This is a genomic window from Streptosporangium sp. NPDC049644 (assembly GCF_040675205.1).
GTDB classification, from domain to species: domain Bacteria; phylum Actinomycetota; class Actinomycetes; order Streptosporangiales; family Streptosporangiaceae; genus Streptosporangium; species Streptosporangium fukuiense.
This window is the reverse complement of the sequence record NZ_JBFAOJ010000071.1, coordinates 1-51,197: the sequence shown is the minus strand read 5'-3', so window position 1 is coordinate 51,197 and position 51,197 is coordinate 1. Positions and strand designations below refer to the sequence as shown.

Sequence of the window (51,197 nt, the reverse complement as noted above, 5' to 3'; positions counted from 1 at the left end):
TGGGGGGGGGCGCGGCGGGGGGCCGGGGCCCGCGCGGCCCCCGGGGGCCCCCCCGCCGCTCCGGTTCACACCGGGGCCGGTGCGACAGGGGTCCGGAGCGCGGCGGACCCGGCGCCTCAGGTGGTGCCCGGCGCCCGCCGCGATCCGGAGAGGGCCGTCACCGCATGGGAGCCGCGGGCACCGGCCCGCCTCCTCGTGGTGAACGGTGCGCCAGGCGGGCGGTGGTCACGCCGGGGGTCAGCTCTGGTCCCGGTGGTCGCTCAGGCAGATCGAGCAGTGGACCAGGCCGGCCCCCTCGGCCTCGACCAGGGAGACGACCTCGGTGCCGCTGTCGCCCGCGCCCTTGATCAGAGGGCAGGCGGGGTCGTGAAAGCGACGGGTGCCGATGATGACCATGACGGTCCCATCGCCCGCCGGCCGCTTCCCGGCCCCGGGGGCATCGCCGGCGTCGTGGTCCTCGGCAGAGGGGGCGGCCGCGGGCTCCGCCGGGGTGGAGTCGGCCGCTACCTGCCCGGCGCGCCCGGGTGCGGCCTCGGCCGGCTCCACCGGCTCAGGTGTGGTGCCGTCGGTGGCCTGCCCGGCACCCGGCTCCTCCCGGGGCGCCGGTTCCGCGGACCGCTCAGGCTCCGCGGAGGAGCCTGAGCCGGCGGCCCCGGACGTGCCCGAGGAGGACGGCTCCGACGGGGCGGAGTCCCGCCCGGCGGTCTCGGCCCCCGGGCGGGCCCCGGGCGCCGAAGGCCCGGCCTCGGCCTCCGCCTGTGCCCCGGCCTTGGCGGCCCCGGACGCGGCCGGCTCAGACGCGGCCGGCTCAGACGTCGTGACCTCGGACCTCGTGACCTCGGACCTCGTGACCTCGGACGTCGTGACCTCGGACACGGTGGGCTCGGGCTCGCCGGCCTCGGAGCCGGTGCGCTCGGCCTCGCCGGTTTCCGGCTTGGCGCTCTCCGGCGCCTCTCCCCGGCTCGCGGAGGCGCCACCCACGGCCGCTCCTGGCCCGGCGGGCTCGGCCGTCTCGGGCTTGACAGGCTCGTGCTCGGGCCTGGCCGGAGCCGCCGGGGCCTCCGGCCTGGACGCCTGGGCGACCATGTCGCGACTGAACCAGCTGGTGGCCTCGGAGTCGGCGTGCGGGATCTCGGGGACCTTCGGCAGCCGGATCGGCACCGAGGGGGTCGGGGACTCCGCCGCGCGGAGCGGGGGGCTCACGGGCTCCTGGGGCCGTACCTGCGGCTCGGAGGACTGAATGTAGGGCCGGGCGACCGGGACGACGGGCTCCTGCGGGGGCTCCTGCCGGGAGACGGCGCTCTCTCGCCTGGGGGCGGGCTCCGGCCTTGGCTGGGGCTCGGGCCGCGCTCCGGGGGCCTGCTGCCCTCCGGCGGGGGCCACGGGCCGTGCGGGACGGTACGGGGCGGTGAACCTGGCGGTGGCCTCGTGCGGGCCGGGCTCGCCGGCGCCGCCTGCGGGGCCGGACTCCGGGGAGGCGCTCAGGGGCTCGGCGGGCTCCCGTCCCCCGGGCGGGGCCTGGTACGGCCTGCTTCCGGCGGCGGGTTCCGGCAGGCAGCTGGTACAGGGCGTGAAGCCCTCCTCACGAGCCTCCTCGTGGGTGAGTTCCTCATGATCCCTGCCGGCCAGCTGGCGGCACCCCGCGACGTGATAGCGCTTGCGGCCGGGGATGACCAGCACGATCGCCTCGGCGTCCAGGGCACCCCGTCTCGCGGCGGTGGCGGTGGCCGGCCCGGCCACCGGGCCTCGTCGCGGCTGGGTAGGGGCCACGGGCATCTGCTGTCGCATCCCGTGCTGCGCCATCATGTGCGGTGGCACGGGAGGCTGGTTCGGCACACCGTGCGGCACGGGGACGGGCCCGGCCGGCATCGGTCCCTTCTCGGGAAGGGGCTGAGCGGCCCCGGCCTGCCCGCCGGGGAACAGCTCGTGGCGCCGCAACAACGCCCCGATCACCAGGAAGACGGCGGACAGCACGCTGACCGCGATCGACCACATGACCAGAAACGGCTTGGCCAGCACGATCCCCACGATGAGCAGGACGATGGCCGTGAGTACCAAACCGGCGCTGATAAGGATCACAGAAAGACTCCCGGATGCGGGTCAAAGGGGGTGACCCGACACCTTAGCGGCGGTCGTTGTGAGGACCGTCAACGCCCTGGAAGGCGCCCGAATGCTGCGACGGGTCGCCGCCGAACGGGTTGGGCGCGCCCTGGAGCGTCGGCTGACCACCCGGGGCCACCGCGTGGGACATGGCCGGAGGCCCGCTCACGATCGGGAACCCGCCGCTGCCCTCGGCAGCCACGTTGAGTTCGGCCAGCTGGTTCTCCAGATACAGCTTCAGGCGACTACGGTACTCGCGCTCGAAGCTGCGAAGCTCCTCGACCTTGCGCTCGAGCTCGTCGCGGGTCTGCACCAGCGAGCCCATGGCCTGGCGGTGCCGCTCCTGCGCGTCGCGCTCCAGCGTCTCGGCTCGGGCACGTGCGTCACCGATGACCTGCTCGGCCTGGCGACGTGCCTTGCCGAGGATGTCGTCGGCCTCGCGGCGCGCCCGGGTCACCGTCTCGTCCGCCTCCCGGCGGGCGTCGGCGATGGCCTGGTCCGCGGTCTGCTGCGCGAGGGCGAGCACCCGGGCCGCGGTGTCCATGTTGTCCTCGGCCGGAGGCATTCCCATTCCGACGGGAACGGGCTGCTGATGCTGCACCGGCTCGGGAGCGCGCATCGGCTCCGGCTGCTGCATCATCATCTCGGGCTTGGGCTCGGCGATGGGGGCGGGCGCCATGGCCATGCCCATCCCGCCGGGGACCTTGCCCCGCAGGCACTCCGCCAGCTTGGCGCGGAGCTCCTCGTTCTCCTGAATGAGACGGTCCAACTCGGACTCGACCTCATCGAGGAAGGCATCTACCTCTTCCTCGTCGTAACCCGGCCGAAGGCGGGTCGTACTGAATTGCTTGTTCCGCACATCGGCGGGAGTCAGCGGCATTTCGGTCTCCTTGGCGCGCTTGGAGTCTGTCCGGGGGGACGGTACCCGATCAACGAAGCGCGGACACGAGTTGGATCAAGACCAAGACCACAATGAACAGCACTGTGAAGCTTAGGTCAAAGGCCACCGTACCCAACCGGAGTGGTGGAATGAAACGGCGGAGGAACTTGAGAGGCGGGTCGGTCACCGTGTATACGGCTTCCGCCAGCACCAGGACGATGCCGGTGGGGCGCCACTGACGTGCGAACGCCTGCACCGTCTCAAAGATCATTCTGCCGATCAGCAGAACGAGGTAGATGGACAGGACGAAGACCAAGATCCCGCTAACGATCCCCACGGTCCGTCCTCGCCTCCACTCCGCTCTGCCGTCCTTCGTCCCATCGGGACCTGTCGGGCCGGTCACTGTTCATGGTGGAACTCTAGCTCTGGTTGAAGAATCCGCGTTCCGCGATTCGAGCCTTGTCCTCGGCGGTCACCTCGACATTGGCTGGGGACAACAGGAACACCTTGTTGGTAACACGTTCAATGCTGCCATGTAGGCCAAAGACGAGACCTGCCGCGAAATCAACGAGCCGCTTTGCGTCACTGTCAACCATCTCGGTCAGATTCATGATGACCGGGGTGCCGTCACGGAAGTGCTCGCCGATGGTCCGCGCCTCGTTGTACGTGCGGGGATGAAGGGTGGTGATGCGCGCCAGATCGGTCGTACGGCGCTCCAGGACGGCCGTCGTGGGCCGCGGAGCGGGCACACCCGGGTCGGTGTCGTCCGACAGGTCGTGGACCGTGCCAGGGCGCTCGTCGCCCTCCCGGCGCGTGTCGTCGAACTCCTCGTACTCGTCGTCGGGGTAGCTGTCGTATCTCTCGTAGCGGTCGTCCTCAACAAGACCGAGGTAGACCGCCATCTTGCGCATCGCGCCGGCCATCGCTACTTCTTCCTCCGTCTTACTTCGATGTGCCCGAGGGGCCAGCCCGACCGCCCTGAGCTCACCACCGTTCGACCGCTGTCCGGGTACGCGGACGCCAAGGTCCACTTGAAGGGACATTACCTGACGAAGGGCTTCCTGCGACCGAGCAACGCCGTACCAACACGCAGGTGTGTCGCACCGTTGGCAATGGCCTGGGACATATCCCCGCTCATCCCCGCCGAGATGACGCCCGCGCCCGGGTGGGCGTCCTGGACGGACCGCGCGATCTTCCTCAGCCTCGCGAACGCCCTGCCCGGTTCCTCCTCCAGCGGCGCGACCGCCATCACCCCGCCCAGCTCAAGCCCCGGCGCTCCGGCGACGGCGTCCGCCAGCGCCTCGGCCTGCTGCGGCACCACCCCGCCCCTGGCGGGGTCACCGTCGAGCGCGACCTGTACCAGGCAGGTGATCCGGCGTCCCGCCCCGAGCGCCTCCCTGCTGAGGGCGGTGACCAGCCGGGGGCGGTCGACCGAGTGGACGACGTCCGCGTAGCCGACCACCGAGCGGACCTTGTTGGTCTGCAACTGGCCGACGAAGTGCCACCGCAGGCCGAGGTCGGCGCATTCGCGCGCCTTGACCGAGGCCTCCTGGTCGCGGTTCTCCCCGACGTCGGTGATCCCGAGTCCGGCCAGCAGCCGCACGTCGGAGGCGGGGTAGGTCTTGCTCACCGCGATGAGCGTCAGCTCCTCGCGACTGCGGCCGGCGGCCCGGCAGGCTTCGGCGATCTCCGCCTCGACCCGGGCCAGCCCGGCCGCGATCTCATCTCGTCGTGTTGTTTCCGTCACATCTCCGCCGCTCGGACACTGACAAACCGGCGGAGCCCATTCTTCCCGGCACGGCCGGGGGGCTCTTCACCCGCCCCCACCGTGAGCGATGTCACTTCAGGAAGTCGGGAACGTCCAGTTCCTCTTCCTGCTCCTCGAAGATCACCGGGCGCCGCCGGGCGGGGTCGGTGACCCGCGCGGAGATCGGCGTCGGCTGCGAGGGCTCGGGGGTCGGACGCGGGATCGACAGCGGAGGGGAGTGCGGCTCCTCCACGCGGTGCGGCTCGGCGTGCTCCACCGGCTGCACCGGGTGGATCTGCTGGGGCGGAGGCGTCGGCTCCGCCGGCGGGGTGACGACCTGCCGCACCGGCGAGGGCGGCGTGTGCTCCACCCTGGGCTCCGGACGGGGCTCGGGGCGGGGCTCCGCCTTGACCGTGGGCGCCAGCGGGCGGACCGGGGCGGCAGCCGAGGGCGGGGCGGGACGCGAGGCGGGCTGCGGGCGGGACGCCGGCTGCGGGAGTTGCTTGGGCTCGGGAGCGGGCTCGTCGAAGCCTGCCGCGATCACGGTGACGCGCACCTCGTCGCCGAGGGCGTCGTCGATGACCGTACCGAAGATGATGTTGGCGTCCGGTGCCGCGGCGGTGGAGACGAGCTGGGCCGCCTCGTTGATCTCGAACAGGCCGAGGTCGGAGCCGCCGGCGATCGAGAGCAGCACGCCGTGCGCACCGTCGATGCTGGCCTCCAGCAGCGGGCTGGACACGGCCATCTCGGCCGCCGCGACCGAACGGTCGTCGCCGCGCGCGTGGCCGATGCCCATCAGGGCCGAGCCGGCACCGGACATGACCGACTTCACATCGGCGAAGTCGAGGTTGATCAGTCCGGGCGTGGTGATCAGGTCGGTGATGCCCTGGACACCGGAGAGCAGCACCTGGTCCGCCGCCTTGAAGGCGTCCAGCACGCTCACCTGCCGGTCGGAGATCGACAGCAGCCGGTCGTTCGGGATCACGATCAGGGTGTCGACCTCCTCGCGGAGGGTCTCGATGCCGGCGTCGGCCTGCATCGCCCTGCGCCGCCCCTCGAAGCTGAAGGGCCGGGTCACCACACCGATGGTCAGCGCGCCCAGGGTGCGGGCGATGTTGGCCACCACCGGGGCGCCTCCGGTGCCCGTGCCGCCGCCCTCACCGGCCGTGACGAAAACCATGTCGGCGCCCTTGAGGACCTCTTCGATCTCCTCACGGTGGTCCTCGGCCGCCTTGCGCCCGACTTCGGGATTGGCTCCCGCGCCGAGGCCGCGAGTGAGCTCGCGCCCGACGTCGAGCTTGACGTCGGCGTCACTCATCAGCAGCGCCTGGGCGTCGGTATTGATGGCGATGAACTCGACGCCCTTGAGTCCCTCCTCGATCATCCGGTTGACGGCGTTGACTCCGCCTCCGCCGATTCCTACAACCTTGATGACCGCGAGGTAGTTCTGCGGTGCTGCCACGACGAGGGGCCTTTCCGCTCGTTGACTTGCAATTTCATGCGGCACGGGGCCCGTGCCGTCGTTTCCAAAACCCTCACCCTCAAGTTGAGATTTAGCTTTATGTCAACCTGAGGAGTGATACGGACAGTAGGAGTTACGCTCCTGGCGGGTCAACTAACCGCGCCGCAAGCACGTCCAGCGTGTCGCGGGCCGTCCTTTTCCGGCAACGCCCGCCGTCCGATGAGATCACTTAACCGTCACGACGTCAGGCGAACTGACGTCATAGGTGTCGGCCGGACGTCTGAGCAGCGTAACAAGGATCCGCGCCTTGTCCGCGGGACGGTCGCCGCCGCCCCACACGATCGCGCGGCCGTCCTTCAGCCGCAGCGAGACCGTCTCGGCCGACGGTGCGAGCACCTCCGCGACCCGGCGGGCCAGATTCTCCGGCAGCGCGGCGATGACCGTGAGCGCCGCCGCGGTCGCCGGGTCGCCCGGCCCCGGCCGGTCCACCCGCAGCACCGGCAGTGCCGGCGGCGCGACGTCCTTGACCTCGGTGACCATCCCGTGCCGGTCCATCAGCGCCGACCTGTCGCCGACCGGCACCACCGCCACCGGCCTGCGCTCCACGACCTTCACCCGCAGGGTCCCCGGCCAGGCGCGGCTGACCGTCACCGACTCGATCTGGGTGATCCTGCCGATCCGGTCCTCCACCTCGGCCAGGTCGACCGTGGCGAGGGGCTTGCCGCCGGCCACCTGTGCCGCCCGCCGGATCTCCTCGGTGGACAGGCCCGCGTTGCCCACCACCTGGATCTCCCGGACCCCGAGCACCGGGGAGAAGAACACCAGCCACGCGGCGATGCCCACCACCCCCGCGGTGAGCAGGGCCAGGAAGGCCGACCGCCACACGCCGTTCAATGCCACTCCCCCTCCGGCGACCCGCGCCCGCTGGCATGGGTCACCGCGCGGCCAGCTCCGCCACGATCCTGGGACCCAGCTCGGTCACGTCGCCCGCGCCCATGGTCAGGACGATGTCCCCCGGCCTGGCCAGGCTCGCGACCAGGGCGGGCACGCCGTCCCGCTGGGGGGCGTAGGCCACCCGCTCCGCGGGCAGCGGCACCTTGTCCGCCACCAGCGCCCCCGACACGCCGGGCTCGGGATCCTCGCGGGCGCCGTAGACGTCCAGGACGACGGCCTCGTCGGCCAGCCCGAGCGCGATGCCGAACTCGTCGGCGAAGAACCTGGTGCGCGAGTACAGGTGCGGCTGGAAGACCGCGATGACCCTGCCGTCTCCCGAGAAGGACGCCACCACGTCCCGCGCCGCGCGCAGGTCGGCGGCCAGCTCGGTCGGGTGGTGGGCGTAGCTGTCGAAGACCGCCACCCCGCCCGCCTCACCCTTGGCCTCGAAACGGCGCTTGGCACCGGTGAAGGCCGCCAGACCGTCACGGATCTCACCGAAGGAGACGCCCAGCTCCCCCGCCACCGCGATGACCGCGGCCGCGTTGAGCGCGTTGTGACGGCCCGGGACCGCGAGCCTGACCTCCCCGTGCCCGTGGACCGTGAAGGTGATGCCCAGCCCCTCGGGAGAGACCTCGCCCACCCGCAGGTCGGCGTCCTCCGCCTCACCGTACGTGATCACCTTCAGGCCGCGGGCGCGGGCGATCGGGACCAGCGCGGCGGAGCCGGGATCGTCGGCGCAGATGACCATGGTGCCGGCGACGCGCTCCACGAACCGGGCGAAGCTATCGTGAACCGCGCGCGGATCACCGTAGTTGTCCAGATGGTCCGGCTCGACGTTGGTCACCACGGCGATGTCGGGGGCCAGCATGAGGAAGGAGCCGTCGCTCTCGTCGGCCTCGGCGACGAACACCTCGCCCGAGCCCTCGTCGGCGCCCAGCCCCGTCGTCACCAGCTGCCCGCCCACACAATACGAGGGGTCGGCGCCGCACTTCTGCAGCGCCACGGTGAGCATCGAGGTCGTGGTGGTCTTGCCGTGGGTGCCGGCCAGCGCGACGCCGGTCCTGCCCGCCATGACGGAGGCGAGCGCGGCGGCCCTGGGGATGACCCGCAGGCCCTGGCGGAGCGCCTCACCCAGCTCGGGGTTGGAGTCGCGGATCGCGGTGGAGACCACGACCGTGTCGACCTGCTTGATGTGCGAGGCGGCGTGGCCGATGTGCACCCTGGCCCCCAGCTCCCGCAGCTCGGCCGCGATGTCCGACCCCCGCGCGTCGCTGCCGGAGACCTGCACGCCCCGTTTGACTAGGATGCGCGCGATTCCGGACATCCCAGAACCGCCGATCCCGATGAAGTGGACCCGTCCCAGGTCTCCGGCCGCAACCGGATCCACCAGCTTGACCAGGCTCATCGGCCGCTCACCCCTCCTCGTTCGCCGCACGGACGCTCTCGTCCCGCCCGGCCCTCTCGCCGGAGATGGGCACGGGCAGCCCCGCGCTCACCGCGTCGGATCCGCTCCGCGCCCACTCAGCCTCTCCCCCGCACCGCGATCTGCAGCACCCTGCGCGCCAGTGTCACGTCGGCGTCCTTCCTGCCCATCCGAGACGCCGCCTCGGACATGGTGACCACGCGTTCGGGGTCGGACAGGAGGGGCAGCACGTTCTGAATGATCCACTCCGCTGACAACTCGGCGTCATCGATCATCAGGCCACCGCCGCCCCGCACGATCGGCGTGGCGTTGAGCCGCTGCTCGCCGTTGCCGTGCGGCAGCGGGATGTACGCGGCCGGCAGGCCCACCGCCGTCAGCTCGGCGCAGGTCATCGCACCGCTGCGGCACAGGGCGAAGTCGGCGGCGGCGTAGGCCAGGTCCATCCGGTCGACGTACTGCAGTACGACGTACTGCGGGTCGCCGGGCGGCGGTTCCTCCTCCAGCGTGTTCTTCGGGCCGATGACGTGCAGCACCTGTACTCCGGCCCGGCGCAGCGCGGGGGCGGCGGCCAGGGCCGCCTGGTTGAGCGAGCGGGCCCCCTGGGAGCCGCCGGTGACCAGCAGCGTGGGCAGGTCGGCCTCCAGGCCGAACCAGGCCCTGGCCTTGTCGCCCATGGACAGCCGGTCGAGGTTGACGATCTCACGGCGCAGCGGGATGCCGATGTACTCGGCCTGGTTCAGCGGCGTGTCCGGGTGGCCGGTGAACACGTGGTCGGTGAGGCGCGCGCCCAGCCGGTTGGCCAGGCCGGGGCGCGGGTTGGCCTCGTGGACCACGATCGGCACGCCGCGCCGCCGCGCCGCCAGGTAGGCGGGGGTCGCCACGTAGCCGCCGAAGCCGACCAGGACGTCGGCCTGGACCCGGTCCATGACGGCGGCGGCCGCGTTGATGGCGCCCGCCAGGCGGCCCGGCACGCTCAGCAACTGGGGCGTCAGTGTCCGGGGCAGCGGCACCGCGGGCACCAGTTGCAGTTCATACCCCCTGGCCGGGACCAGCCTGGTCTCCAGACCTCGCTCCGTGCCGAGGCAGGTGATCCCGATGTTGGGGTCGAGTTGGCGCAGCGCGTCGGCCAGAGCCAGCGCCGGTTCGATATGACCAGCCGTCCCGCCGCCGGCGAGGACCACCCTCATGTCGGTCCTTTCGCTTATCGTCTTCCACGGCCCGGCCGTCGTTTCCTGGCCGGACCACCCAGGCCAAGCCAGCTTAGGCCCCGCGCCACCGGTCCGGGGCCATGGGCCGCGAGAGCCTCGCGGGCGCCGGGCTCGTGCTTGGCGAACGACAGGAGCATGCCGAGGGTGGCCAGGGTGGGCAGCAGGGCCGACCCACCGTAGGAGACCAGCGGCAACGGGATACCGGTGATGGGCAGCACACCGATGACGGCGCCGATGTTGACGATCGCCTGACCGGCGATCCAGGCGACCGCGGCGGCGGAGGCGAGCCGGACGAACGGGTCCTTCACCCGGGTGGCCACCCGCAGCCCCGCGTAGCCCAGCAGCCCGAACAGGGCCACCACGACGAGCGTGCCCATCAGCCCGAGCTCCTCACCGAGGATGGAGAAGATGAAGTCGCTCTCCGCGTGCGGGATCCAGCTCCACTTCTGCCTGCTGGATCCCAGGCCCAGCCCGAACCAGCCGCCGCTGCCCATCGCGATCTGTCCCTGCACGGCCTGGAAGCCGGACCCCTGGGCGTTGCCCCACGGGTCGAGCCAGCCCGTGATCCGGTCCGAGCGGTAGCCCTCGGTGCTGATCATGACGATGGTCGCGAGCACCGCCACCGCGAGGATCCCGCCGAACAGCCTCAGCGGCGCGCCCACCACCCAGAGCAGCGACAGGAAGATCATCATCAGCACCAGCGTGGTGCCGAGGTCGCTTCCCAGCATGACCATGACGGCCAGGATGGCGGTGCCCGGCATCAGCGGGATGAACAGGCTGCGCCATTCGATCAGGCCGTTGCGCGCCCTGCGGGCCAGCAGGTCGGCACCCCAGAGGATCAGCCCGAGCTTGGCGGGCTCGGACGGCTGCAGGTAGATGGGTCCGAGGTCGATCCAGCGCTGGGCGCCGAGCTGGGAGGTGCCGACGAACAGCACCAGCACCAGCCCGAGGATCGACAGCGCCATCAGCGGGTAGCCGGCGAGCCTGAAGAACCGGGGGGGCAGCTGGGCGCAGACCCACATCAGCGGGAGACCGATCGCGGCCGAGATCGACTGCTTGAAGAACCAGTAGAAGGGATCGCCCATCTCCTGCAGCGCCTCAATGCTGGACGCCGACAGCACCATCATCAGGCCGAGCACCAGTAGCAGGGCGCTGCACCCCAGGATCAGGTAGTACGAGGTCAACGGCCGGTTGAGCAGCTCGCGGAAGGCGAGCAGGTGCTCGCGGAAGCCGTCCTGGCCCCGGGGGGCGCCCTCCTGCGCCGTCGCGCTCACGCCCGTCCCCCGTCGTGCCCTGCGGCGAGACGGTGCACGGCTCGGGCGAACGCCTCCCCCCGGGCGGGATAACCGGAGAACATGTCCCAGGAGGCGCCGGCCGGGGCCAGCAGCACGGTGTCTCCGGGGGTGGCGAGCCTGGCTGCTTCGGTGACGACACGGTCCATGACCCCAGTGTCTTGCCCGGCCACCTCCACCACCGGAACATTCCCGGCGTGTCGCGCCAGAGCCTCGCGAATTCGTTCGCGGTCGGCGCCCAGCAGGACCGCGCCGCGCAGGCGGGGCGCGGCGCGGCGTACCAGCTCGCCGACGTCCGCGCCCTTGAGCAGCCCGCCCGCCACCCAGACGATCGACGGGTAGGCGGCCAGCGAGGCGGCGGCGGCGTGCGGGTTGGTGGCCTTGGAATCGTCCACGTAGTCGACCTCGGCAACCCTGGCCACGTGCGCGATCCGGTGGGGGTCGGGCACGAAGGCCAGCAGGCCCTCGCGCACCGCGGCGGCGCTCACCCCGTAGGCCCTGGCCAGCGCCGCGGCGGCGAGCGCGTTGGCCACGTTGTGCGGCGCGAACGGGCGGACGTCGTCGAACGAGGCGAGCTCCTCCGCGTTACTCGCGGGGTCGGCCACGAACGCCCGGTCCACCAGCAGGTCCTCGACCACGCCGAGCTGGCCCGGAGCGGGCACGCCGAGGGTGAAGCCCACGCTGCGTGCCGCCGCGCTCTCGTACGGCGCGGCGAGACGGGTCGCCCACTCGTCGTCGGCGTTGTACACGACGGTCCCGGCCCTGGCGAAGATCTCCCCCTTGACCCGGGCGTACTCCTCCATGGAGCCGTGCCAGTCGAGGTGGTCCGGAGCCACGTTGAGCACCGCGGCCGCGTACGGGGCGATGCTGGGCGAGCGGTGCAGCTGGAAGCTGGACAGCTCCACCGCCAGCACGTCGCCGGCTCCGGCGACCGCCTCCACCACCGGGGTGCCGACGTTGCCGACGGCGAGCGCCCGATGCCCGGCGGCCAGGAGCATCGAGGTGAGCATCCGGACCACGGTGGTCTTGCCGTTGGTGCCGGTCAGCGCCAGCCAGGGAGCGGCTCCGCCCGGGCGGAGCCGCCAGGCCAGCTCGACCTCGCCGATCACCTCGATCCCCGCCGCCGCGGCGGCGGCGAGCAGCGGGTGGTGCGGCGGCCAGCCCGTGGTGACGATCAGCGAGGTGCCCGCCGGGGGCTCCGCGGACTCACCGAAGCGGACCTCGACACCGAGCTCGGCGAGCTCGCCCGCGAGCGCCCTGGCCCGCTCGTCGTCCCTGCCCTCCAGGACGACCACCTTCTCGCCCCTCGCGGCCATCGTGCGGGCCACGGCCGTGCCCGAGACCCCCAGTCCGGCGACGCAGATCACATGGCCTTTCCCACTCACAGCCTGGGCATCCATTCCACGTAGAAGATCCCCAGCCCGGCGGCCGCGCACAGGGCGGCGATCAGCCAGAAGCGGACCACGATGGTGGTCTCGGCCCAGCCCTTCAGCTCGAAGTGGTGCTGGAGCGGGGCCATCCTGAAGACCCGTTTACCGGTCATCTTGAAGGAGCCGACCTGGATGATCACCGACATGGTGATGAGCACGCACATCCCGGCGAGGATGATCAGCAGGAGCTGGGTCCTGGTGGTGATGGCCAGTCCGGCGAGCACGCCGCCCAGGGCCAGCGAGCCGGTGTCACCCATGAAGATCTTCGCCGGCGGGGCGTTCCACCACAGGAAGCCGACCAGCGCGCCGAGCACCGCCGCGGCGACCACGGCCAGGTCCAGCGGGTCGCGGACCCAGTAGCAGTTGGGCCCGAGCTGGGTGGTGCAGCTGTTGCGCAGCTGCCAGTTGCCGATCAGCACGTACGAGGCCAGCACCACGCCGGTGGCACCGCTGGCCAGGCCGTCGAGACCGTCGGTGAGGTTCACCGCGTTGGAGAAGCCCACGATCATGATCAGCACCCAGATGATGAACCCGATGAGCCCGATGGAGGGGCCGAAGTCCCTCAGGAACGACAGGCGCGTCTCGGCCGGGGTGATCAGGTAGGCGTTGGGGAAACGGGTCACCAGGATCGCGAAGACCGCGCCGACGATGAGCTGGCCCAGCGCCTTGGCACCGCTGCGCAGGCCCAGGCTGCGCTGCTTGTAGATCTTGATGAAGTCGTCCAGGAAGCCGACCGCGCCCAGGCCCGTCATCAGGAACAGCACCAGGACCGCGGAGACCGTGGGCGGTGTGAAGCTGTAGAGGTGGGCGCAGGCGAAGCCGACCAGCGCGGCGATCACGATCACGGTGCCGCCCATGGTGGGGGTGCCGCGTTTGTCGTGGTGGCCGGAGGGTCCCTCCTCCCTGATGCTCTGCCCGTAGCCGCGCCGGGAGAACAGGCGGATCGCCAGCGGCGTGCCCAGCATGGACAGCAGCAGGCTGATCGCCGCCGCGACGAGGATCTCCCTCATCGGCGATCACCTCCGAGCAGCGCCGCGGCCACCCGCTCAAGACCCGCGGCGCGCGGTCCCTTGACGAGCACGACGTCACCGGGGGCCAGCAGTGCCGACAGCTCCGCGCCCGCCTGTGCCGCGTCGGCGGCGTGCGAGACCCGGGTGGCGCCCTGGATCCCGGTTTCCGGGGCGTCGCCGAAGGAGGTGACGGGCGAGAGACGTGCCGCCGGACCGGTGCCCGGCGGCTCTCCCGCCCCCGGCGGGCCGTCCACCTCGCGCGGGGCCTCCGCGTGCGCCGCGGGCACGCGGCTCGCCGCCTCCCGTACGGCGGCCTCCGCCCCGGCCAGGATCGGGTCGGCGTCGGGGCCGACGACGAACAGAGCGGCCAGACCCGCGCCCCCGGCCAGCCGGCCCAGTTCCTCGTTGAGCGCGGGCCCCTCCTCGCCCAGCTCGCGCAGGGCGGCGATGACCGCGAAGCGGCGGCGACCGCCCGCGAGCGCGTCCAGGGCGCCGAAGGCGGCGCGCATGGAGTCGGGGTTGGCGTTGTAGGCGTCGTTGATCACGGTCACCCCGTCCTCGCGGTCGGTGACCTCCATCCGCCAGCGGCTGCGGGGCTCGGCCTCCGACAGCTCCTCGGCGATGGTGGCGACCGGCAGGCCGAGCTCGTAGGCGGCCGCCGCGGCCGCCAGCGCGTTCTCCACCGCGTGCTCACCGTACAGGCGGAGGGCGACCGGGGCGGCGCCGGACGGGGTGCGCAGTGTGAAGGAGGCGCGCCCCCGCTCGTCGACGGTCACGTTCTCGGCCCGTACGTCGGCGTCCTCGCTCCGGCCGTACCAGGTGACGCGGGCGCCGGTGCGCCCGGCCATGGCGGCCACCAGCGGGTCGTCGAGGTTGAGCACGGCCACGCCGTCGGCGGGCAGCGCCTCGACCAGTTCGCCCTTGGCCCTGGCGATCTCCTCCTTGCCGCCGAACACGCCCAGGTGGGCGGTGCCGACGTTGAGGACCACGCCGATCCTCGGCGGGGCGATACGGGCCAGGTGGGCGATGTGCCCGACGTCGCGTGCGCTGAGCTCCAGCACCAGGTAGCGGGTGTTCTCATCGGCCTTCAGCACGGTCAGCGGGTGGCCGATCTCGTTGTTGAACGACCCGACGGGGGCGACCGTTGGACCGATCCTGGCGGTGAGCCTGGCCAGCAGGTCCTTGGTGGTGGTCTTGCCCGCCGAGCCGGTGATGCCGATGACCGTGGTGGCCGGCAGTTCGGCGCAGACGGCGGTGGCCAGGCCGGTCATGGCCGCCACGGTGTCGCCGACGATGACGGCGGGGACGTCGACCGGCCGGGAGGCCAGCACGGCGACCGCCCCGGCCTCGACGGCCTGGGCGGCGAAGTCGTGCCCGTCGACCCGTTCACCCTTGATCGCGACGAACAGCGACCCCGGTTCGACGGCGCGGGAGTCGATGACGACCGGGCCGCGCACCACCGCGCGTGGGTCGGCCATGCCCGCGAGGGCCCCCGAGGTGATCTCGGCGATTCTGGCCAGCGGCAACGGGATCATGATGCGTCTTCCCTACTCTCCATACGTGCTTCGGCGCCCGGTGCGGTTCCGGCGCCTGACGATCGCGTCGGCCACGACCTGCCTGTCATCGAAAGGAAGCACCTGGTCGCCGATGTACTGGCCCTGCTCGTGACCCTTGCCGGCCACGACGACGACGTCGCCGAAACCCGCCCGGCCGATGGCCAGGTCGATGGCCGCGGCACGATCAGGCTCAATGATCACATGTGCGCGTCCGTCCTGGGACACACCGAGAACTCCGTCCATCATCTCCGCGAGGATCCGCAGGGGATCCTCGGAGCGGGGGTTGTCGCTGGTGAGAATAGCCACATCTGCCAGCCTTGCGGCGGCTTCTCCCATCATTGGGCGTTTACCACGGTCACGATCGCCCCCGCAGCCGAGGACCACGATGAGCCTGCCCGTGGTGACCTCGCGCAGCGAGCACAGGACGGACTCGACCGCACCGGGCTTGTGCGAGTAGTCGACGATGGCCTGGAAGTCCTCCCCGCCGGGAACCCGCTCCATCCGGCCCGGAACCCCTGCCAGCGTACCCAGGCCCGCCACCGCGGTTCGCAGCGGCACACCGGCCTCCACCAGCGCGACGACGGCGCCCAGGGCGTTGGCCACGTTGAACGGACCGGGCAGGGCGATCGTCGCGGCCTCCTCGACGCCGCCGGGGCCCACGATCTTGAAGGTGCTGCCCTCGGGCCCCAGCCGCACGTCCACGGCCCGCCAGTCGGCCTCCACGGCGCCCTCGGCGGAGAAGGTGGTCATCGGGATCTTCGCGGTGCCGAGGAGCTCCCGCCCGTGGGCGTCGTCGATGTTGACGACGCCCACCCTGCTCATCTCGGGGGTGAACAGCCGGGCCTTCGTCGCGAAGTAGTCGTCGAGATCCCGGTGGAAGTCGAGGTGGTCCTGCGACAGGTTGGTGAACAGCGCCACGTCGTAGAACACCTCGTCGACCCGGCCCAGCGCCAGCGCGTGGCTGGAGACCTCCATGGCCGCGGCGGTGACGCCCCGCTCACGCATCAGGGCGAACAGGCCCTGCAGGTCGCTGGCCTCCGGCGTGGTGAGCTTCGGCGCGAAACGCAGCTCACCGACGTGGATCTCCACGCCCCCGATCAGCCCCGGCCGGTGTCCCGCGGCCCGCAGTCCGGCCTCCAGCAGGAAGGTGGTGGTGGACTTGCCACTGGTGCCGGTGACGCCGATGACCATCACGTCCGCCGCGGGATTGCCGTACACCCAGGCGGAGACCTGCCCCAGCAGGCGGCGTGGGTTGGGCACGACGAGGACGGGCAGGCCGGTCGCGACCGCGGCCTGCCTGCCCGCCTCATCGGTCAGGATCGCGGCGGCACCCGCGGCGAGGGCCTGCGCGGAGAAGTCGGCCCCGTGGGCGGTGGCTCCCGGCAGCGCGACGTAGAGATCTCCACGACACACCTGGCGCGAGTCGATGGTGATCCCGGACACCGCGGCCAGCGGCGCTCGTGACGTGCCCGAGGGCGCGCCGATGAGGCTCGCCAGCCCGGAGAGCGGACGGGGTGAACTGGTTGAGGGTCGCATGGACGACGGGGGATGCACGGCGAGAGCGTACCTTCACTCGTCACCTCCCTGCGCGTATCCGCACCGGGGAGGGCCGGGTTCCGGTCGGGGGAATCTTTCCGCTCTTCAACGCGAACGTCATCAGCTGCTTGAAGACCGGGGCGGCGATCTCCCCACCGTAGTGGCCCTGCTGGGGGTCCTGGAGCACCGCCAGGACGACCAGGCGGGGCTTGTCCACCGGAGCGAAGCCAACGAACGTCGCGGTGTATCCGCAGTAGCCCTGGCAGCTGGTGTCGTAGCGCATCGCGGTGCCCGTCTTGCCCGCCACCCGGTAGCCGTCGATCGCAGCGAGGTTGCCGGTGCCCTCCTCGCTCACCGCGGCCTCCAGCATGGCGGCGATCTCCCGCGCCGTACGCTCACTGACCACCCGGGTCCGCTTACCCGGCGCGGACGGCGTGAACGCGCCGTTCTCGCCGGTCGTGCCGGCCACGATCTGCGGGGTGACGCGCACCCCGCCGTTGGCGATGGTCTGGTAGACGCTCGCCGTCTGGAGCGCGGTCACCGAGATGCCCTGGCCGTAGGCGATCGTGCAGCGCTGGCTGCCCGACCAGTCCTTCCAGTCGGGCAGCAGCCCCGCCTCCTCCCCCGGCAGCCCGGTGCCGGGCCTCGCGCCGAAACCGAAGCGCTGGAGCATCGAGTGGAGCTTCTCGTCGCCGATCCTCTGGGTGGCCAGGATCGTGCCCACATTGCTGGAGGTCGCCACGACGCCCGAGAAGGTCAGGCGCTCGACGGCGTGTGGGTGGGAGTCCTTCAGCACCCGGTCGGCACACCTGATCTGGTCGGGGACGGTGAACAGGGTGTCCGGCCGCACGGCCCCCGACTCCAGTGCCGCCGCGGCGGTGATGACCTTGTTGGTGCTGCCCGGCTCGAACACGTCCGTGACCGACCGGTTGCCCCGGTCCTCCACCGGGGAGTCCTTCCAGTTCTTCAGGTCGAGCTCCGGCGCGTTCGCCATGGCGATCACCTGACCGGTCTGCACGTCCATCACGATGGCGCTGCCGGTGCGCGACCCGGTGGCCTTGACCTGCTCGCCGATCGCCTTCTGCGCGGCCCACTGGACGTCGCGGTCGATGGTCAGCCGCACGTCCCTGCCCTCGATGGGCGCCCGCAGGGTGCTGCGGGTCATCGGGATGCGCTGCCCCCTGGCGCCCGTCTCGATGATCTGCTCGCCGTCTCGGCCCGCGAGCAGCTTGTCGTAGGTGTTCTCCAGCCCGGCCAGTCCCGTGCCGTCGGTGCCGACGAAACCCAGCAGGCTGCCCGCCAGGTCGCCGCCCGGGTAGTCACGCCGGTAGCGGTGCTTGCTGCCGACGCCTTTGAACTCGTACGCCATGATCCGCTGGGCGAGCGCGGGATCGACGGCGGCGGCGATCTGCTCGTAGTGGCTGGTGCCGTCGGCCAGCTTGGCGGCGATCGGATCCTTGGGCTCGTTCAGCTCCTTGGCCAGGGCCGTGGCCACCCGGTCTCGCTGCGCGGCGACGACCTGCGAGGGGTCGACGAAGATCTCGCGCGCCTCCAGGGTCAGCGCGAGCTCGTGTCCGTTGACGTCGGTGATCGAGCCCCTTCTCGCGGGCAGCTTCTCACCCTGTACGCGCTGCTTGGCCGCCTCGGCGGTGTAGACCTTCGAGTCGAGGCCCTGAAGCTGGATGAGCCGCCCCGCGAAGATGGACAGCACGAAGGTCATCGCCATCAGGCCGATGCCGATACGCCTGCGGGGGTTGCCCAGGCGCAGCACCGCGGACGGGCGCGCCGGAGGCCGCGGCGGCCTGCCGCCGCCGCGTCCCATCGCGCGTGTGTGCTCCTGCTCCTGCGGCCGCTCGGTTCCGCGTCCTGGCGCGGGCCGCGCCCGGCCCTGCGGGCCCGGTGACTCCTGGGGTCGTGCGGACCGCGCTGGTCCGCGCGCGGTCTCGGAACCGGTGGGCCTGCGCGGCGCCGAGGGGCCACCGGGCCTGCCGGAGCCGCTCGTGGTCCGGAGTATCGAGGGGACGTCCGGAGCCCCGGAGGCACCCCTGCCCGGACGTGCGCCCGCCCGGCCGGGCGGGTCGGGGACGGGCGGCCTCGCGCCGGCCCCCTGCCTGCCGGTGGAACCCTGTCTGCCGGTGGAACCCTGCCGACCCGGAGAGCCGGAGCCGCCGGACGTGCCCGCGGCCGGCGGCCTCGCCGGGGGGCCGGACCTGGCGGGCTTGGCGGATCTGTCGGATTTATCAGGTTTGTCGGATCTGCCAGGTCTGCCGGTGCCCTCCGAGGCCGCCGGCCGGCCGGGCGAGCCCGTCCTGCCTGAACCGCCTGAGGTGGACGCCCGGCCGGAGCCGCCCGAAGCGGACGGCCTCGCGGCGGAGCCCGACCTGCCGGTCCGCCCCGTCCCCTGGCCCTTACCCGGGCCTTCGGTGGAGGATCGCCCCCTGGCGGTACCGGACGCCTTCTCCTCTCCCCGTCCCCTGGACGGAGAACCCGCCCTGCCGGAGCCCGTGGTGGACGGTCTGCCCGAAGAGCCCGCGCGACCGGAACCGGACGACCTGCCCGAGGAACCGGGCCTGCCCGGCCCGTCGGCGCCCTGCGCCCGGCCGGCGGAACCCGCACGGCCGGAACCAGAGGAACCAGACGATCTCGACGGACCGGATCTGCCGGACGCCGGGGGCCTGCCCGAAGAGGCGGGCCCGCCGGGGCCGTCGGGGACGCCGGGAGCACCCGAGGGCCCGGCGCCCTCGGAACCCGGCCTGCCGGAGGCGTCCGAGGCTCCGCCGGATCTGCCCGTACGGCCGGGGCCGCCGGGAGACCGGCGGCCGGAGCTTCCCGCCGATCCACCCGAGGAGCCGCCGCGACCCTGTCCGGGCCCCCGTCCGCCGCTCTCTCTCACTGGCCCGTGCCCGGCACTCGCTCCTGCCCTGCGGGCGTCCGACCGTCACTGGCGGCCCTGCTGGCGGGTTTGTCGGGGGTGATGACACGCGCGGTGTCCCAGTCGGGCCCAAGCCCCTGGTACTCGTTGTTCTTCGCGACCGCGGCGGGCATCTCCAGCCCCATGATGGCGCTCTTCTTCCCCTCCTTCGCGATGCGCAGGCCATTGATCTCATTGCGCAGTCCGTTGGCCCTGAAGGAGTCCTGGGCGAGCACGGCGTTCAGCAGCAGCAGACTGACCAGGCCGCCGCAGAGCAGCCCGACCACGAGCAGCACGAAGGGAGCCCTCGGCGCCCGCGCGCGACGGGCCGCGGGGGCCGCCTGAGCCGGGGCGGCCGGACCGGAGACGGGCACGGGCCTGGCCGGGCCGCCGCGGCGCCCCTGCGGCATCGCACGGGGGACGCGTACGGGACGCGCGCCGCGACCGGGCGCGGCACGACCGGGCGCGGCACGTCGGACGTCTGTCTCACTCCTCGTCAACTGCCTCACGGATCCTCTCTGCCGCCCGACACCGGGCAGAGGCCGCCCGCGGGTTGCGGGCCACCTCCTCTTCGCTCGGAAGCTCGGCTCCCCTCGTCAGGAGCGCGAACCGCGGCTGGTGAGCCGGCAGCGGGACAGGGAGGCCAACAGGGCCGGTGTCCCTGGTCCGCGCGGTGATGACCTGCTTTGTCAGCCGGTCCTCGAGGGAGTGGTACGCGAGCACGACGACGCGCCCGCCCAGCGTCAATGCGTCGAGCGCGGCTGGGAGCGCGCGTTCCAGCGCCGTCAACTCCGCGTTCACCTCGATCCGCAACGCCTGAAAAGTCCTTTTAGCGGGGTTGCCCCCGGTCCTGCGGGTAGCGGCGGGGATCGCCGTCCGGACGATCTCCGCAAGCCGCTTGGTAGACGTTATGGCCTCCCTGGCCCTTTCCTTGAGGATTAGGTGCGCGACACGCGGGGCGAATCGTTCTTCTCCGTAATCCCGCAGGATCCGGATCAGTTCGGCGGCCGGGTAGGTGTTGACCACGATCTCGGCCGTGAGCTCCTCGTCACGGTCCATCCGCATGTCCAGCGGCGCGTCGTAGGAGTAGGCGAAACCGCGCTCGGCCTCGTCCAGCTGCGGGGAGGAGACCCCCAGGTCGAACAGGGCGGCGTCGACCCGGGGATGGCCGGCGTCGGCCAGCACCTCGGAGAGCTCGTCGGAGACCGCGCGTACCAGCGTGATCCGGTCCGAGTACGGCGCGAGCCTGGCCGTGGAGCGCTCGATGGCGGTGGGGTCGCGGTCGATCCCGATCAGATGGAGCGAGGGGTGCGCGGCGAGCAGCGCCTCGGCATGGCCGCCGAGCCCGAGGTTGGCGTCGACGAGCACGGGGGCGGGGCGGGCCAGCGCCGGAGCGAGCAACTCCAGCACCCGGTCGAGCATGACGGGGACGTGTCCCCCCGGCGCCTGGAGATCATGGCTGTGGTTTTCGGCGCGCATGAAGCGCAACCCTCCTTATTTCCCGCCCCGTCCCACGGACGCGCGGCGGACGCTCACCGGTGTCTTGAAACTGGCCCCCACCCCCGGGGCCGTCCGGCCAGGTCCCCATCCGCACCCGCGTATCCGTCCGTCACCTGACACCGGGGAAGGTGCATCAGCTGACGGGCAGGTGGTTGCGGGTGGAGACCTCGCCGAACGACGTTTTACCGATGAGTCGACCGTGGAGTCACAAAATCCCTGGCAGCACCTCCTCCGACAGATCGGCGAAAGCCTGCTCTTGGTCGGCCAGATAGGCGCTCCAGGCGTGTTCGTCCCAGATCTCCAGCCGGGTGTTGGCTCCGATGACCGCGCAGTCACGGCGCAGGCCGGCGTATTCGCGCAGAGCCTGCGGAACGGTGATCCGCCCCTGTTTGTCGGCGACCTCGTCGGATGCGCCGGCGAAAAGGACACGGCTGTAGTCACGGACCGCCTTGGCGGTCACCGGCGCGTTGCGCAGAGCCTCGGTTATGCGCTGGAACTCCTCTACGGGAAAGACGTAGAGGCAACGCTCCTGGCCTTTGGTGATCACCAGACCCTCCGCCAGCTCCTCACGGTACTTCGCCGGCAGGAACAGCCGTCCCTTCTCATCGAGACGCAGGTGGTGAGTGCCGAGGAACATCGGCTCCACCTCCCGTGCCCAGCGGAGAACCAGGCGTCGCGGCCTTGCCCTCCACTGCGCACCACCATACTCCACTTCTCTCCACCGTCAACTGATTCCGCGCCTCTTCACGGCAGGTTTCGCCGACATTTCCCCAGTTCAAATGGGGTGGTGCGGAGTGGAGGGGGTAAGCGGCCCGGCATACGTCACGGGCGTGTCGGGAAGATTGCCGAATAGTCCAAAGATCATGAAATGGACTGTAAGGCGGTGAAGAATGGTGGAAGGTGAAACAGCACCGCGCCCGTCACAGGATCGACACGTCACTCGCACAGAAACGCGACGATCATGGCACACACTGTGGCTGATCACCCGAAATCATCCTTGATGACCACATAAGGTCGCCGCCGGAACGCGTGGCGCCGTAGGGTCGTAAACAGAATGAGTAACGGGATCGCAAAGATTCCGCAACGGCAACCCCCGGCGCACAACCGCCGCATCCTCATGGAGGCCTGGTGGCAGTAACTCATGACGTCTCACCTCAGCTCGATGATCTTGTTGTCACCGCGCACCGGATCCGCCAGTCGATCGAATCGGTGATCGAAGGCAAAAGTGACGTCATCCGCCTGACCTTGACCGTACTACTCGCCGAGGGCCATCTGCTCATCGAGGATGTGCCCGGAGTCGGCAAGACCATGCTCGCCAAGGCCTTGGCGCGCTCCATCGACTGCCCGGTGCGCCGCGTGCAGTTCACCCCCGACCTGTTGCCGAGCGACATCACCGGGGTGAGCGCCTACAACCAGCAGACCAGGGAGTTCGAGTTCAAGCCGGGCCCGGTCTTCGCCAACATCGTGGTGGGTGACGAGATCAACCGGGCCTCGCCGAAGACCCAGTCGGCGCTGCTGGAGTGCATGGAGGAGCACCAGGTCACGGTCGACGGCGCGACCTACCGGCTGGACTCCCCCTTCATGGTGATCGCGACACAGAACCCGATCGAGATGGAGGGCACCTACCCCCTGCCCGAGGCTCAGCGCGACCGGTTCACCGCCAGGATCGCGATGGGCTACCCCGCGCCCTCCGCGGAGCTGGAGATGCTCGACGTGCACGGCGCCGCCTCCCCGCTGGACAAGCTGGAGCCGGTGGCCACCACCGAAGAGGTGCAGGCGCTGATCTCGGCGGTGCGCGGGGTCTACGTCTCCCAGCCGATCAAGAAGTACGCGATCGACCTGGTGACCGCGACCCGCCAGTCCCCCGACCTGAGGCTGGGCGCCTCTCCCCGCTCGACCCTGCAACTGGTCAGGGCCGCGCGGGCGCACGCGGCGCTCGCCGGCCGCGACTACGTCATCCCCGACGACCTGCAGGAGCTGTGCGTCCCCGTACTGGCGCACCGGCTGCTGCCCAGCATCGAGGCTCAGGGGCAGCGCCGCCCGCCCGAGCAGGTGATCGCCGACCTGGTCCGCCGGGTTCCCGTTCCCGAGGCCCAGGCCCGGTGACCTCCGGCCTCAAGGCGCTCACCGCCCGCGGCCGGTCCTTCATCGCGTCCGGCGTCGCGGCGCTGCTGTGCGCCTTCCTCCTCGGCGAGCACGACCTGCTCAGGATCGGCGTGCTGATCGTCTCGCTGCCGCTGCTGGCGGCCATGGTGGTCGCCCGTACCCGCTACCGGCTGAGCTGCGCGCGGCGTCTGGATCCGCCCAGGACCGAGATGGGCAGCGAGGCCACCGTGACGCTGCGGCTGGAGAACGTCACCCGGCTGCCGACCGGTCTGCTGATGGTCGAGGACACCGTTCCCTACGCCCTCGGCGCCCGGCCCAGGTTCGTGCTGGACCGGGTGGAGCCGCAGGGCATCCGGGAGATCGACTACCGGGTCCGCTCCGACCTGCGCGGCCGCTTCACCATCGGCCCGCTCTCCATCCGGATCAGCGACCCCTTCGGCCTGGTCGAGCTGACCAGGTCGTTCACCATCAGCGACACGCTGATGGTGACGCCCCAGGTGGTGGCGCTGCCCCACGTCCGGCTGGCCGGCGAGTGGACCGGCGGCGGTGACAGCCGTACCAGAAGCGTCGCGGCGGCGGGGGACGACGACGTCGCCCCGCGAGAGTACCGGCAGGGCGACGACCTGCGGCGGGTGCACTGGCGCTCGACCGCCAGGCACGGCGAGCTGATGGTCCGGCGCGAGGAGCAGCAGTGGCAGAGCAGAGGTGCGCTGCTGCTGGACACGCGGCGGTACGCCCACCGGGGTGAGGGCCCGCGTTCGTCGTTCGAGACCGCGGTCTCGGCCGCCGCCTCCATCGGCGTGCACCTGGCCCATGAGGGTCTCGGCCTGCGCCTGGTCACCGACCAGGGGGCCGAGCACCTCACCGACAGCGGGCTGAGCCTGTCGCTGCTGGACACCCTGGCCGTGGTGAAGACCAGCCCGGCGCGGTCGCTGGAGTACGGCGTCGGCGCGCTGCGCCAGGGCGGCGGCGACGGGCTGATCGTGGCCGTGCTCGGCAGGATGGACCTCGACCAGGCCCGGGAACTGGCCAGGGTCAGGCACGGCAACATGACCGGCGTGGCCGTGATGCTGGACGTGGCCGGATGGGAGCAGCCCGAACTCGGCGAGGACGAGAACTTCCAGGCGGCGCGGGCGGTGTTGGCGGGGACGGGCTGGCGCGTCGTGCGGCTGGCCGCCGGCGTCTCCGTCGCGAGCGTGTGGCAGGACGCCGCGCAGCGCGGGCGATCCTTGGCGAGCAGGGGCAACACATGAGACTTCCCATCGCGTCGGGCGTGGCCACGGGAGCGGTCGCGATCGCGCTCTATCCCCTCTTCCAGGGCGGCGCCTGGTTCTGGAGCAGCCTCGGCGCGATCCTGGTCGTGACCGGGATCGGCGTGCTGGCCGGCCACTACAGGCTGCCCGGCTGGCCGGTGCCGCCCGCCCAGGTGCTCGCGCTCTGGATCTACCTGACCTCGGTGTTCGCCGGCGACGAGGCGTGGGCGGGGGCGGTGCCCACGAAGGAGTCGGTCCTGGCACTGGCCGAGCTGCTGGCGACGGGCTTCGCCGACATCCAGCGGTTCGCCGCCCCCGTGCCGGACAACGATGGAATCGTCCTGCTCACCTGCGGCGGCGTCGGCCTGATCGCGATCACCGTCGACCTGCTGGCCGCGCGGCTGCGCAGGGCGGCCCTCACCGGGCTGCCGCTGCTGGCGCTGTTCACCGTCCCGGCGGCGGTGGTCGCCGAGCCGATCAGCTGGCCGGCGTTCATCATCGGCGCCCTGGGCTATCTCGGCGTGCTCGTCGCCGACGGGCGGGAGCGGGTCAGCCACTGGGGCCGGGCGGTGCTGGTGCGCCGGACGTCCTCCTTCACCGTCACGCGGCCCTCCTCCGATGCGGGGACGCTACGGCTGTCCGGCAGGCGCATCGGCTTCACCGCGATCGTGCTGGCCGTCCTGCTGCCCCTGCTGCTCCCTCCGCTGGAGCCCAACCCGCTGTTCTCGTTCGGTGTGGGCAACGGCAAGGGCGGCGGCAACTCGATCAGCATCCCGAACCCCATCGTCAACCTGCGCGGCCAGCTGTCGCTGCCGGAGAACTCCACGGTGCTGACCTACACGGTCAGCGACGGCACGCCGCGCTACCTGCGGATGTACTCCCTCGACGTCTTCGACGGCGAGCAGTGGACGATGTCGGAGCCCAGGGGCCGCCCCGAGGACCGGACCTCCGACTCACCGATGCCACCGCCCCCCGGCCAGGGCGCGGACCTGCCCGTCACGCCGGCGACCCTCGGCATCACGGTGAGCGAGCAGGTCAGGAGGCTGAGCTTCCTGCCGTTGCCCTACCCCGCGTCCAGGGTCGCGGTGGAGGGCGACTGGCGGCCCGACCGCGACACGCTCATGGTCTTCTCCACCAGGAACACCGCCGGGGGCCTGACCTACCAGGTGGTCACCGCCGAGCCCGAGCCCACGGCGGAGAGGCTCAAGGCGGCGGATCCGGCGGATCCGGCGATCAGGGAACGGTACCTGGCGTTGCCCGAGAGCCTGCCCGAGGAGATCAGGGAACTGGCCACCCGGGTGACCAAGCGTGACTCCAGCCAGTACGAGCAGGCGATCCAGCTGCAGGAGTTCTTCACGGAGAAGGGCGGATTCACCTACAGCCTGGCCACCCAGGGACACGACGGCCCGGCGCTGACCGACTTCCTGATCCGCAACCGGACCGGTTACTGCGAGCAGTTCGCCGCCTCCATGGCGGTGCTGGCGCGCGTCCTGGGCATCCCCTCCCGGGTCGCCATCGGCTACACCGGCGGCAGCAGCATGTCCGGGCAGTGGCAGGTACGCACCCATGACTCGCACGCCTGGCCCGAGCTGTACTTCGAGGGAACCGGGTGGCTCCGTTTCGAACCCACGCCGACGGGCGGGGCGGGCCAGGGCAGCGCGACGGTCCCCTCCTACACCCGGCCCGAGGTGGCGTCGGCCACCCCCGACGAGCCGATCACGGCCCCGTCGGCGGACCCCGGCGACTCCGATCCCACCGGCGGGGCGGCGGCCGGCCGCCGTGACCGGACGCTCGACCTCGACTCCGGCGGCCTGCCGATCGCACTGGACGAGGGCATGCCACCGGCCGCGCGAATCGGCATCGGAGTCGTGATCGCGCTGCTGGTCGCGCTGATCCCGGCAATGATCCGCTGGCAGCTACGGGCCCGCCGCGGCAGGTACCACACCCGGCGGGTCAAGGATCCCGACGGGGAGGATCCGGCCGGCGCCACGGCGCTCAGGGGCATCCGGCGGGAGTCGGCGGTGAGGGCGTCCTGGGCCGAACTCGACGACGCTCTGTGCGACTACGGGATGTCGCGGCAGGCGAGTGAGAGCCCGCGCGCGCTGGCCAGGCGGCTGACCGAGCAGTACGGGTTCGAGCCGGAGGCCGCCGCCGCGCTGGAAAGGATCACCTCGGCGGTGGAGCGGATGCTCTACGCCAGGACCCCGGGTGAGACCGGCACGCTCCGTGCGGACCTGCGAAGTGTGCGGCGGGCGCTGGCCGCCACCGTGACCCGTGGCAGGCGGATCAGGGCCGTGCTGCTGCCGCCCTCCACGCTCCTGCGGATGCGAGGGCTCGGCGGGCGGGTGCTGGACGGCTTCGACCGGCTGGAGAACATCCGGCTCCGCAGGCCGACCGGGAGGGGCGCCTGAGCAAGGCGGATTCACCGGATGGCAGGGGCCGCTTCCAATCGGGAGCGGCCCTTGTCGTCAGGGGGCCGGGGAGGAGATCCGCCGCCGCGAACGGCGGCGAGCCCGGCGGCTAGTGCTCGTCGTTACGACGGCGCCAGCGCTCCTCCATGCGTTCCATGAAGCTCTGGCGGGAGCCTCCGCGGCGTCCCCCCTTGCCCCGCGGCTGATCGGACGGTACGGCCGCGCCGGCCTCACCGAACCCGTTCATCCGCTTCCAGCTGGACAGACCCCACAGACACGCGGCGAGCATGACCACGAAACCGCCGACGCCGAGCGGGATGTTGATGATCACAACGCCGACCATCAGCAGGACGACACCCAGGATGAAGCCGATGGAGGCCTTCACCAGGCGGCGCCTGTAGTGGCTGCGGGGATCACTGATCCTGACGGTGTTGGCCCACTTCGGGTCCTCGGCGTAGAGTGCCTGCTCGATCTGGTCGAGCAAGCGCTGCTCGTGCTCAGAGAGCGGCACGGCGCCTCCCAAGGACAGCCCCAGGACGGGGAAGACGGTGACGGACGACACGGGGTGTCCGAACCTCGCGGTCGGTTATCCCCAGAATACGAGGCTGTAGACGTAGACGAAAGAAAACGTCCAACGTAGTCCAAACCGGAGGCCGCGTCATGGGTCTATTCCATCAAACGGCGGGCGAACAAGGGAGGCCGGGAGCACCGCATTGTGACCGAATCTGCGGGCGGCCCTGTCCATCGCCTGCTCGGCCTCCCGCCAGCCCGTCTCACGCTCTCCGAGGCCGAGCTGCCTGCTCGCCCCGTCGGCCGGGCTGAGGTTCTCCACCCGTACTCCGACCAACCTCAGCTGGACGTTCTCCAGGCCGGAGGCGGTGTAGAGGGCGCAGGCGACGTCGTACAGGATCTTGGCCACGTCCGTGGGCTCGTGCAGACTCCGGGAGCGGGACAGGGTGGTGAAGTCGGCACGGCGGAGCTTGACGCTGACCGTGCGGCCGACGCTGCCCCCCTGCCTGAGCCTGGCCGCGACCCGCTCGGAGAGCCGGAGAAGCTCCCTGCGGATCTCCACGGGGTCCGCGACGTCTGTGGCGAATGTCTCTTCCGCGCCGATGCTCTTGTCCGGGACGTGCGGGGTCACCGGGCGCTCGTCGCGCCCCCAGGCGAGCGCCGCGAGGTGCTCGCCCGCCGCCTGGCCCAGCTCGCGCCGGAGCGTGTCCACCGGGACCCTGGCGAGGTCGCCGACCGTCTTGATGCCGAGCCGGGCCAGCGACCGCTCGGTGCGCTCCCCGACACCCCACAGCGCCGCCACCGGGAGCGGGTGCAGGAAGTCGACCACCCGGTCGGCGGGCACCACGAACAGCCCGTCCGGCTTGCAGTGGCGCGAGGCGAGCTTTGCCACGAACTTGCTGTTGGCGACTCCCACCGAGCAGGTGACGCCCTGCTCGCGCACGACCTGCTCACGGATCATCCGGGCGATCTCCGCCGGGGGGCCGAGGCGCTTGCGTGCCCCGCCGACGTCCAGGAACGCCTCATCGGAGGCTATCGGCTCGACCTCGGGGGTGAAGGTTCGGAAGATCTCCATGACACGCCGGGAGACCTCCGCGTACTTGCCGCGGCTCGGCGGGATGATCACCGCGTGAGGGCAGAGCCGTCGGGCCCGGGTCATGGGCATGGCCGAGTGCACCCCGAACCTCCGGGCCTCGTAGGTGGCGCTGAGCACCACCCCGCGCGCGCCGGGCGCGCCGATGATGACAGGGGCTCCGCTGAGCTCGGGGCGCTCACGCAACTCGACACCGGCGTAGAAGGCGTCCATGTCGACATGGAGGATCGGGCAGCCGGTGTCGTCCGTTCCCAGATCCGATTCCGGGCGCGGCATCTGCTGCTTTCTCGACACGACGCCATCCTACGGGAACACGCGTTCGATGTGGTGCTCACCGGTGGCCAAGCACGTGCAGTTGGGTCGCGATGTCGCGGAGCACCGGGTGCACCGCCGCCGCCTGCTCCAGGTCGACCAGGGCGCGTGCGGCTCCGGGCTCGCCGTCGAGCAGCCTGCTGGGCACCAGGTCGGCGAAGATCCGCACACCGTGCACCTCGCCGGGCGCGAAGCCGGTCACGGTGAGCAGCCGCTCCAGTGCCTCCCGGGTGAAGCGCCTGGGGGTGGGGTCGCGGTCACCCCAGCGGCCCTCGGGGTCGTCCAGGGCCCGGCGGGCCTCGTCGAAGCGTCCGGAGGAGGCCCGGTGCAGCGCGGCGGCGAGCGGGTTCGCGGCGAGCACACTGATCACGCCGCCCTCGCGCAGCAGGCCGGCCATGGCCGTCACCGCGCCGATCGGATCCTCCACGTACTCCAGCACGCTGTGGCAGAGCACCAGGTCGGCGCCACCGCTCGGGAGCAGCTCCCCCAGGTCCGCGGCGTCACCCTGCAGGGCGCGCACCTCCACCCCCGCCTCCGCCGCACGGCGCTCCAGCGCGGCGAGCGAGTCGGGGCTGGGGTCGACGACCGTCACGGCGTGGCCCAGGTCGGCCAGGGGAACGGCGAAACCACCCGTGCCGCCCCCGGCGTCGACGATGTCGAGCCGACCACGGCCCGTCGCGGCCACCCGCTCGGCCAGCACGGCGCTCAGGACGTCCCATACGACCGCGGTGCGGACCGCCGGGGTGCCTGCGTGCCGTGAGATGCCTACGGCGTGCAACTTCAGATCGCCTCCTCATACGTGACGAGCCCAGCCTACGCCGCGCGTCCCCCGGCGCGGCCCAAGGACTATCCATACTCGTAATTGATCGAGTCTTTTTCCCGGGGTGGACGGACCCGGCCGTCCGGCCCCGAGGAGGGCGGTCGGATCCGCGGGGACCGGCCCGTGCGGGTGCGGGGTGTGCGGGTGGATGAGGAGCCGTGCGGGTGCGCGCCGAGGCGGGGAGACGGGGACCGGCTCCCCGCGGGGCGCGGTCAGAGCGTCAGCGACGGCTTGAGCTGCTTGAACCTGGCCATCAGGCCGTTGACGAACTGCGGCGACTCGTCGGTCGACAGCTCGGAGGCCAGGCTGACCCACTCACTGATGACGACGCCCTCGGGGACGTCGGGCATCCACAGCAGCTCGTAGGTGCCGCCGCGCAGCAGGTTGCGGTCGACCGCGGGCATGCGGTCGAGCGTCCAGCCGTCGGCGTAGGCGGTGATCAGCTCGTCGATGCGTGCCCGGTGCCTGCACACGCCTTCGACGATCGTCGTGGTGTACTCGTTCACGGGCGGCTCGGCCCGCTCCAGGCGCTCGGCGAGAACGCTGAGCGGGTCCTCGCTCCGTGCCTCCGCCTCGAAGAGGATGTCCAGCGCGCGCCTGCGCGCCTTACCCCGTGCCGACATCAGGCGCGGCCGAGATAATCGCCGGTGCGGGTGTCGACCTTGACCTTCTCGCCGGTGGTGATGAACAGCGGCACCTTGATCTCGGCGCCGGTCTCCAGCTTGGCGGGCTTGGTGCCGCCGGTGGAGCGGTCGCCCTGGAGGCCGGGCTCGGTCTCGGCGACGATCAGTTCGACGGCCGCGGGCAGGTCGACGTAGAGGACGTTGCCCTCGTTGATCGCCACGGTGGCCAGCATGTTCTCCAGCAGGTAGTTGGCGGAGTCGCCGACCGCGACCCTGGAGACATGGAGCATGTCGTAGGTCTCGGTGTCCATGAAGACGTAGTCGTCGCCGTCCATGTACGAGAACTGCATCTCGCGCTTGTCGACGTTGGCCACCTCGACCTTGACGCCCGCGTTGAAGGTCTTGTCGACGACCTTGCCCGATAGCACGTTCTTGAGCTTGGTGCGGACGAACGCGCCGCCCTTGCCGGGCTTGACGTGCTGGAACTCCACGACAGCCCAGAGCTCACCGCCGTCGAGCTTGAGCACCAGGCCGTTCTTGAGGTCGTTCGTCGTCGCCACTAGTTCTCTCCTGCGTACGGCCGCTCTTAGAGGACGAGCAGCTCTTTGGTCGTCCGGGTGAGAAGTTCCGGCCCGCCGTCACGCGCCACGAGCGTGTCCTCGATGCGGACACCGCCCTTGCCGGGAAGATATACCCCAGGTTCAACCGTGACCGGAACTCGATCCTCTATTCTAGCGTGCTCGTGGTCAGGCTCTGGCTTTCGCGGAGACAGGAACGGCTTCTCGTGGATCTCCAGCCCGACCCCGTGGCCGAGACCGTGCTTGAAGAACTCCCCGTATCCCGCCTCGGCGATCAGGTCGCGGGCCGCGGCGTCCACCTCGTGGAGCGCCGCACCGGTCCGCACGGCCCGGCGGCCGGCCCGCTGGGAGGCGCGGACCAGGTCGTACAGCTCGCGCTGCCAGTCGGCGGGCTCGCCGATCGCCACGGTTCTGGTCATGTCGGCGTGGTAGCCCCGGTACAGCGCCCCGAAGTCCATGGTGACCAGGTCTCCGTGCTCCAGCGGCCGGTCCGAGGGCGAATGGTGCGGGATCGCGCCGTTGGGCCCGCTCGCGACGATCGTGTCGAAGGCGAGCCCGTCCGCGCCCAGCTCGACCATCCGGCGCTCCAACGCCCTGGCGACCTCCTTCTCGGTCAGCCCCGGGCGCAGTTCGGGCAGGACCTCGGCGAAGGCCCGGTCGGTGAGCTCGCACGCGGTGCGGATGAGATCGATCTCGGTGTCGTCCTTGACCATGCGCACCGCCTCCACCAGCCCGGAGAGGCGCAGGTGACCGCCGCCCAGCCTGAAGTAGGTGGCGACCGACATGTGGTCGGCCTCGACCCCGGTCCGGCCGCTCTCCGGCAGCAGCGCCCCGGCGACGTCGGACTCCTCGACCACCTCGATGTCGGCGCACAGCCGCCGGGCGGCCCCGATGTAGCGGGAGTCGGTGGCCAGTGTGGCGCCGCCGTCGGCCCGGATCAGGACCGCCGCGTTGGAGCTGGCCAGGCCGGTCAGGTAGCGCACGTTCACGCCGCCGGTGACCAGGATCGCATCCGCCTCGTGAGCGGGGAGCAGGGCCGCGAGGTTCTCGCGGCGCTGTACGTGGATGACGGTCATGGCACGCATGCTATTGGCCGATTTGACCAATGTCGTCACCTTGACCCGATCTCGTCGGCCCCCTCACGGAACCTGGACCCGCCGATCACACGCCCGCCGGGTCCCGGTCCCCGCGAGAAGGTCAGGAGGCGAGTTCCCTGACCTTCTCGATGAGCCGGAGGCGCTCCGCGTGGGTGCGTCCCAGCGGGGCGACGTTGATGGTCGTGACACCCGACTCGCGCATCGCCTGCAGCCGCTCCCTGACATGCCCCTCCGGGCCGATCAGCGACATCTTCTCCAGCATCTCCTGCGGAACGAGCGCGGCGGCCTCGTCCTTCTTCCCCTCCAGGTAGAGGTTCTGGATCTGCTCGGCCTCCTTCTCGTAGCCGTACCTGCGGGCGAGGTCGTTGTAGAAGTTCCTGCCCTTGGCCCCCATCCCGCCGATGTAGAGGGCGGCCATCGGGCGGCCCAGCTCCAGCCAGCCCGAGACGTCGTCGCCGATGGCCAGCGACGCCTGGGCGATCACGTCCAGCTCTCCCAGCGCCGGGTCCCGCCTGGCCCGGCCCGCCGCCAGGGAGGCGCCCCACACCTCGGCGGCCTTCTCCGGCATGTAGAAGATCGGCTCCCAGCCCTCGGCCAGCTCGGCGGCCAGCTCGACGTTCTTGGGACCGATGGCGGCGATCACGACGGGGATGCGGTCGCGGAGCGGGTGGTTGATGAGCTTCAACGGCTTGCCGAGACCGGTCCCCCGGTCCGCGGGGAGCGGGACGGTGTAGTGCCTGCCCTCGTAGTTCAGGCGCTCACGCCGCCACACCTGGCGGCAGATCTCGATGACCTCGCGGGTGCGTCCGAGCGGGGCGTGGTACGGGACGCCGTGGAAGCCCTCGATGACCTGCGGCCCCGAGGCCCCCAGGCCGAGGGTGAAGCGGCCGTCGGAGACGTAGTCCAGGCCCGCCGCGGTCATGGCCAGCAGTGCGGGGGTGCGGGAGTAGATCGGCAGGATGCCGGAGGCGATCTGCAGCCTCTCGGTCTTGGCCGCGATGTAGCCCATCTGGCTGACCGCGTCGAAACTGTATGCCTCGGCGACGAAGACGATGTCGAGACCGGCCTTCTCGTAGTCGGCCAGTTCGGCCACCGTCTCCTTGAAGCCCCCCGAGTAGCTCAGGGCCATACCGATACGCATCGTGAGATCGTCCTTCCGCAGCGCCGACGAAACCGAATGTTGTTCCGTTGCCTTGGCTACAAAGGCTATCGACTCACCGCCGAAGCACCAAGCCCCGCACCGCCGGGCCGGTAGCCTACGCATTCCGGGTAGAGGATCTTCGGCGGCGGCAAGGAGGGGTGTGCTGAGGCGGTCGATCATCGTGGTGGCGGGAGTCCTGGCCCTGATTCTCGGAGGGCACCGGTTCCTGCCGGAACTGGGCGGTTTCACTCCCGTGCTGGAGAGCCTCCTTCCCTGGCTCGGCGTCGCGATACCCGTCCTGCTGATCTGCGCGCTGGCCACCCGCTCATGGCAGGTGATCCTCGCGGCGCTGCTCCCGGCGACCGTCTGGGGCCTCATGTTCGGCCCGACGCTGCTGCGCAGCCCGCCAGGCGGTCCCAGCGACCTGTCGGTCGCCACACTCAACGTGGGCGCGGCGAACGCCGACTCGGCCGAGGCCGTACGGTCGGTCTCCAAGGGCCGTGACCTGGTCGCGGTGCAGGAGCTGACTCCAGGAGGCCCGGCGGCGGAGGTCCTCAGCGAACGCTTTCCCCACCACTACCGGATCGCCACGGTCGGCCTGTGGAGCCGGTTCCCGATCGTCGAGGCCCGCAAGGCCGACATCGGCCTCGACTGGGCGCGGGCGCTGCGAGCGGTGGTCGCCACCCCCAAGGGGAGGCTGACCGTGTACGTCATGCACCTCGCCTCCGCCCGGCCGGGCCAGACCGCCCAGCGTGACGAGACCCTCGCCTACGCCCGCAGGATGATCGACAAGGACGACAGCGCGCGCCTGCTGCTGCTCGGCGACCTCAACACCGCCACCACCGACCGCAAGCGCTCCGGCCTGGTGCCGCCGCTGTCGGACGCCCAGCAGGAGGCCGGTACGGGATTCGGCTTCACCTGGCCCGCGGCCTTCCCCGTCACCCGCCCCGACCACATCCTCTACCGCGGCCTGACCGCCACCGGGGCGGGCGTCGAGCGGGCGGCGGGCAGCGACCACCGCGCCGCCTTCGCCTCGCTGCGCCTGACCTCCCGGAAACCGGACTGACCTGACCGGCCGGCCGGGTCTGAGGGGCCGGAAGGCCCGGAGGCCGGGCGACGAGGCCGGCACGGCCCTCGGTCCCGGCGTCCGCCCGGATGGGACCCGGGAATCGGACAACGGCCCCGGGCCGCCAGGCCGGAACGTGCCGGTGAAGCCGCCCGGCTCAGCCGGGCCGGGCGGCTCGGGCGGCTCGGGCTGCTCGGGCGGCCAGGCCGGAACGGGCCCGCAGCTCCGACAGGTCCGCCGGAGTGTCGATGTCGGCCGGGTCCGCCACATCGTCGCAGGGGACCGCGACGACCAGTTCGGGACGGGCCTTCAGGAACGGGCGTGCTCCGGCGTCGCCGGTCGCGAGCCGGGCGACCTCCGCGAAGTGCTCCCTGGCGATCAGCACCGGGTTCCGCCGCGCCCCGCCGTAGGTGGCGACGGCGACCGAGGCACCCCGCTCCGCGGCCCGGATGAGCCGCTCCACCGCCGCCGGGCCGACGAACGGCTGGTCCACCAGGCTGATCACCACGTGCTCGGCGGTGGCGGGGATCGCCCCCAGACCGGCCCTGAGCGAGGATCCCATCCCCGAGGCCCAGTCCGGGTTGTGGACGGTCACCGCCCCCGGCACCTGGGCGGCGGCCGCCCCGAGCACCACGACCACGGACCGGCAGCCACCGTCCTGGAGCACTCTGACCCCCCGGTCCACCAGCCGTTCCCCGTCGAACTCCACCAGCGCCTTCGGCGTGCCCAGCCGCGAGCCGGCCCCGGCGGCCAGCAGCAGTCCCGCGCTCGTCGTCCCCGCGGGTTCCGCCCCGGCGGTCTCCCCCGGTACCTCTCCGGCCGCGCTCACACGCCGGACCCGTCGCGGTGAACCGGGCCGTCGTCATGAACCGGGTCGTCATGAACCGGGCCGTCCCCGTGGATCCGGCCGGAGCCGTCGGTCAGCGGCCTGCCCGAGCCGCCCCAGCGCAGCTGGATCAGCTCGGCGGCGATGGAGACCGCGGTCTCCTCGGGGGTACGCGCGCCCAGGTCCAGGCCGATCGGCGAGCGGAGCCGCTTCAGCTCGGCCTCCCCCAGCCCCGCCTGCGCGAGCCTGGCCAGCCGGTCCTCGTGCGTACGGCGCGATCCCATGGCGCCGACGTAGCCCGCCGGAGTGCGCAGGGCCACCTCCAGCAGGGGGACGTCGAACTTGGGATCGTGGGTGAGCACGCAGATCGCGGTCCGCTCGTCCACGGTGACCGAGGTGAGGTAGTCGTGCGGCCACTTGACGATCACCTCGTCGGCCTCGGGGAAGCGCTTGGCCGTGGTGAAGACCGGCCGGGCGTCGCACACGACCACGTGATAACCGAGGAACTTGCCGATCCTGGCGACCGCGGCGGCGAAGTCGATCGCGCCGAAGACCAGCATCCGGGGCGGCGGCGCGAAGGACTGCACGAAGACCGACAACTCGTCGAGCCGCCGCTCCCCCCGGCCCCCGTACCTGCGGACGCCCGTCAGTCCCTGCGCCAGCATGCCCCGTACGTCGTCGTCCACCGCCTCGTTCAGCCGGTCCACCCCCAGAGAGCCCGAGGAGCGGTCCGGCCAGATCACCCGGCGGCTGCCCACCGTGCCCGGCCCGGACAGGATCGTCGCCACCGCCACCGGCTCGTGCCCGAGCACCGAGGCGGCGACCGACCCCAGCTCGGGGAAGGTCTCCGCGGAGACCGGCTCGACGAACACGTCCAGGATGCCGCCGCAGGTCAGGCCGACGGAGAAGGCGTCGTCGTCGCTCACGCCGTACCGCTGCAGGACGGGCCTGCCCGAGGAGACCACCTCCTGGGCCAGCTCGTAGACGGCTCCCTCGACGCAGCCGCCCGAGACGCTGCCCTCCGCCTCGCCGCCGAGCACAGCCATGGACGCCCCCGGCGGCCGGGGGGCGCTGCGGAAGGTGTCGACCACGGTGGCCAGGCCGAACGTCTCCCCCGCCTCCCACCAGCGCAGGACCTGCGACAGAACATCACGCACGCGTGCCTCCCAGCAGCATTGCCAGCTCTTCGAAGGCGGCCAGGCTGTGCCCGGCCACGAAGTCGTCGATGTGCGGAAGGGCGGCCCGCATGCCGGCGGTGAGCGGCTGGTAGCCCTCCTGCCCCTTGTGCGGGTTCACCCAGATCACCCGGTGGGCCGTCCGCGACAGCCTGGCCATCTCCGCCCCCAGCAGCGAGGCGTCGCCGCGTTCCCACCCGTCGGACGCGATCACCACCGTCGCGCCGGCCGCGTCGTTCCGGGCCAGCAGCCGCCGGAGCTCCTCTCCCAGCCGGGTGCCGCCGCTCCAGTCCGGAATGGCGCGGGAGACGGCGTTCATCGCGGCGGCCGGGTCGCGGTGGCTCAGCTCCGCGGTGAGCCGCGTCAGCCGGGTGCCCGCGCTGAACACCTCGGTGGCCCCGGGCTCCGACCTGACCAGCGCGTGGGCCAGGCGGAGCAGCGTGTCCGCGTACGGGGTCATGGAGCCGCTGACGTCGACCAGCAGCACGACCCTGCGGGGCCTGGTCCGGTGCGCGCGGTAGCGGAGACCGGCGATCTCCCCGCCCCTGCGCAGGGTCTCGCGGATCGTCGCCCTGCCGTCCAGCCGCCCCCGGCGCGAGGGCCTGAAACGTCGCGACCGGCGCCGTTCCCTGCCCGCCCGCAGCAGGGCGAGCAGCCGGTGCACCTCGGCCAGCTCCGGTCCCGTCATCCTGGCCACGTCACGGGTGCGCAGCACCTCCGTCGCGCTCGCGGTCGCCGCGAGCGCGGGGGAGTCACCGCTCTCCTCCCGGTCGGGCCCCCGCTGCGGCAGCACCGCGGTGTGCCGGGTGACGGTGATCGCCGCCGGTCTCGCGCGGCCCGCGCGCCGCCCCTCGAAGTAGGCCGCGAAGACCCGGTCGTAGCGGGGCAGGTCGTCGGCCGAGGCGCACAGCGTGAGCCTGCCCGCCCAGTAGACGTCGGTGGGCTCCGCGGCGTCCAGGTGGGTCAGGGCGCGGAGCAGGCCCTGGGTCCGCTCGTGATCGGCGGGCACCCCCGCGGCACGCAGGGTCCTGGCGAAACCGGTCATGACCGCGACCAGGTCCGCACCGCTCCCGACGGCAAGGACGGCGCCGTCACCCGCGGCGGGCGGGCCGCCGATGCCCCGACCCGCCGGGGCACCGGGCGCACCGGCGGGGAGGCCGCGGCCGTCAGCGCCGGGCCGCACCGAGGAATCCGTTCCCGAGCACGGTCTCGTGGTCCTCCCTGTGCTTGAGCAGGGCCCCCAGGGTGGCGGCCGCCACGTCGGGGTCGAGCTCGCGGGATCCCAGAGCCAGGAGCGCCTCGGTCCAGTCGAGGGTCTCGGCGATCCCCGGCGGCTTGATCAGGTCGGCGGCGCGGAGCCGGCCCGTCGCGTGAGCGACCTGCTCGGCCAGGATCGCGGAACAGTCGGGGAGCCGCCTGCGCAGGATCGCCACCTCCCGCTCGAAGGAGGGGTGCTCCAGCCAGTGGTAGAGACAGCGCCGTTTCAGGGCGTCGTGTACCTCACGGGTGCGGTTGGAGGTCAGCACGACCACCGGCGGCCGCGCGGCGCGGACCGTGCCGAGCTCGGGAATGGAGATCGCGAAGTCCGAGAGCACCTCCAGCAGGATCGCCTCGAACTCCACGTCGGCGCGGTCGACCTCGTCGATGAGCAGCACCGAGGGCTGGGTCTCGATCGCCTTCAGCAGCGGCCTGGCGATCAGGAACCTCCGGTCGTAGACCTCCCCCTCCAGCCGGGCGGCGTCGGCGATCCCACCCGCCTCCGCCGCCTTCAGGTGCAGGAGCTGGCGGGCGAAGTCCCAGTCGTAGAGCGCCTGGGAGGCGTCCAGCCCCTCGTAGCACTGCAGGCGGATCAGCGGCGCCCCGAGCAGCGCGGCCAGGGTCCTGGCCAGCTCGGTCTTGCCGACGCCGGCCTCGCCTTCGAGCAGTAGCGGGCGGCCCATCCTCAGCGCCAGGAAGGCCGCCGTGGCGAGCCCCTTGTCGGCCAGGTAGGACCGCTCGTCGAGCAGCTCCGCCAGCTGCTCGGGGGACTCCACGTCAGATGCCTCGATTGTCCGCCTCACCACCACCTCAGGTTACGCCCGGAGGCCGGGTTCCCGCGTGGTCACGCCGTACCCGCGGCGCCGGGAGTCCCTCGCCTTACAGGACGGCGCCGGGTACCGAGGACGGACAGGCGTACCGCCGCCCCTCGAAGAAGTATCCTCAGCCCCCGTGAAGAACTTCCTCGGCCAGATCAACACCCCGTCCAGGGTCGTCGTGGTGGCGTTCCTGGCCGTGGTCATCACCGGTACCGGGCTGCTGTCGCTGCCGGTGGCGGTCGAGGAGGGTCAGCACGCCTCGTGGACGTCGGCCCTGTTCACCGCCACCTCCGCGGTCTGCGTGACCGGGTTGGCCACGCACGACACCGCGGCGCACTGGTCGCTCTTCGGCGAGATCGTGCTCATGGTGCTGATGCAGATCGGCGGCTTCGGGATCATGACGCTCTCCTCGATCCTGGCCGTGCTCGTCTCCGGCAAGCTCGGCCTGCGTGCCCGGCTCAACACCCAGGCGGAGACCAAGACCCTCGGGCCCGGCGACGTGCGACGGGTGATCGTGGGAGTCGCCAAGGTCACAGTGATCGCCGAGGTGCTGACCGCCACCGCGCTCGCCGCCCGCTTCGTGACCGGGTACGGGGAGCCGGTCGGCCGCGCCATCTATTACGGGATTTTTCATGCGATCTCGTCATTCACCAATGCCGGGTTCGCCCTCTGGTCGGACAGCGTCATGGGGTTCGTCACCGACCCGTGGATCTGCCTCCCGCTCGCCCTGGCGGTGATCGCCGGAGGCCTCGGTTTCCCGGTCTACGCCGTCCTGAGGGAGAACTGGCGTCGCCCGTCGCGCTGGACGCTGCACGCCAAGATCACGCTGTGGATGACCGCGGTGCTGCTGCTCGGCGGGACGCTGGCCATCACCGTCATCGAATGGAACAACCCCGGCACGATGGGCGGTCTCTCCCCGGGCCTGCGGATCATGGCCGGGTTCTTCCACAGCACGATGACCCGCAGCGGCGGCCTGAACTCCATCGACACCTCCCAGATGAGCGAGAACTCCTGGCTGGTCAGCGACGTGCTGATGTTCATCGGCGCGGGCAGCGCGAGCACCGGGGGCGGCATCAAGGTGACGACGTTCGCACTCCTGGGCTTCGTGATCCTCGCCGAGCTGCGCGGCGAGCCCGACGTCTCGGCGGGCCGCCGCCGCGTCCCCGAGCAGCTCCAGCGCCAGGCCCTGACGATCGCGCTGCTGAGTGTGGCGTCGGTCGCGGTGGGAACGTTCGCGTTGATGATGGCGACCCCCTTCAAGCTCGACCGCGTACTGTTCGAGGTGATCTCCGCCTTCGGCACGGTCGGGCTGTCGACGGGGATCACCGCCGACGTCGGCACCGCGGGGCACCTGATCCTGACCGTCCTGATGTTCGTCGGGCGGCTCGGCCCGGTGACCCTGGGCGCGGCGCTGGCGCTGCACGTCCAGACCCGTCGGTTCCGCTATCCGGAGGAGCGTCCCCTCGTTGGTTGACAAGAAGAACCGCAGCGACGCGGTCGTGGTCATCGGTCTCGGGCGGTTCGGCGGCGCGCTGGCGGCGGAGCTGGTGAGCCGCGACGTCGAGGTGCTCGGCGTGGACAACGACCCCAAGAACGTCCAGTACTTCTCCGGCAGGCTGACCCACGTGGTGTGCGCGGACTCCACGGACCCGGACGCCCTCCGGCAGCTCGGTGTCGAGGAGTTCGGCCGGGCCGTGGTCGGCATCGGCACCGACATCGAGGCGAGCATCCTGACCACCTCGATCCTGACCGACCTGGGGGTGGCGGACATCTGGGCCAAGTCGATCAGTCTGCAGCACAGCCGGATCCTGCAGCGGGTCGGCGCGCACCGCGTGGTGCAGCCGGAACACGACATGGGCGAGCGGGTCGCGCACCTGGTCATGGGGCGGATGCTGGACTATCTGGAGGTCGACGAGGGCTACGCCCTGATCAAGACCATGGCGCCCGGGTGGGCGGACGGCAAGAGCCTGGCCCGGCTGGGCATCCGCAGCGAGTACGGGGTCACCGTGGTCGGCATCAAGAAGCCCGGCGGCGGGTTCACCTACGCCACCTCCGAGACGGTGGTGCAGAGCGGCGACATCCTGCTCGTGGCGGGCGACACCGACAAGACCGAGCGGTTCGCCGAGGAGACCTGAGCGCCGAGAACCCCCGATCCGGCGCGTTCAGGCGGTGACGGCGGCGTCGGGGTGACCGGCCCGCCGGCGGTTCAGCGGGCCTCGTCCGCCTCGCCGCGCTCCCTGATGAGGGCGGCGAGCTCGCTGACCTGGCGCGTCGTGCGCTTCTTCTCCGATCCCTGCAGGCCCATGGCGCCGACCGTGATCCCGTCGGCGAAGTCGATCTTCGCCCAGGGCTCATGGTCGGTCAGGGTGACCCCGAGCACCTCGGCCCACTCGTAACGACGCACCCTCAGCGGGTTGACGACGGTGATCCCCCGCTCGTCGGCCTCCACCCGGCACCGCCCCAGCAGGTGGAGGGCCCCGGCGATGAGAAGGCCCAGCACGAGCATCCCGATCCTGTCGGCCAGCGTGAACGGCGCCGGCAGGAAGATCGCCATCAGGATGGCGCCGAGCGTGATCACACCCGCGAAGCCGTAGGCCACGATCCGCCCGCTCTTGGGCCGCCAGACGACGGGCAACGGGGGCGGGGAGACGCTCTCCGGGCTCACTCTCAGATCACGATCCTTCGGGAAACCACCGATCAAAACGGCTGTGACGGCTGGTCACGGTGCCGATGGCAACCTATCGCACGTCCCCGCCGCACCGATCACACGGCGCGGCGGGGTGCGTCCGGGTGCTCTAGGAGCGGAGTTCGCGCAGCAGCAGCGCCGTCTCCAGCGCCGCGACGGTGGCCTCGTAGCCCTTGTCCTCGTGACTGCCCGGCACCCCCGACCTGTCCACGGCCTGGTCGAGGGACTCGCAGGTCAGCACTCCGTTTCCGACCGGGACCTGCTCGTCGAGGGAGATCCGGGTCAGGCCCGCGGTGACGGAGTCGCAGACGTAGTCGAAGTGGGCGGTCTCACCGCGGATCACGGCTCCGAGGGCGACGACCGCGTCGCAGCGCTTGGCCAGGGCCTGCACCACGACCGGGATCTCCAGTGATCCGGCCACCCGGACCACGCTCACCTCCGCGCCGCTGTCCTCTCCGGCCCGCACGGCCCGCGCCACGAGCTGATCGGTGATCTCCCCGTGCCATCGGGCGGCCACGATGCCGACGGTCAGCCCCCGCGCGTCCACGGCCGACGCCACCGGCCGTCCTGTCCCACTCATCCGATCAACTCGCTCCGCTCGCGGTTCGCGTTCGCGAACACCCCGTCCATACCGGCTCCTTCGCCACGCTCGCTCATTGGCGCTCCTGGGGGATGTCGTGGCCAAGGCGGTCGCGCTTGACCGACAGGTACTTCTCGTTGTACGGGTTCATCGCCACCGGCATGGGCTCACGGCCGATCACCTTGATGCCGTAGCCGTCCATGCCGCGCAGCTTGGCCGGGTTGTTGGTCAGCAGCCGGATCGACTTCACCCCCAGGTCCGCGAGGATCTGCCCGGCGTTGGAGAACTCCCGCGCGTCCACCGGCAGTCCGAGCTCCAGGTTGGCGTCGACCGTGTCGCTGCCGGCGTCCTGGAGACTGTACGCCCGCAGCTTGGCCAGCAGCCCGATGCCGCGCCCCTCGTGCCCGCGCAGGTAGACGATCACGCCTCGGCCCTCGGCGGCGATCCGGGACATCGCGTGCTCCAGCTGCACCCCGCAGTCGCACCGCAGCGACCCGAGCACGTCGCCGGTCAGGCACTCGGAGTGCGCCCGGACCATGACGTTCTCGCCGTCCTCGATGTCGCCGAAGACCAGGGCCAGGTGCTCACCGCCGTCCACCGAGCTCGCGAAGCCGTAGGCCCGCCACACGCCGAACCTGTTCGGCAGCAGGGTCTCGGCGACCCTGGTCACCATCCGCTCGGTCCTGCGCCGGAACTCCACCAGCTGCTCGATCGAGACGAGCGCCAGGTCGTGCTCGTCGCAGAAGCGGCGCAGCTCCGGCAGCCGCATCATGGTCCCGTCGTCGTTGACGACCTCGGCGAGCACGCCGGACTCGCTCAGCCCGGCGAGCCTGGCCAGGTCCACGGCCGCCTCGGTGTGACCGCGCCTGACCAGGACACCGCCCTCCCGGTAGCGGAGCGGGAAGACGTGACCCGGCCGTACCAGCTCGGACGGGTCGGTCGCGGAGTCGGCCAGCAGACGGATCGTGCGGGCCCGGTCGGCGGCGGAGATCCCGGTGCTCACCCCGTCCCTGGCGTCCACGCTGATCGTGTAGGCGGTGCGCAGACGCTCCCTGTTGTCGTGCACCATCAGCGGCAGGCCGAGCCGGTCGAGGTCCTCACCGCGCATCGGCACGCAGACCACGCCGCTGCTGTGCCGGATGGTGAAGGCCAGCAGTTCCGGCGTGGCCTTGGCCGCAGCGAAGATGATGTCGCCCTCGTTCTCCCGGTTCTCGTCGTCGACGACCACGACCGCCTTGCCCTCGCGGGTGTCGGCGATCGCGCGTTCGATCGGGTCCAGCTTGATCACACGGCCTCCTCGGGGACGAGCACGGTCCGCGACCTGTGCTCCTTGAGCCAGTTGACGAATTCGACCGGGACCGGCACGGGTGCCTCGAATCCCGCTTCCGCTCGGTTCACCGTTCGTCCCCCCGGCCGGCCCGGCCGTCCGTGCTCGGGGGGGCGTACGCGCCGACGAGCTTCTCGACGTGCTTGGCGATCACGTCGACCTCGAGGTTCACCGGGTCTCCGGGCTGCTTGGCACCGAGGGTGGTCAGGCGCAGGGTGGTGGGGATGAGGCTGACGGTGAAGCCGCCGGAGCCGACGCTCACCACGGTCAGGCTGATGCCGTCGACCGTGATCGACCCCTTCTCGACCACGTAGCGGTCGAGGTCGGGCGGGAGGGAGACGCGGACGACCTCCCAGTGCTCGCCGGGCTCCCGCGACAGCAGGACGCCCGTCCCGTCCACGTGACCCTGCACGATGTGGCCGCCCAGTCGCTGGTCGGCGCGGACCGCGCGCTCCAGGTTGACCGGGGAGCCGGGCCTCAGCGCGCCGAGGGAGCTGCGGTCGAGGGTCTCCTTCATCACGTCGGCGGTGAAGACCTCACCGGCCACGTCCACCACGGTCAGGCAGACGCCGTTGACGGCGATCGAGTCGCCGTGCCCGGCGTCCGAGGTGACCGTCCTGCCCCGGATGGACAGCCGGGCCGCGTCGCCCAGCTGCTCGATCCCGGCGATCTCCCCCAGCTCTTCGACGATTCCGGTGAACATTCACAGCTCCTTGCGGGGGACCGCGCGAAGGCGGGCGGCCGAGGTGTCGTGGGACCGGAGACGGAACGTCGCCGACGGGCGGGAAGCCGCGTGGGGGCCGTCGGGGCCCGCGCTCGGAGAGCGGGACAGGCCGGTGTGCCCGGTCAGGAAATGGTGGGGGCCGGCGGCGCCATGCCCGTGGGGGGCGTGCCCGGCCACTGGGCGCGTCCGCGTCCGATCAGTCACCCGAGGTCTCCTACTCGCCAGTAGCTGTCTGCCACGGCGGGCCCCGGGGAATTCGACGGGTGCGTACACCCGATCAGCGGAGGGCGCCAAAGGGCACTCTCCGCTCGCGCGCTTCCTCCCATCCGGACTCTAACCGTCGGTCCTGGAGTTTCACCAGGTCAACCGGTCGATGGATTCGACCGGGTCGCGGACTGTAACCGCCGGCTCGGAATTTCACCGACCCCGGAGCACGCTGCTCTGCCTTGCCTCGGGAAGCGCGCCACAGGCGGCCCGCTTCCCGTACACCAGTGTGCCATGTCCGGCAAACCGCACCGCACACCCCTCCAGCATATGGACCAAGCGAGCGCTTGGTCAAGTTATGCCGCGTGCTCGGCGATCACCTTCCGGGCCCTCCGCGCGTCCGGGGAGTAGCGCACCGGGGCGGGCACCAGACCGATGCCGGTGTGCAGCGCCCGCAGGGAGACCGTCGCCCACAGGTCCCCCAGCGGGGTCGCGGGCAGCCCGTAGAGCCTGCGGGCCCAGCGCGGCAGGGTCGCGAAGGCGAGCAGGGTGACCATGGGGAACACCGGCTTCAGCGGGGTCAGGCGCGCCGGGAGCGGCGCGTTGAGCGACTGCCTGAGCGGGTGGGGCACCTCGGGCGCGAAGTAGAGACCCGGACGGCAGGCCCGGATGTAGTCGTCCATCTCGCCGACCGAGCCGGGCACGTCCTCGGGGCGCAGGCCGACGACCTCGGCCGCGCGGCGCCACTCCGAGACGAACCTGTCGGCCTCCTCACCGCTCAGGCGCACTCCGGCCCGCCGGGCGACCGACAGGTAGGAGTCGACCTCGCCGACATGGACCCAGAGCAGCGCGGCGGGGTCGTCGAGGCGGAACCGCTCGCCGGTGTCGGGGTCGAGGGCGGTGAGGCTCGCGTGGATCTTCCTGACCCTGGCCCCCGCGCGGGCGACCTCCTCGGTCGTGCCGTAGGTGCGCACCCGGACGAACTCGGTGGTGCGCGCGAAGCGGGACCAGGCCTCCGCGGGATCCATGAGCGCCGAGTTCTGCGCGACCCCGCGCATCGCCCGGGGGTGCAGACCCTGCATGAGCAGCGCCCTGAAGCCTCCGACGAGCAGGATCGGCTCGCCCATCACCTTCCAGGTCACCGAATCCGGCCCGAACAACCCGTGATCCATACGCCGCCTCCCTCGTAAGTGGTTAATTACGTTACCTGAGGGGGTCTGGGGACACATGTCCCGGGCCTGTGACACAAGCGGAACGGGATCCAGACGAGGGTGTCACGACCAGGTCATCAAAGTGTCACAGATCCGTGAAAAGCAGCTTTTAAGTGCCTCGATTCTTTCACTCCACCCCCCCACCGCGTCAACGGAATTGAAGCTACAAACAGGTGGAAATTACACAACAATAAAATGAGCAAGGACCAGACCATTGATTTGACCTTGACTGTTTTGCGATGGTTCCAGGGATCAGGCTCAACCATGCTCGTTGGGAGCGCCCGCACGATGACCATCCCTGCACCAGCCGCGTCCACCACCGTGGAACCTCCCGCGGTGAAGACACCGGAGACGGTGGGCCGTTCCCCCGGCCAGTTGATGTGGCTGCGCTTCCGCCGCGACCCCACCGGCATCGCCTCGGCCGGCGTGGTGATCTTCTTCTTCCTTGTCGCGATCCTCGCGCCGGTCATCTCCTGGCTCTACGGCAAGGACCCCTACACCCTCTACGGCCAGGACACCCCGGGACTGCTGAACGACTTCGGCTACCCGGTGCTGCCCAACGGCGGCATGAGCTCGGACTTCTGGTTCGGCGTCGAGCCGAACCTGGGCCGGGACGTGTTCATGCAGCTCGTCTACGGGATCAGGACCTCGCTGTTGATCGCGATGGTCGCGACGATCCTCATCTCGGTGATCGGCATCGTCATGGGCATCGTCGCCGGGTACGCCGGAGGTAGGACCGACTACTTCATCGGCCGGCTGATCGACCTCGTCCTGTCGTTCCCCTCGACCCTGTTCATCATCGCGTTCATGCCGGTGGTGGAGAACCTCTTCGTCGACCCCTCCGAGGAGACCCCGGTCTGGCTGCGGGCGGTGACGCTCATCACCCTGCTGACGGCCTTCGGCTGGGCCGGCATCGCCCGGCTGCTGCGCGGCCAGGTGCTCTCCATGCGCGAGCGGGAGTTCGTCGAGGCCGCCAAGGTGACCGGCGCCTCCCCCGCCCGGATCATCTTCAAGGAGCTGCTGCCCAACCTGTGGACGCCGATCCTGATCCAGTCGACCTTGCTGCTGCCCGCGATGGTGACCGCCGAGGCGGCCCTGTCCTTCCTGGGCGTCGGGATGATCGAGCCCATCCCCGACTGGGGCCGGATGTTCCTGCGGGGTACCCAGGTCTACCAGAACGACATCACCTTCCTGATCTTCCCCGGCGCGGCTTTGCTGATCTTCGTCATCGCGTTCAACCTGCTCGGTGACTCGGTCCGCGACGCCTTCGATCCCAAGCTCAAGCGTTAGATCCGATAGGAGAGAGATGAAAGTCCGTACGCGGTCAGCGATGGCCGTACTCGCCATAGGCGCGCTCGCACTCACCAGCGCGTGCGCCGAGGGCAACCAGGGCGCCCCCGCCGCTCCCAGCGGCTCGGCCGGCGCGTCCGCCCCCGCCGTGGAGGCCTACAAGGCGCCGACCATCACGGTCGGCACCGCGGAGGACTCCAAGGGTCCCGCCATCGAGCCGGAGGGCGTCGTCAAGGGCGGCACCGTCACGATGATCGACCGGGACGACTTCTCCCACATGGACCCGGGCCAGCTCTACGTCAACACCGAGACGAACTTCTCTCTCCTGATCGCGCGTACCCTGACCGGCTACAAGCGCACGGCCAAGAGCGAGTACAAGCTGGTCGGCGACCTGGCCACCGACACCGGCACCCCCTCTGACGGCGGCAAGACCTGGACCTTCACCCTCAAGGACGGGGTGAAGTGGGAGGACGGCACGCCCATCACGTCCGAGGACGTGAAGTGGAGCATGGAGCGGACGTTCGCCTCCTTCATCACCCAGGGCCCGACCTACATCCAGCAGTGGCTGACCGACGTCGACCACAAGAAGGCCTACCAGGGCCCGTACGACGGCAAGCGCCTGGACGCCATCGAGACGCCGGACGAGAAGACGATCGTCTACAAGTTCAAGACGCCGCACGCCGACGCCAACTACGCCTTCGCCATGGGCGGCTACGGCATCGTGCCCAAGGCCAAGGACACCAAGGAGAAGTACGACAAGGCCCCCGTCTCCAGCGGCCCGTACATCATCAAGAACCACGTGGTCGACAAGTCCATCGACCTTGAGCGCAACCCGAACTGGGACCCGGCCACCGACCCGATCCGCGGCGCCTACCCCGACAAGTGGCGCCTGGAGTTCGGCCAGGAGGCCCTGCAGATCACCGACCGCCTGATGGCGGACGCGGGCCCGGACCAGACCGCCTTCACCTTCTACGCGACGGTTCCCCCGGAGCGGCTGCAGCAGGTGCTCGGCGACCCCGCGCTGGCGCCCCGCCTGATGAAGAGCCCCTCGCCGTACGGGAACTACTACTACTTCAACCTTGACCGGATGAAGGACCAGAAGATCCGCCAGGCCATCAACTACGCGTGGCCCTCCAAGCAGATCCAGCAGACCATGGGCGGCCCGGCCGCCGCGGCGCTGCCGACCACCATCCTCAACGAGAACACCACGGTCGGCTACCAGCCCTACGACCTGTTCAACAAGACGACCAAGCCCGAGGGTGACATCGAGAAGGCCAAGCAGCTGCTGGCCGAGTCGAGCAACCCGACGCCGACCATCGTCTACGCCTACAACCAGACGCCGGTCCAGGAGCAGGTCACCGTCGTGATCAAGAGCGCCCTGGAGAAGGCCGGCATCAAGGTCGTCGCCAAGCCGCTGGACCGCAAGACCTACTACGACTCCATCGGCCTGACGAAGAACGAGTTCGACCTGTACTGGGGCGGCTGGGGCGCCGACTGGCCGTCCGGCTCGACGGTCATGCCCGTCATCTTCGGCCCGATCGCCGACGGTGCGCCGAACTACTCGCACCTGAAGGACGAGGCCATCACCAAGAAGATGGACGAGATCACCGCCATGACCGACATCGACGCGCAGAACGCCGCGTGGATGGCGCTGGACAAGGAGATCCAGGAGACGATCACCCCGCTGGTCGTCGCCGAGAACCGGATCGCCAACACCCTGCACGGCTCCAAGATCGGCGGCGCGGAGATCGACCCGCAGTCGTGGGTCGTCCAGCCGAACAGAATCTTCGTGAAGCAGTAACGCCCACGAAGCCTTAGGAGACACCGGCGGCCGTGGCCTCGCGGTAGGACGACACTCCCCCGCGAGGCCGCGGCCAAGGGGCCGTCAGGCCCCCGCAGCGGTCCCAGCCACCTCGGGAAACAGGCAATGCTTCCATTCATCACTCGCCGCACGCTCGGCGCCGCGGTCACGCTTCTGATCATCGCCGCGGTCACCTTCTTCCTCTTCTTCGCCGTGCCCGCCGACCCGGCGAGGCTCGCCTGCGGCAAGGTGTGCCCGCCCGACCTCCTTGAGCAGGCGCGGCACAATCTGGGACTGGACCAGCCTCTGTTCGCCCAGTTCGTAGCCTGGCTGGCCGGCATCTTCGTGGGCCGCGACTACGAGAACCTGGACTACTGCCCGGCCCCCTGCCTCGGCTACTCGTTCGTCAACCGCGAGCCGGTGTTCGAGACGATCCTGGACCGGATGCCGGTCACCGTCTCCCTCACCATCGGCGCGGCGGTCGTCTTCCTCATCTTCGGCATGGCGACCGGCATCATCGCGGCCCTGCGCCAGGGCAAGCCACTGGACAAGATCGCCAGCGTGGCGTCCCTGATCGGCGCCTCCGTGCAGATCTACTTCATCGGCACGCTCGCGCTCTACGTCTTCGTCTACAAGGGCCAGATCCTCGAACGGCCCCAGTACCTGCCGTTCACCGAGAATCCCATCGCCTGGGCGAGCGGGCTGGCGCTGCCCTGGGTGGTGCTGGCGATCATCTTCACCGCCAACTACACCCGTATGACGCGCTCGACGATGGTGGAACAGCTCAGCGAGGACTACGTCCGCACCGCGCGGGCCAAGGGCATGTCCGGCCGGACCGTGGTGATGAGGTTCGCCCTGCGCGGCACCCTGACGCCCATCATCACGATCTTCGGCGTGGACCTCGGCACGCTGATCGGTGGCGCGATCATCACCGAGACCACCTTCGGGCTGCAGGGACTCGGACGGCTCTCCATCCAGGCCGTCACGGACTCCGACCTGCCCCTGCTGATGGGAACGGTGCTCGTGGCGGCCGGGGCGATCGTCTTCTTCAACATCGTCGTCGACGTCCTGTACGCCTTCATCGACCCCCGCGTGCGGCTGGGTTAGGAGTCCTGAAGAAAGTGTCAACGTTCCTCTCGGTCCGCGACCTGACCGTCGACTTCCACACCGAGGACGGCGTCGTCCACGCGGTGGACGGGCTCTCCTTCGACGTGGAGAAGGGCACCACGCTGGGCATCGTCGGCGAGTCCGGGTCGGGCAAGTCGGTGACCAACCTGACCGTGCTCGGCCTGCACAACCCGGAGACCACCACGATCAGCGGGGAGATCCGGCTGGACGACGAGGAGCTGATCGGCGCCTCCAGGTCCACCATGGAGAGGCTGCGCGGCAACAAGGTCGCGATGATCTTCCAGGACCCGCTGACCTCGCTCTCCCCGTACCACACCATCGGCAAGCAGATCTCCGAGGTCTACCGCAAGCACACCGGCGCGAGCCGCGCCGAGGCCAGGGCACGTGCCGTCGAGATGCTGACCCGGGTCGGCATCCCGCAGCCGAAGACCAGGGTGGACGACTATCCCCACCAGTTCTCCGGCGGCATGCGGCAGCGCGCGATGATCGCGATGGCGCTGGTCTGCGACCCCGACCTGCTGATCGCCGACGAGCCCACCACCGCGCTGGACGTGACGGTGCAGGCCCAGATCCTGGACCTGCTCAAGGACCTCCAGGACCAGATGGGCACCTCGATCATCCTGATCACCCACGATCTCGGCGTGGTCGCCAACACCGCGCACGAGGTGCTGGTGATGTACGCCGGGCGCGCGGTGGAGCGCGGGACCGTCAAGGAGGTCCTCCGCGAGCCCCGCCACCCCTACACCTGGGGCCTGCTGGCCTCCATGCCCCGGTTGAGCGCATCGGTGGACATTCCGCTCCGGCCGGTACGCGGCACCCCGCCGAGCCTGATCAACGTCCCGTCCGGCTGCCCATTCCACCCGCGGTGCGACTTCATGGAGGTGGCGGGGCCCGAGCTGTGCCGCTCCGAGCGGCCCGAGCTGTCTCCGCACCGCGGCCACGGCGACGCGTGCTACCTGACCCTGGCCCAGAAGCGGGAGATCCACAAGTGAGCGAGACGACCTCCGAGCCGCTGCTGGAGCTGTCCGGTCTGAAGAAGCACTTCCCGGTGATGGGCGGCCTCGTCTTCAAACGGCAGGTCGGCCGGGTCCACGCGGTGGACGGCATCGATCTGACCGTGCACGCCGGTGAGACGCTCGGCCTGGTCGGCGAGTCCGGCTGTGGCAAGTCCACCGCCGGGCGGCTGGCGGCCCGGCTGCTGGAGCCGACCGCGGGCGGCATCCGCTACGCCGGACGCGAGATCGGCCACGCCAGTCGCAGGGAGCTGAAGCCGATCCGGGCCGAGATCCAGATGATCTTCCAGGACCCGTACTCGTCGCTCAACCCCCGGCACACCGTGGGCACCATCATCGGCGGCCCGATGGAGATCAACGGGATCAACCCGCCGGGCGGCACGACCAAGCGGGTCCAGGAGCTCCTGGAGATCGTCGGTCTCAACCCCGAGCACTACAACCGCTTCCCGCACGAGTTCTCCGGCGGCCAGCGGCAGCGGATCGGGGTGGCCCGCGCGCTCTCCCTCAACCCCAAGCTGATCATCGCGGACGAGCCGGTCTCGGCCCTCGACGTCTCCATCCAGGCGCAGGTGGTCAACCTGCTCCAGCAGCTCCAGCGGGACATGGGGATCGCGTTCCTGTTCATCGCGCACGACCTGGCGATCGTCAGGCACTTCTCCCAGCGGGTCGCGGTCATGTACCTCGGCAAGATCGTCGAGGTCGCCGACCGCGCCTCCCTGTACGAGCGCCCCCGCCACCCCTACACCCACGCGCTGCTGTCGGCCGTGCCCGAGGTGCAGGAGGACGACGAGCCGCGCGAGCGCATCCGCCTGGCGGGGGACGTGCCCTCCCCCATCAACCCGCCGTCCGGCTGCCGCTTCCGCACCCGCTGCTGGAAGGCCCAGGACAAGTGCGCCACCGAGGAGCCCCCGCTGCTCAGGCTGGAGGGCAACAGGGAGGGGCACCTGACCGCCTGCCACTTCCCCGAGGAACCGACCGTGCACGGCCAGGACGTGGTGCTGGACCCGGCGCTGCAGACCTGACGCCGGTCGTCGCCGGTCCTCGCGACCGGTGATCCCCGGTGAGAGAACGGCGGATACGCCTTCTTGGTGGCATGGCTGCCCCAGCGGGCGGTGATGTTCTCCGTGATGCCGATGTACAGCAGCCGGTCGTCTTC

At 71.0% G+C, this 51,197-nt stretch carries 45 protein-coding genes and 1 riboswitch; of the genes, 11 read left to right on the top strand and 34 right to left on the bottom strand.

All coding sequences use genetic code 11. The features are described from left to right. Positions 1-237: 237 nt before the first annotated feature. From AB0J58_RS31375 to mraZ, 18 genes are all read right to left on the bottom strand, one after another. Positions 238-2,079, bottom strand: a complete 1,842-nt coding sequence (locus AB0J58_RS31375) for a hypothetical protein (RefSeq protein ID WP_364222525.1) — start codon at positions 2,077-2,079, stop codon at positions 238-240. Between the two features lie 43 nt (positions 2,080-2,122). After that, entirely contained in the window at positions 2,123-2,980 is an 858-nt protein-coding gene (locus AB0J58_RS31370; RefSeq protein ID WP_343980728.1) for a DivIVA domain-containing protein, read from the bottom strand. 49 nt (positions 2,981-3,029) lie between these two features. Next, complete coding sequence (locus AB0J58_RS31365; RefSeq protein WP_030909817.1) at positions 3,030-3,317, bottom strand: YggT family protein; 288 nt, start codon at positions 3,315-3,317, stop codon at positions 3,030-3,032. Positions 3,318-3,399: 82 nt separating this feature from the next. Continuing rightward, positions 3,400-3,903: a cell division protein SepF gene (gene sepF, locus AB0J58_RS31360; protein WP_343980733.1), complete on the bottom strand. Its 504-nt coding sequence runs from the start codon at positions 3,901-3,903 to the stop codon at positions 3,400-3,402. Between the two features lie 119 nt (positions 3,904-4,022). Next, positions 4,023-4,727: a YggS family pyridoxal phosphate-dependent enzyme gene (locus AB0J58_RS31355; RefSeq protein ID WP_364222522.1), complete on the bottom strand. Its 705-nt coding sequence runs from the start codon at positions 4,725-4,727 to the stop codon at positions 4,023-4,025. Between the two features lie 91 nt (positions 4,728-4,818). Further along, entirely contained in the window at positions 4,819-6,189 is a 1,371-nt protein-coding gene (gene ftsZ / locus AB0J58_RS31350; RefSeq protein ID WP_343980740.1) for a cell division protein FtsZ, read from the bottom strand. A gap of 225 nt (positions 6,190-6,414) precedes the next feature. After that, on the bottom strand, positions 6,415-7,089 hold the full coding sequence (locus AB0J58_RS31345; protein ID WP_364222519.1) for an FtsQ-type POTRA domain-containing protein: 675 nt from the start codon (positions 7,087-7,089) through the stop codon (positions 6,415-6,417). A gap of 34 nt (positions 7,090-7,123) precedes the next feature. Next, positions 7,124-8,530 carry a UDP-N-acetylmuramate--L-alanine ligase gene (murC, locus tag AB0J58_RS31340; RefSeq protein WP_364222516.1) on the bottom strand — a complete coding sequence of 469 codons (1,407 nt, stop codon included), beginning with the start codon at positions 8,528-8,530 and terminating at the stop codon, positions 7,124-7,126. Positions 8,531-8,646: 116 nt separating this feature from the next. After that, positions 8,647-9,735, bottom strand: coding sequence for an undecaprenyldiphospho-muramoylpentapeptide beta-N-acetylglucosaminyltransferase (gene murG / locus AB0J58_RS31335; RefSeq protein ID WP_364222513.1), 1,089 nt, complete (start codon positions 9,733-9,735; stop codon positions 8,647-8,649). A gap of 14 nt (positions 9,736-9,749) precedes the next feature. Next, positions 9,750-11,030 carry a putative lipid II flippase FtsW gene (gene ftsW, locus AB0J58_RS31330; protein ID WP_343980749.1) on the bottom strand — a complete coding sequence of 427 codons (1,281 nt, stop codon included), beginning with the start codon at positions 11,028-11,030 and terminating at the stop codon, positions 9,750-9,752. Continuing rightward, positions 11,027-12,448 (bottom strand): UDP-N-acetylmuramoyl-L-alanine--D-glutamate ligase, encoded by a 1,422-nt coding sequence (gene murD, locus AB0J58_RS31325; RefSeq protein WP_364222510.1) that lies wholly within the window; start codon positions 12,446-12,448, stop codon positions 11,027-11,029. The genes ftsW and murD overlap by 4 nt, the downstream gene beginning before the upstream one ends. Next, a complete protein-coding gene (mraY, locus tag AB0J58_RS31320; RefSeq protein ID WP_343980755.1) occupies positions 12,430-13,488 on the bottom strand; it encodes a phospho-N-acetylmuramoyl-pentapeptide-transferase in 1,059 nt (352 codons plus the stop codon). The genes murD and mraY overlap by 19 nt, the downstream gene beginning before the upstream one ends. Continuing rightward, the gene (gene murF, locus AB0J58_RS31315) at positions 13,485-15,023 is read right to left on the bottom strand and encodes a UDP-N-acetylmuramoyl-tripeptide--D-alanyl-D-alanine ligase (protein ID WP_364222507.1); all 1,539 of its coding nucleotides are present in this window, start codon (positions 15,021-15,023) and stop codon (positions 13,485-13,487) included. Before murF ends, mraY begins: the two co-directional genes overlap by 4 nt. A 12-nt stretch (positions 15,024-15,035) precedes the next feature. Beyond that, positions 15,036-16,580 (bottom strand): UDP-N-acetylmuramoyl-L-alanyl-D-glutamate--2,6-diaminopimelate ligase, encoded by a 1,545-nt coding sequence (locus AB0J58_RS31310; RefSeq protein ID WP_343982938.1) that lies wholly within the window; start codon positions 16,578-16,580, stop codon positions 15,036-15,038. A 40-nt stretch (positions 16,581-16,620) separates the two neighbouring features. Next, complete coding sequence (locus tag AB0J58_RS31305; RefSeq protein ID WP_364222504.1) at positions 16,621-18,402, bottom strand: penicillin-binding protein 2; 1,782 nt, start codon at positions 18,400-18,402, stop codon at positions 16,621-16,623. 1,067 nt (positions 18,403-19,469) lie between these two features. Beyond that, positions 19,470-19,901 carry a hypothetical protein gene (locus AB0J58_RS31300; protein WP_364222501.1) on the bottom strand — a complete coding sequence of 144 codons (432 nt, stop codon included), beginning with the start codon at positions 19,899-19,901 and terminating at the stop codon, positions 19,470-19,472. Between the two features lie 76 nt (positions 19,902-19,977). Next, a complete protein-coding gene (gene rsmH, locus AB0J58_RS31295; RefSeq protein ID WP_343979468.1) occupies positions 19,978-20,970 on the bottom strand; it encodes a 16S rRNA (cytosine(1402)-N(4))-methyltransferase RsmH in 993 nt (330 codons plus the stop codon). A 226-nt stretch (positions 20,971-21,196) separates the two neighbouring features. After that, positions 21,197-21,628, bottom strand: a complete 432-nt coding sequence (gene mraZ, locus AB0J58_RS31290; RefSeq protein ID WP_364222534.1) for a division/cell wall cluster transcriptional repressor MraZ — start codon at positions 21,626-21,628, stop codon at positions 21,197-21,199. Positions 21,629-22,119: 491 nt separating this feature from the next. On the opposite strand from mraZ, the gene AB0J58_RS31285 reads away from it, so the two are divergent. Genes AB0J58_RS31285 through AB0J58_RS31275 form a run of 3 tightly spaced genes read left to right on the top strand, consistent with a single transcriptional unit; the run spans position 22,120 to position 26,761 of the window. Further along, on the top strand, positions 22,120-23,097 hold the full coding sequence (locus AB0J58_RS31285; protein ID WP_364222498.1) for a MoxR family ATPase: 978 nt from the start codon (positions 22,120-22,122) through the stop codon (positions 23,095-23,097). After that, positions 23,094-24,350: a DUF58 domain-containing protein gene (locus AB0J58_RS31280; protein WP_364222495.1), complete on the top strand. Its 1,257-nt coding sequence runs from the start codon at positions 23,094-23,096 to the stop codon at positions 24,348-24,350. The genes AB0J58_RS31285 and AB0J58_RS31280 overlap by 4 nt, the downstream gene beginning before the upstream one ends. After that, complete coding sequence (locus tag AB0J58_RS31275; protein WP_364222492.1) at positions 24,347-26,761, top strand: DUF3488 and transglutaminase-like domain-containing protein; 2,415 nt, start codon at positions 24,347-24,349, stop codon at positions 26,759-26,761. Before AB0J58_RS31280 ends, AB0J58_RS31275 begins: the two co-directional genes overlap by 4 nt. Positions 26,762-26,870: 109 nt before the next feature. Here the strand turns inward: AB0J58_RS31275 and AB0J58_RS31270 are convergent, their stop codons facing one another. The 7 genes from AB0J58_RS31270 to AB0J58_RS31240 all read right to left on the bottom strand — a co-directional run bounded on the left by AB0J58_RS31270 (position 26,871) and on the right by AB0J58_RS31240 (position 32,935). Further along, positions 26,871-27,272, bottom strand: coding sequence for a DUF3040 domain-containing protein (locus AB0J58_RS31270; RefSeq protein WP_343979778.1), 402 nt, complete (start codon positions 27,270-27,272; stop codon positions 26,871-26,873). A 147-nt stretch (positions 27,273-27,419) separates the two neighbouring features. Beyond that, on the bottom strand, positions 27,420-28,640 hold the full coding sequence (gene dinB / locus AB0J58_RS31265) for a DNA polymerase IV (protein WP_343979781.1): 1,221 nt from the start codon (positions 28,638-28,640) through the stop codon (positions 27,420-27,422). 55 nt (positions 28,641-28,695) lie between these two features. Further along, a complete protein-coding gene (locus tag AB0J58_RS31260) occupies positions 28,696-29,454 on the bottom strand; it encodes a methyltransferase domain-containing protein (RefSeq protein WP_364222489.1) in 759 nt (252 codons plus the stop codon). A 254-nt stretch (positions 29,455-29,708) separates the two neighbouring features. Further along, the gene (gene nusB, locus AB0J58_RS31255; protein WP_343979487.1) at positions 29,709-30,119 is read right to left on the bottom strand and encodes a transcription antitermination factor NusB; all 411 of its coding nucleotides are present in this window, start codon (positions 30,117-30,119) and stop codon (positions 29,709-29,711) included. Next, positions 30,119-30,679, bottom strand: coding sequence for an elongation factor P (gene efp, locus AB0J58_RS31250; protein ID WP_343979490.1), 561 nt, complete (start codon positions 30,677-30,679; stop codon positions 30,119-30,121). The genes nusB and efp overlap by 1 nt, the downstream gene beginning before the upstream one ends. A gap of 26 nt (positions 30,680-30,705) precedes the next feature. After that, positions 30,706-31,773, bottom strand: coding sequence for an aminopeptidase P family protein (locus AB0J58_RS31245; protein ID WP_364222486.1), 1,068 nt, complete (start codon positions 31,771-31,773; stop codon positions 30,706-30,708). Between the two features lie 121 nt (positions 31,774-31,894). Next, complete coding sequence (locus AB0J58_RS31240) at positions 31,895-32,935, bottom strand: LLM class F420-dependent oxidoreductase (protein ID WP_343979496.1); 1,041 nt, start codon at positions 32,933-32,935, stop codon at positions 31,895-31,897. 160 nt (positions 32,936-33,095) lie between these two features. Here AB0J58_RS31240 and AB0J58_RS31235 point away from each other — a divergent pair, with 160 nt between their 5' ends. Next, positions 33,096-34,001, top strand: a complete 906-nt coding sequence (locus AB0J58_RS31235; protein WP_364222483.1) for an endonuclease/exonuclease/phosphatase family protein — start codon at positions 33,096-33,098, stop codon at positions 33,999-34,001. Positions 34,002-34,158: 157 nt separating this feature from the next. On the opposite strand, the gene AB0J58_RS31230 is transcribed toward AB0J58_RS31235, so the two are convergent. The 4 genes from AB0J58_RS31230 to AB0J58_RS31215 form a co-directional block, all read right to left on the bottom strand. After that, positions 34,159-34,761, bottom strand: coding sequence for a nucleotidyltransferase family protein (locus tag AB0J58_RS31230; RefSeq protein ID WP_364222531.1), 603 nt, complete (start codon positions 34,759-34,761; stop codon positions 34,159-34,161). Between the two features lie 65 nt (positions 34,762-34,826). After that, positions 34,827-35,984, bottom strand: a complete 1,158-nt coding sequence (locus AB0J58_RS31225; protein ID WP_364222481.1) for an XdhC family protein — start codon at positions 35,982-35,984, stop codon at positions 34,827-34,829. After that, positions 35,977-37,185 (bottom strand): VWA domain-containing protein, encoded by a 1,209-nt coding sequence (locus AB0J58_RS31220; protein ID WP_364222478.1) that lies wholly within the window; start codon positions 37,183-37,185, stop codon positions 35,977-35,979. The genes AB0J58_RS31225 and AB0J58_RS31220 overlap by 8 nt, the downstream gene beginning before the upstream one ends. Beyond that, positions 37,169-38,065, bottom strand: a complete 897-nt coding sequence (locus tag AB0J58_RS31215; protein WP_364222475.1) for a MoxR family ATPase — start codon at positions 38,063-38,065, stop codon at positions 37,169-37,171. Before AB0J58_RS31215 ends, AB0J58_RS31220 begins: the two co-directional genes overlap by 17 nt. A 145-nt stretch (positions 38,066-38,210) precedes the next feature. Between AB0J58_RS31215 and AB0J58_RS31210 the strand changes: the two genes are divergently transcribed. Further along, positions 38,211-39,551: a potassium transporter TrkG gene (locus tag AB0J58_RS31210; protein WP_364222473.1), complete on the top strand. Its 1,341-nt coding sequence runs from the start codon at positions 38,211-38,213 to the stop codon at positions 39,549-39,551. After that, on the top strand, positions 39,544-40,212 hold the full coding sequence (locus AB0J58_RS31205) for a TrkA family potassium uptake protein (protein WP_364222470.1): 669 nt from the start codon (positions 39,544-39,546) through the stop codon (positions 40,210-40,212). The genes AB0J58_RS31210 and AB0J58_RS31205 overlap by 8 nt, the downstream gene beginning before the upstream one ends. A 71-nt stretch (positions 40,213-40,283) precedes the next feature. Here AB0J58_RS31205 and AB0J58_RS31200 read toward each other — a convergent pair whose 3' ends face one another. From AB0J58_RS31200 to AB0J58_RS31180, 5 genes are all read right to left on the bottom strand, one after another. Continuing rightward, the gene (locus AB0J58_RS31200; protein WP_364222467.1) at positions 40,284-40,742 is read right to left on the bottom strand and encodes a PH domain-containing protein; all 459 of its coding nucleotides are present in this window, start codon (positions 40,740-40,742) and stop codon (positions 40,284-40,286) included. A gap of 130 nt (positions 40,743-40,872) precedes the next feature. After that, positions 40,873-41,343 (bottom strand): 6,7-dimethyl-8-ribityllumazine synthase, encoded by a 471-nt coding sequence (gene ribH / locus AB0J58_RS31195; protein WP_343979516.1) that lies wholly within the window; start codon positions 41,341-41,343, stop codon positions 40,873-40,875. Between the two features lie 73 nt (positions 41,344-41,416). Continuing rightward, a complete protein-coding gene (locus AB0J58_RS31190; protein ID WP_343979519.1) occupies positions 41,417-42,631 on the bottom strand; it encodes a bifunctional 3,4-dihydroxy-2-butanone-4-phosphate synthase/GTP cyclohydrolase II in 1,215 nt (404 codons plus the stop codon). A 106-nt stretch (positions 42,632-42,737) separates the two neighbouring features. Continuing rightward, positions 42,738-43,373 carry a riboflavin synthase gene (locus AB0J58_RS31185; protein ID WP_364222465.1) on the bottom strand — a complete coding sequence of 212 codons (636 nt, stop codon included), beginning with the start codon at positions 43,371-43,373 and terminating at the stop codon, positions 42,738-42,740. Between the two features lie 329 nt (positions 43,374-43,702). Then, a riboswitch (FMN riboswitch) is annotated at positions 43,703-43,833 on the bottom strand. A 121-nt stretch (positions 43,834-43,954) separates the two neighbouring features. After that, complete coding sequence (locus AB0J58_RS31180) at positions 43,955-44,770, bottom strand: oxygenase MpaB family protein (RefSeq protein ID WP_364222462.1); 816 nt, start codon at positions 44,768-44,770, stop codon at positions 43,955-43,957. A 327-nt stretch (positions 44,771-45,097) separates the two neighbouring features. On the opposite strand from AB0J58_RS31180, the gene AB0J58_RS31175 reads away from it, so the two are divergent. From AB0J58_RS31175 to AB0J58_RS31155, 5 genes are all read left to right on the top strand, one after another. Continuing rightward, positions 45,098-46,099, top strand: a complete 1,002-nt coding sequence (locus AB0J58_RS31175) for an ABC transporter permease (protein ID WP_364222459.1) — start codon at positions 45,098-45,100, stop codon at positions 46,097-46,099. Between the two features lie 16 nt (positions 46,100-46,115). Beyond that, complete coding sequence (locus tag AB0J58_RS31170) at positions 46,116-47,900, top strand: ABC transporter substrate-binding protein (protein ID WP_364222456.1); 1,785 nt, start codon at positions 46,116-46,118, stop codon at positions 47,898-47,900. A gap of 126 nt (positions 47,901-48,026) precedes the next feature. Continuing rightward, positions 48,027-49,007 (top strand): ABC transporter permease, encoded by a 981-nt coding sequence (locus AB0J58_RS31165; RefSeq protein WP_364222453.1) that lies wholly within the window; start codon positions 48,027-48,029, stop codon positions 49,005-49,007. 14 nt (positions 49,008-49,021) lie between these two features. Beyond that, positions 49,022-50,020 carry an ABC transporter ATP-binding protein gene (locus AB0J58_RS31160; RefSeq protein ID WP_364222450.1) on the top strand — a complete coding sequence of 333 codons (999 nt, stop codon included), beginning with the start codon at positions 49,022-49,024 and terminating at the stop codon, positions 50,018-50,020. A gap of 59 nt (positions 50,021-50,079) precedes the next feature. Beyond that, positions 50,080-51,063, top strand: a complete 984-nt coding sequence (locus tag AB0J58_RS31155) for an oligopeptide/dipeptide ABC transporter ATP-binding protein (RefSeq protein WP_364222528.1) — start codon at positions 50,080-50,082, stop codon at positions 51,061-51,063. Positions 51,064-51,197: the final 134 nt, after the last annotated feature.

Bases quoted from the DNA above. Each gene is read 5' to 3' on its own strand.
- murD (WP_364222510.1), bottom strand. From the start codon at position 12,448: ATGGATGCCCAGGCTGTGAGTGGGAAAGGCCATGTGATCTGCGTCGCC.
- AB0J58_RS31370 (WP_343980728.1), bottom strand. From the start codon at position 2,980: ATGCCGCTGACTCCCGCCGATGTGCGGAACAAGCAATTCAGTACGACC.
- murC (WP_364222516.1), bottom strand. From the start codon at position 8,530: ATGAGCCTGGTCAAGCTGGTGGATCCGGTTGCGGCCGGAGACCTGGGA.
- AB0J58_RS31180 (WP_364222462.1), bottom strand. From the start codon at position 44,770: ATGGATCACGGGTTGTTCGGGCCGGATTCGGTGACCTGGAAGGTGATG.
- dinB (WP_343979781.1), bottom strand. From the start codon at position 28,640: ATGCCGCGCCCGGAATCGGATCTGGGAACGGACGACACCGGCTGCCCG.
- AB0J58_RS31305 (WP_364222504.1), bottom strand. From the start codon at position 18,402: ATGGGACGCGGCGGCGGCAGGCCGCCGCGGCCTCCGGCGCGCCCGTCC.
- mraY (WP_343980755.1), bottom strand. From the start codon at position 13,488: ATGAGGGAGATCCTCGTCGCGGCGGCGATCAGCCTGCTGCTGTCCATG.
- AB0J58_RS31170 (WP_364222456.1), top strand. From the start codon at position 46,116: ATGAAAGTCCGTACGCGGTCAGCGATGGCCGTACTCGCCATAGGCGCG.
- AB0J58_RS31300 (WP_364222501.1), bottom strand. From the start codon at position 19,901: ATGCCGCAGGGGCGCCGCGGCGGCCCGGCCAGGCCCGTGCCCGTCTCC.
- murF (WP_364222507.1), bottom strand. From the start codon at position 15,023: ATGATCCCGTTGCCGCTGGCCAGAATCGCCGAGATCACCTCGGGGGCC.
- rsmH (WP_343979468.1), bottom strand. From the start codon at position 20,970: ATGCGCGCCGAAAACCACAGCCATGATCTCCAGGCGCCGGGGGGACAC.
- AB0J58_RS31175 (WP_364222459.1), top strand. From the start codon at position 45,098: ATGACCATCCCTGCACCAGCCGCGTCCACCACCGTGGAACCTCCCGCG.
- AB0J58_RS31310 (WP_343982938.1), bottom strand. From the start codon at position 16,580: ATGCGACCCTCAACCAGTTCACCCCGTCCGCTCTCCGGGCTGGCGAGC.
- mraZ (WP_364222534.1), bottom strand. From the start codon at position 21,628: ATGTTCCTCGGCACTCACCACCTGCGTCTCGATGAGAAGGGACGGCTG.
- AB0J58_RS31275 (WP_364222492.1), top strand. From the start codon at position 24,347: ATGAGACTTCCCATCGCGTCGGGCGTGGCCACGGGAGCGGTCGCGATC.
- ribH (WP_343979516.1), bottom strand. From the start codon at position 41,343: ATGAGTGGGACAGGACGGCCGGTGGCGTCGGCCGTGGACGCGCGGGGG.
- AB0J58_RS31165 (WP_364222453.1), top strand. From the start codon at position 48,027: ATGCTTCCATTCATCACTCGCCGCACGCTCGGCGCCGCGGTCACGCTT.
- nusB (WP_343979487.1), bottom strand. From the start codon at position 30,119: ATGTCGGCACGGGGTAAGGCGCGCAGGCGCGCGCTGGACATCCTCTTC.
- sepF (WP_343980733.1), bottom strand. From the start codon at position 3,903: ATGGCCGGCGCGATGCGCAAGATGGCGGTCTACCTCGGTCTTGTTGAG.
- AB0J58_RS31155 (WP_364222528.1), top strand. From the start codon at position 50,080: ATGGGCGGCCTCGTCTTCAAACGGCAGGTCGGCCGGGTCCACGCGGTG.
- AB0J58_RS31240 (WP_343979496.1), bottom strand. From the start codon at position 32,935: ATGCGTATCGGTATGGCCCTGAGCTACTCGGGGGGCTTCAAGGAGACG.
- murG (WP_364222513.1), bottom strand. From the start codon at position 9,735: ATGAGGGTGGTCCTCGCCGGCGGCGGGACGGCTGGTCATATCGAACCG.
- AB0J58_RS31185 (WP_364222465.1), bottom strand. From the start codon at position 43,373: ATGTTCACCGGAATCGTCGAAGAGCTGGGGGAGATCGCCGGGATCGAG.
- AB0J58_RS31245 (WP_364222486.1), bottom strand. From the start codon at position 31,773: ATGACCGTCATCCACGTACAGCGCCGCGAGAACCTCGCGGCCCTGCTC.